This window comes from Flavobacterium sp., from assembly GCF_965262375.1.
Classification (GTDB): domain Bacteria; phylum Bacteroidota; class Bacteroidia; order Flavobacteriales; family Flavobacteriaceae; genus Flavobacterium.
This window is the reverse complement of the sequence record NZ_OZ253527.1, coordinates 1,383,791-1,441,461: the sequence shown is the minus strand read 5'-3', so window position 1 is coordinate 1,441,461 and position 57,671 is coordinate 1,383,791. Positions and strand designations below refer to the sequence as shown.

Genomic DNA, 57,671 nt, shown 5'->3' with positions numbered 1-57,671 from the left:
ACGTTTGCCTAAAATCTCTAACAATTTTTCATCAAAATCATCAATTTGTGTACGCAACTTCGAAATACGTTGTTGGTAATCGTCTGACTCTCCATCCATTTTACGTACGCGCAAATCAATAAACATTTGTTTCAACGTTGCCGGTGTAACTTGTTGTGGAGCATCACTCCAAGCTTCGTCAGGATTACAATGGGTCTCAATCATCAATCCATCAAAATTCATATCTAGAGCTTGTTGCGAAACCTCTTGTATCATATCTCTTTTGCCAGTAATGTGCGAAGGGTCGCAAATAAGTACTAATTCTGGAAAACGGTTTTGCAAATCGATTGCAATTTGCCATTCGGGGTTGTTACGGTATTTCGTTTTTTCATACGTTGAAAACCCACGATGAATAACGCCTAATTTTTTAATTCCTGCATTATACAAACGTTCAATACCTCCTATCCATAAGGTTAAATCAGGGTTTACAGGATTTTTAAGCAATACGATTTTATCAGTTCCTTGCAAGGCATCAGCTACTTCCTGCACCGCAAAAGGATTAACCGTCGTACGCGCTCCAATCCACAATACATCTACATCATAAGCCAAAGCTAATTTTACATGTTGTGCTGTAGCAACCTCCGTAGCAATCAACATTCCTGTTGCTTCTTTGGCTTTTTTCAACCATTTTAAACCTATTTCGCCCACGCCTTCAAACCCTCCTGGGCGTGTGCGTGGCTTCCAAATCCCTGCTCGAAATACACTTACATCACTATTTTTTAACTCCTTAGCCACAGCCAAGACTTGTTCTTCTGTTTCTGCACTGCAAGGTCCTGCAATAACCAAGGGATGATTTAAGGCCAAAGCATCCAACCAATTTCTATGTTCTTTATTGATTTCCATATTTTTATACTAAAACGATAGCTTGCTCTTTATTTTTATTTTTACAAATTTCACTCACTGGCAACTCTGCAACTGTATAAGTCCCTAACACTTTAAAATGCGTTGTCATAATTTCTAAAATACTACGTGCCTTTTCAAAACAGGCATAGTCTTCAAAAATAACATCCACAAAAAACGAATACTGAAAAGGTTTTTCAATAATAGGCATCGACTGTATTTTAGTCAAATTCAAACCACAGTTGTTCATCACATTCAAAACCGTAGCAAGACTCCCTGGTGTATCATCCAATTCAAATTTTATGGAAGCTTTATTGATAGTACAAACACTTGAAGACGCAGATTCTTTTTCCAAAATCATGAATCGGGTAATACTACTTTCCACCGACTGGACTTCGGGAACCAGAATTTCCAAATCGTACATTTGTGAAGCTGTAGGTCCCGCAAGAGCTGCTACTCCATGTAAATTCCCTGCACGAATTCGCTGGGCCGCGATGGCAGTATCTGAACTTTCAATAACTTTGATATGTTTGTGTTTTTCCAAAAACTTAGCGCATTGTAATAACGCAATAGGATGCGAATGCACTTCGGTAATATCCTCGATACTTTGTCCTGGCAATGCCATAAAATTGAGACTAATTTTCAAAAAATATTCCCCTAACACATGAAATTGGTGCGTATCTATCAAGGCATAATTAGGAATTAACGCTCCAGCAATGGAATTTTCGATAGCCATAACCGCATAGTCAGCCTCTTCCTTTTTCAATTGTTTAGCCACCTCTTTAAATGTCTTACAGGCAACTATTTGGGCATCATTCCCAAAATAAGCATGAGCCACCTGCTGATGGAAAGACCCATTAATTCCTTGAATAGCAACTTTTACACTCATTTTTCACTTTTTTTGAAATTTGAAATTGCATCACAAAAAAAATCCCGACACTGAACAGTATCGGGATTGTATTGTATTGTATATGCAAATTTTTATTTAGCTATAACCATAACAATCCCGACCTCTCTCCAGAAGAAGTAATAAAAATTGTTAAACCATGTAGCTAATTGACGCATTTCTATAATATTGTATTCGGCTAAAGTAGGAATTATTTTTTTAACTGCAAAATGGCGCGCGCTTTTTATTTGAAATTCTTACTTTTGTTTCAAATTTAGCGTTACACCATGTCAATAGAAGTTCAAAATATATCCAAAAATTACGGTTCACAAAAAGCCTTAGATGCTGTTTCATTTACCATCAACAAAGGAGAAATTGTAGGTTTCCTAGGTCCTAATGGTGCTGGAAAATCTACTTTGATGAAAATCCTAACCACCTTTATCAGCGCAGATGGCGGAACGGCCAAAGTCAATGGATATGATGTTACGACACAAGCACTGGAGGTACAAAAATCGGTAGGGTATTTGCCCGAGCATAATCCGTTGTATTTGGATTTATATGTACGTGAATATTTGACTTTTAATGCCGATGTGTATAAAGTAGCGAAAACTCGAATCGACGAAGTGATTGCTTTAACAGGTTTGACACCTGAAGCGCATAAAAAAATTGGGCAACTTTCTAAAGGTTACCGCCAGCGTGTAGGATTGGCCACGGCTTTGTTACACAATCCGGACGTATTGATTTTGGATGAACCCACCACAGGTTTAGACCCAAACCAATTGGTCGAAATTCGTGATTTGATTAAAAACATAGGCAAAGACAAAACAGTTTTTCTATCTACCCACATTATGCAGGAAGTGGAAGCGATTTGCGACCGTGTGATTATCATTAACAAAGGAAAAATTGTTACCGATAACACCATTGAAAACTTGGTTCAAGAAGTGGTCGAACAAGTGATTGAAGTAGCTTTTGACCAAAGTGTAGCAGAATCGCTTTTCCAACAAATCCCTGACCTCACCCAAGCCATAAATAATGACTCGACTTGGGAATTGACTTTTACCACCCACGAAGACCGCAGAACACAAGTGTTTGACTTTGCACAAGCCAATGGTTTGAAAATTCTTCAGCTTTCGTTGAAGAGCAAGAACTTGGAAAGTGTGTTTAGGGAGAAGACGAAATAAGAAACTTTAATCCCTAAATTTTGAAAGAAAAAATACCATTTGAAATACACATAACAATTGATGATTTGTCTTTAGTTCGCCAAGGTACTTTCATAGATTTTTGTAAAGAGTACCAAGGGAAACCATTATTTATTGAATTACATACAGGTGATTTTATCAAACAACCTATGTTTAATAAAATAATTTATTCTAACAATTTTGAAGAAATTATTAACGCAGTAGCAGATATATCCCAATTACTCCTTACACAGAATTTTATTCCAAAAAGGGTGAAAATTGAAATCCCCTCGGAATTTCATACAAATGCAAGTAATATAACAACTAATTCAGAAACCTATTTTGAATGGCATTGTAAAATCAAGTATGAAAAAATAGAAAAATTATTAGCTTTATGTGAAAAACACAAAGTACATTTATCTAAAAACTCATTAAGAAACGAAAACAATATCCGATTTATAACTTTGAGAGAATCCCATTCAAAATCAACCTTCGAGAAAAGAATAAATTCCCTAAAAAAAGAACTCATTGAAGGCAAATGGTTAATTCTAAAAGAGCAATTTGAATTTTGCATTTACGACAATAACATGATTTTAGACAACGGATGGCTACCTAATTAACTTTAAAAAGATGAATAACAATAACAATACTTTAAGAGAGCTTAAAGCTTATGAAGCATTTATAAGAAGAGCTTCAGAAATAAATTTACCATTTATGCTTAAAGGTAGCTATGTCACTCGTCAATATTTTAAAAACCCTAGTGACAGAATTCCTGCTGATTTAGACTGGATATATCTAGAACCTCTTGAGAATGAAAAAATCGCAAAAGAAAAATTCAATGAATGGGCTACGCTAGTCACAGAACTTCAATTAGACGACAACATCCAATATCGAAGTTTTAGAGAAAATGAATTTTGGCGCATGATTGATTATGCCATGGCTGATGATTTCCCTACTGTTAATACTGATTTAAGATGCACAATTGATGGTCAAGTTTTAGATTTTACAATGGATATCTCATTTAACTTACCAATTGAACAACCTCCTGTACCTATCATGTACACACCCTTAGAAGGAAAACCTTTCTTGATACCTTGTACAGCACCTATCAGCCTACAAGTTTCATGGAAAATCCATCAGACTTTAGTTAGACCTAGATTTAAAGATTTATTCGACCTAATACACTTAGTTCAGCATCCGTCTTTTGACTCTGTCAATTTAGAGAAATCTTTTCAAGCTTTAATAAATGAATGTATTGCTGACAATGTTGATTTTAACAAAATAAAATACTTTTTAAATTACGATTTAAACAAATTATTCCCCAACAACAAAATTGAAGAAGCTTGGAAATATTGGCGACATAATAACAATAACTATGACTACAGAGACATTCTTTACTACGAACGTGCTAATGACATAACAGACGAAACAAAACTCCCATCGAAACTCAATGATTTTATTACTATTTTCAAAAACCACATGATTAAAGCAGGTTTCGACTTACATCTATTAGAAAAACTCCCTTCAAAACCAATAAAACACGAAACAACTCAAAAAGAAACCCAAGATAAGATTTACCAAAACACTTCTTTTGACAAACCAACTAGCAATACTTCATTTTGGACAACTATTAAAAAACTAATTTCAAAAATGATGATTTAACAACACTCATTCTTACAAAACCTAAAAAATCTCCCCCGCAATCGCCTTAATATTCTCTGCTTTTCCCATAGAATAATAATGCAAAACGGGAATACCTGCTTTGACTAATTCTTTACTTTGCTGAATACACCACTCGATACCAATTTGTTTTACTGCTTCGTTGTCTTTGGCTTTTACCACTGCCATAATCAAATCATCGGGTAAATCAACTTTAAAGCGATGCGGAATTAAATTCAGTTGTTTTTTGGTCGCGATGGGTTTTAATCCAGGAATGATAGGCACGGTAATCCCTGCATTACGGCATTTTTCAACGTATTCAAAAAACTTTTGATTGTCAAAAAACATTTGGGTAATGATATAATCGGCACCGTTTTTTATTTTCTGTTTCATGAAATAAATATCGCTATCCATACTCGGTGCTTCCATGTGTTTTTCGGGATAACCCGCAACCCCAATGCAAAAATCGGTCGCATTGGTATTTTGCAAGTCGGCATCCAAATAAATCCCTTTATTCAAATTATTAATTTGGGTGACCAACTCCGTGGCATAGGCATTCCCTTCTTTTTCGGGTTTGAAATAAATTTCACTTTTCACGGCATCCCCTCGCAATGCCACAACGTTATCAATCCCTAGGAAATCTAAATCAATCAATAGATTTTCGGTATCTTCTTTAGTAAACCCACCACATAAAATATGCGGAATAGCATCTACATTATACTTGTTTTGAATCCCAGCACAAATACCCACCGTCCCAGGGCGTTTTTTTACAATTTTCTTTTGCAACAAGCCGTTTGCCAATTCTTTGAATTCGTATTCTTCTCGGTGATAAGTCACATCAATAAACGGTGGATTAAACTCCATTAAAGGGTCAATCCCGTCAAAAATACATTGGATGTTTTGCCCTTTTAAAGGTGGCAATATTTCGAAGGAAAATTGTGTTTTCCCGTTTGCTTTTTCTATGTGTTCGGTTACTTTCATAAGTCAGCCCCCTTGTCAAAGCCTCCCCAACCCCTCCAAAGGAGGGGCTTGCTGGAACGCACAACTACCAAGAGGCAATAGTTTTTATCATTAATAATTTTTATAAGGCTCTAAATCCCTCCCCTTGGGGGAGGTTAGGAGGGGCTTATATTAGGCGCTAGCCACTTCGTTGCTTCTTCTATAGAAATCCCTCGACGTTTGGCGTAATCTTCGACTTGGTCTTGTTTTATTTTTCCTAACCCAAAGTATTTACTTTGCGGATTGGCAAAATAATACCCCGACACAGAGGAAGCTGGCCACATCGCCATACTTTCGGTTAATTTGACTCCTATTTGGTTTTCTACATCCAATAACTTCCAAATGATTGGTTTTTCCAAATGGTCTGGACAAGCTGGGTAGCCTGGAGCAGGTCGGATTCCTTTATAGGATTCTTTAATTAATTCTTCGTTAGTCAAATTTTCATCGGAAGCATAACCCCAGATTTCTTTTCGCACTTTTTCGTGCAAATATTCCGCAAATGCTTCAGCAAAACGGTCCCCTAATGCTTTAACTAAAATTGAATTATAATCATCCAATTGCTGTTCGTATTCCTTTGCTTTTTCATCGACGCCAAAACCTGTGGTCACACAAAAACAGCCTATATAATCTTGTTTACCCGATTCTTTTGGCGCTATAAAATCGGCTAAAGCAATATTAGGAGCACCAGCCGTTTTTTGGGATTGTTGACGTAATGTTAAATGATGGATGATGGATGATGGATGCTTGACCTCAATATCATCATCATTAACTGTATTTGCGGGAAAAATTCCCAAAATCCCTTTTGCTGTAAACCATTTTTCAGAAATGATTTTTTCCAACATATTCTGTGCATCCAAAAACAAATTTGTGGCTTGTTTACCTACTACTTCATCTGTCAAAATCGCTGGATATTTCCCATACAATTCCCAAGATTGAAAAAATGGTGTCCAATCTATATAACTTACCAACTCTGACAATTCAACATCTATTGTTTTTGTCCCAACAAAATTAGGTTTTGCAGGCTGATAAGAATCCCAATCAATTTGAAATTTATTTTTACGAGCTTCTTCAATTGAAAGAAAATTCTTTTCTCTACTTCTATTTAAATAACCATCACGTAAAGTATCATACTCTTTACGCAGTGATTTTGCATATTCATCTTTGACATCTTCCTGCAATAAATTAGAAGCTACCGTTACTGCTCTAGACGCATCGTTAACATGAACTACGGTTGATTGGTATTCAGGTGCAATTTTCACAGCGGTATGCGCGCGTGATGTGGTTGCCCCTCCTATCATTACAGGAATTTTGATATTTAATTTATCTAATTCTTTTGCTAAATACACCATTTCGTCAAGCGAAGGTGTAATCAATCCGCTTAAACCAATAATATCTACCTTTTCTTTGATAGCGGTATCAATAATTTTTTCAGGCGGCACCATCACCCCTAAATCGATTATTTCAAAATTATTACAAGCTAATACTACCGAAACAATATTTTTACCTATATCGTGTACATCACCCTTTACAGTTGCCATCAAAATCTTGCCGGACTTGCCAGCCCCCCCCGCCCCCGAAGGGGGAGCTACTAACGGTGTGTTCAATTCTTTACCTATAATTTCAATAGTTTGAAAAAGATTGTTTAAAACCTCATCATTTTTAAATCTTATAACCTTAAAACCTTTTGATTCAAGCCATTCGGTTCTGAATCTATCGTGTTCAATTTGTTCCTTATTATTATGCACAGCTCCATCTACCTCAATAACTAATTGCTTTTCAAGACATACAAAATCAACAATATATTCACCAATGATATGTTGTCTTCTAAATTTAAAACCGTCAACACCTTTGTCAGAAAGCACGTTCCAAAGCATTTTCTCCGCTTCCGTTGGGTTATTGCGCATTGCTTTCGCACTTTCTTTCAACTTAGCATATAAAGTTGGACTCGCAGTTTTCCACGTCTGCTTGTCAACTCCCCCTTCGGGGGTTGGGGGGCTTATATACGGCATTAAGTATGCCACTGCCTTTTTCATAACTCGGGCTGACTTTACCACTTGAGGCAAAAACATTTTACCTGAACCAAATAAATCACCAACTACATTCATCCCATTCATCAAATGATTTTCAATCACTTCAATAGGACGAGCAACTTGTTGTCGAGCTTCTTCAACATCTATTTCTATAAATTCATCTAATCCTTTTACCAAAGAATGCGTTAAACGTTCTTGAACAGAGCCATTTCGCCATGGAGCCTCTCCCCCAGCCCCTCTCCGAAGGAGAGGAGAGCCGTCGCCTTTAATACGCTCCGCATATTCTAATAATCTTTCGGTCGCGTCATCCCGTCTATCTAAGAGAACATCTTCTACGTGTTCTAACAATTCTTTATCAATCTCATCATAAATCTCAAGCATTTCTGGATTTACAATACCCATCGTCATTCCGTGATTGATGGCGTGATACAAGAATGCTGAATGCATGGCTTCACGTACTTTGTCATTTCCTCTAAATGAAAAGGAAACATTACTTACCCCACCCGAAATATTTGCGTACGGAAGATTTTCGCGAATCCATTTTGTAGCTAAAAAGAAATCAATGGCATTACGGCGATGCTCTTCCATTCCGGTGGCGACGGGAAAAATGTTGGGGTCAAAAATGATATCTTCAGCAGGAAAACCAACTTTTTCAACTAAAACATCATAAGACCGCTTACAAATTTCGATACGACGCTCATAAGTATCAGCCTGACCCACTTCATCAAAGGCCATTACAATAACCGCAGCCCCATAGCGTTTAATCAGTTTAGCGTGATGTATAAATGTTTCCTCTCCTTCTTTCAAAGAAATAGAATTCACCACACCTTTCCCTTGAATCACTTTAAGTCCTGCCTCGATAATTTCCCATTTGGAACTATCAATCATCACAGGAACACGAGCAATATCAGGTTCGGCAGCTATAAGGTTTAGGAATTTAGTCATAGCAAACACACCGTCCAACATTCCTTCGTCCATATTCACATCAATGATTTGCGCACCACCTTCTACTTGCGCACGTGCGATATCAAGCGCTTCATCGTATTTCTCTTCTTTAATTAATCGAAGAAATTTACGAGAACCCGTAACATTAGTACGCTCACCTACATTTACAAAAATGGAATCTTCATTTATGAAAAGAGGCTCTAAACCAGATAACTGTAAATTTATTTTATTCTTCCTTGACATTTTATTTAACTTCCCCTTCTACAAATCATTTATACTAAAACTTTGGCTGCACGTGGCTTAAATTCTTTTACTACTTCAGCAATTAATTTAATATGTTCAGGTGTTGTTCCGCAACAACCTCCAATAATATTCACTAAATTCTCATCTAAATACTCCCTAATGAGATGTTGCATTTCTTCTGCTGTTTGGTCATATTGCCCAAATGCATTTGGCAACCCCGCATTTGGGTGTGCTGAAATATTAAGTTGGGTATTATGCGCTAATCTTTTCAAATAAGGCTTCAATTGGTCAGCTCCTAAAGCACAATTGAAACCAATACTTAATAAAGGAATATGCTGAATCGAAATTAAAAAAGCCTCTACGGTTTGCCCAGACAAGGTTCTTCCAGAAGCATCAGTAATTGTACCAGAAACCATTACAGGTATATCTAAATTACGCTCTTCCTTTACATCTTCAATCGCAAACAAAGCCGCTTTTGCATTTAACGTATCGAAAATAGTTTCCACCAAAAGTATATCGGCACCTCCATCTATAAGTGCTTCTACTTGTTGACGATACGCTATTTTTAAATCATCAAAAGTTACGGCTCTATACCCCGGGTCATTGACATCAGGTGACATAGATGCCGTTCTGTTTGTAGGTCCAATTGAACCCGCTACAAAACGAGGCTTATCTGTAAACTCATCGGCTACTTCGCGAGCAATTTTAGCCGATTGAAAATTTAATTCATAGACCAAATCCTCCATGTGGTAATCAGCCATTCCAATGGTAGTTCCTGAAAACGTATTGGTTTCGACAATATCAGCACCAGCTTGAAAATACAAACGATGCACCTCTTTTACAGCCTCAGGTTGTGTGAGGGACAATAAATCATTGTTCCCTTTTAAAGGATGCGGAAAATCTTTGAAGCGTTCGCCTCTAAAATCTTCCTCCTCAAACTTATAACGCTGCAACATGGTTCCCATTGCGCCATCGAGCACAAGGATGCGTTGCTTTAAAATATCTTGAAGGAGCCCCCTAGCCCCCAATGGGGGAACAGCGTCATGTTGAAAATTACTCATATTCTTTCTTATCATTCTAGTTGAATGGTATACCATTGAAATTTTGACTACAAAAAATGCTCATGAAAGATGTTATCCTGAAGTGGGAGGAAAAAGACAAAAGTTATCTTTTCTATATATTAAATCAATTATATACAGATAGAATGTAGCACCTTTCCAAATTGGGAGGTTGCTAAGCGTTCGTTGGGTCTATTCCCTCCCGCTTTCTTGATAACAACAATAAACTTATGAACAGGGCAAAGATAACTAGCACAATTTTAAAAAGAAAATTATTCATAATTTTACTAATTATCCTTAAAGTTAACTATGTTTTTTCTGCTAAATTTAATTTTTACAAAATATTTTCCAACACTAAAAAACAAATATGGATTTATTTATAGCAAAAACACCGTAAGCGTTTCATGTTTAAAAGTTATTTAAAACACAAACTGACATTCTTTTTTACGAATCAGTATTCCTAAATCATTAAATCTTCATTCTCTTTCACATTGAAATTAAAATCATAAAACTAAACCTCAACACCCTCCCTTACTTTGAGTTGTTCGGCTAATTTAAGTACATCAGCTAAAACGCCACGAGCGGTTACTTGCTTACCAGCACCTGCACCTTGTATGACCATAGGAATAGCTCCATACGAATCCGAATAGATTTCGATTAAATTATCAGCACCTCGCAATTGTCCCAAAGCTGAACTGGCTGGAACCGAAACTAATTTGACCGACAATTCTTTTTTCAAAACATCAAAATCACCTACATAACGCAGTACATGTCCTTCTTTTTGTACATTTTTTTTATTTTCAAATACTGCGTCCAAAAGCACTTTTGATTTATTATAATGTTTTACAGATAGAGTTGCCATCTCCTCCGGTGCAAGCGATTGAATTTTAATATCTGAAAATTCAAAATCATACCCCAACTCACGAGCAAGAATGAGAAGTTTACGAGCGACATCATTTCCACTCAAATCCTCACGAGAATCGTGTTCTGTCAAGCCAGCTAGTTCAGCGTCTATTAAAATTTCAGAAAAAGAACGGTCTTCCTGTCCAAAACGATTAAAAACATAGCTAATCGTACCCGAAAAAACACCTCTAATTTTAGTGATTTTTTCTCCAGCTAAATGCAAATCTTGAATCGTTTGAACGACTGGTAAACCAGCTCCTACATTGGTTTCATAAAGAAAAAGTCTATCAAATTTCTTTAATTGACGTCGTAATTCTTTATAAAAATCAAAATGAATTGTATTTGCCTTTTTATTGGCAGAAACTATGTGAAATCCATTTTGAACCAAAGGAATATAACGTTTTATAATATCTGAACTTGCAGTTGCGTCTACTACAATTAGGTTTTCCAATCCATTATTTATCACATAATCAAAAATAGCATCCAAATGAAAAGGGACTGCATTCTTAGAAAAGTCGGCTTCCCATTGATTTCTAACTCCTTCTTTTTCATAAAAAGCAACTGTAGAATTCGTAATTATAGGAATCCGTAAATCGATATTACGTTGTTCCAGAAAAAACTGCTGGCTTTCTAATACTTGCTGGATGAATGTACTTCCTACATTTCCTATTCCAAACAAAATAACATTAACTCTGATAACTGACATTTTTAGTTGTTTTTAAATTAAAAATTGGCAATAAAAGTTGCCCTAATTGTTCATATTCTATCAAAAAAGCATCATGCCCATGGACCGAATTAAGGGTATGAAGAAAAAGCTTTTCATATTTTGTACTAAAGCGCTGATGTAAATTCATATTTTCATAAGCCATAAAAAGCCCATCAGAATCAATAGTTATTTGATGAATCACCGCAGTGGTTTCATTAAAAAAAGATTCAAGAGCAACATCATCTACAAATTGCCCAATTGTTTTCAACAAATGATTCATTAATTTATAAGCCGAGAGAGAAAAACGTATTCCTAATGTTTGCCCATGAAAATCCAACCACTTTTCAACAGCATACGTCCCTTTAATTTGTTCCTTTTGAAATTTCAAATCGATAGCTAGCGGGCTACGATAAAGCATCATAGCCTGTTTACGAGCATCTTCAACTGGAAAAGCAGAATGGTTCAATATATCATCTTGAATTTTTACCTGAGCGATTAACCAATCATTAGCTTTATAATTAGATGCGATAGGAATAACATATTTTATAGCCTTAGGTCTCAAAAAAGCCATTTCCCAAGCAATACCTCCACCCAAACTTCCACCTAATAATGCGAAAATTTCGTGAACATCAATTGTATCAAGACCTTCCCAAAAAATCTTAGCGATATCCCGTGTTGAAAAATCTTGATAGTTTTGTATTTGAAAGGAGTCTGTATAGCCATTCCCAGGAATATTGAAAACAATAACCGTAAACAAATTCAAATCAATCACCTTATTATAATCTACGATACTTTTCCACCATCCTTTTTCACCGCTTATATTAGAGTTTCCCGTAAGTGCATGGTTAATCACAACCACTGGAGCAACTCCCAGAGGCGGACCAAACACTTGATAACTTAAAGGAAGGTAGGAAACAATTTTCTCCGTCTCTAACTTAAAATTAAATACATCTATTTTATGAATATCAGCCATTAAAAAAAGTTTTTTTACATATTTTCATCCTATAACTTTGTAAACAAAAGCCCCTTTGGAAGTATTACCAAAAGGACTTATAAACACAAACAACCAAGATTTAAGTCTTTATATACTGGTAATAGCTAGGTGCCGCACAACAGCACATCATATAGTAGCAACACATCACTTTTTTTATTGTTAACATCTCTTATTCTTTTAAATTAGGCACAAAAAAAACCTCTGCGAGGCAGAGGTTATAGAAATCACAAATACTTATGCAATACTCACCCCTGCGGAAACTTCCACATCATAAAATCCATATTGCAAATTGTTGTACTCATTTTATTTTTTACTTTTTTACACAGGACAAACTTAGATACTTTTTCTGTATAAATAAAATTTTCAGATTATTTTTCTGAATTTTGTTAAAAAAAATCATTAAAATAGATTTACTTACTTAAAAAAGAAATAAAGAGCATTTAAAAAACTAGAAAATAGAATTGTTATAGAATTTGGTTTTCACCCTAGACAAGCAAACTATCTATAAATTAACAAATTATCCCTAAAATCTCCAAAATATGCACTTTAGAAATCATAATTTTCAAACTCCAAACTATAACCAATAAAGCCACTAATAGCAAAGCTGTTCGTAGCGGAATTTTCCCTACAAGCTTGGCCGCCAATGGTGCGGCTAGAGAACCTCCAAGAATTAAACCTGCTATAATATACCAGTGACTAACTCCTATCGCTAAAAAGAATGTTACAGAAACGGCTAGCGTCACAAAAAACTCCGCTAAACTTACGGTTCCAATTACATATTTAGATTTTTTCCCTAATGACAACAAGGTAGAAGTAACAATAGGTCCCCAACCACCTCCTGAGAAAGCATCTAAAAATCCTCCAGAAAACCCTAATACTCCTGTGGCAACGCTTTTTTTACGTTCTAACGGTTTACGGCGTAACGCTAGTCGTAACAAATTTAAGCCCATTATCATTGTATAGGCAGATAAAAGCATATAGGTCTCTTTTTCGTAAGTCTTCCCTAGATATACCAATAGTAAAGCTCCAGCTACAGCTCCTATAACCCCTGGCACTGCCAACCAAAACAACAGTCGTTTATTCACATTGCCGAAACGATAGTGCGAATATCCGCTGATGCCACTAGAAAACATTTCGGCGGTATGTATACTTCCACTTATAGCTGTCAAGTTCACCCCAAACAGCATCATACTGGTCGAACAAGTTAATCCATAGCCTAATCCTACAGCTCCATCAACCAATTGTGCAAAGAAACCTACAGCCAACATGATATAAAAAGCAGATGGTATTTGACTTGTAAAATCAAGCATTTGGTGAATAGAAACAATCCCCGAAAATCCGTAGCCTACAAAAACGGCAAAAAACACAATGGATAGTTGGAACGCTAATCGTTGGTATTTTTTATTGGCTTTTTTCTCTTTTTTAGGATTTAATGCTTGAGTAGCTTGGTTTAGCACCTCTAATTTTTCTTGAAAATCGCCTTTTAAAGAATCTCGTAAAGCATTTAAACTGTCTAAATTTTCTTCTATAGAATCCGGAACAACATCGGTAAAAAATTCACGCATTCTACGGGCTAACACAGGCGATTTCCCATTGGTAGAAATAGCAATTTTCATATTCCCTTTATTGACTATTGACCCTAAATAAAAGTCGCATAAATCAGGTTGGTCAGCAGCATTGACTAAAATTTGCCTTTGATTGGCCAACGTTTTAATGCTCGCATTCACTTCTTTATCATTAGTGGCTGCAATGACAAAATCGATATTTTCTAAATCAGATTCCTGAAAGGCTCTTTCTTCAAATTGTATAGAAGGTTCGTTTTTGAGTTTTAATAACGTAGTATCAAAAATTTCTTTGCCCACTAATTTGATGGAAACATTCGGATTTTGTTTTAATAATGTTTCGGTTTTTTCTAATGCTACATTACCCCCGCCTACGATAAGAAATCGCTTACTTTCGGTTTTTAAAAAAATGGGAAAAAGTGTGTTGTTGTCCATAAATAATTTCGTTTATTTAGACCTAACAGGTTTTGGAGACCTGTTAGGTCTGACACTTTTAATTTAATATCACTCGATTAGCGTAATCCCCAAAGGTTTCGCCTTCTTGTTTCTCTTGGATGTAGCGTCCTAGCAAGACATCTATTTCTGCTAAGATTTGGGATTCGGTTTGTTTTTCTTTGTATAATTTATTTAAACGTAATCCATAACGGTCACCTCCTAACATAAAGTTATATTGTTCAGGACCTGTACCTATGAAACCTAGTTCGGCTACATACGGACGACCACAACCATTAGGACAGCCTGTCATACGTATGGTCAATGCATCTTCAGATAAGCCGTGTTTTGCCAAAAGCGGTTCAATTTTAGTCACTAAAACAGGTAAATAACGTTGTGCTTCAGCAAGAGCCAACGGACAAGTAGGCATTGCCACACACGCCATTGAACTTTTACGAATGTTACTTACGTTTTCCTCTATATCGTATTTGCTCAATAAAGCCTCGACTTTTGCTTTGTTTTTCGTTGAAATTTCGCCTAATAACAAGTTTTGGTTACCTGTAAAAATGAAATTATTGACATTCAACTGTGCCAATTCATATAAAAAGGCTTTTTGCTCAGGTTTTACTACGCCGTGTTCTACAAAAAGGGTATAATACCATTGTTTGTCGGCGCTTTGTTCCCAACCATAACGATCATTACGCTCGGTAAACGTGTAAGGACGTGCAGGTTCTAATTGGAATCCGATGCGTTTTTCTAGTTCCGCTTTGAAACCTTCTACTGTCATTTTATCGACAGTATATTTTAAACGAGACAACTTACGCTCTACACGGTTTCCAAAATCACGTTGCACTGTTAATACCTCATACACCGCTTTTAAGGTTTTTTCTTCGGTATCTGTAAACCCTAACACATCACCTAAACGTGGATACGTCGAAGCATTTCCGTGGGTTGTTCCTAAACCACCTCCAACAACGATATTGAATCCTTTTAATTCGTTGTTTTCGATAATGGCAATTAGTCCTAAATCGTTAGTAAACAAATCGACATCATTACTAGGTGGAATCGCAATCGCAATTTTGAATTTACGAGGCAGGTATCTGTTTTCATACAACGGATCAGCTTCTGCCGAACGCTCATAAATTTTTTCTCCGCCGATAAATACTTCGTAATACGCTTGTGTTTTAGGTAACAAAAGCGTTGAAATTTTATCGGCATACGCGTGAATTTGTGCGTGTAGCGGAGACAACTGCGGATGCGAACTAGCAATTACATTTCGGTTTACGTCGCCACACGCTGCAATAGAATCTAATTGTGCTAGATTGAATCCTTGAATCGTTGGGCGCAATTCGTGTTTTAATAATCCGTGTAACTGTACCGTTTGGCGAGTGGTAATTTTTAAGGTTCCTGTTCCGTACTGTTCTGATATGTTATGTAAGGCGATCCATTTTTCGGCATTGATAATTCCGCCTGGAATACGTAAACGAATCATAAACGAATATAATTTGTCTAATTTTTTCGCTGCTCTTTCCGCTCTACGGTCACGATCATCTTGTACATACATTCCGTGAAACTTTACTAGTGTTTCATCGTCTGGTCGCACATTTCCTGTGTGGTTATCGATATCGATACTTTCTTTTAGCGTACCTCTTAATCCGTCGCTATTGATTTTTATATATTCTACTGGTGATAATTTGTCGCTCATTTTCTTTTAATTAGCCCCCTAACCCCCAAAGGAGGAATAAGGATTATGAATAATTTACTCTACGTTTCGAGGCTCCCCTCCTTTGGAGGGGTCGGGGGAGGCTCTAATACACGTCTTTTTGATATTTTCCTTGTTCTTCTAATTGGTCTAACACTTCTTTTGCTTTTTCAACCGATATGGTTCGTTGGGAAGCGATTACTTCGATAATCGTGTTTTCGACATCTTTACTCATAGGGTCTTTTTGTCCGCAGATGTAGATAGAAGCACCGTTTTCTAACCATTCGTTAAACTGGCTTGCATTTTCTTTGATTCGATCTTGCACATAAATTTTACGCTCTTGATCTCTGGAAAATGCCGTACTTAATTTGGTTAACACCCCTGTAGATAACCATTCCTGAATTTCGGTTTGGTAATAAAAATCTAAGGCAAAATGTTGTTCCCCAAAGAATAACCAGTTTTTTCCTTCGGCACCGGTAGCATCACGTTGTGCTAGGAAACTTCTAAAAGGTGCAATACCAGTTCCTGGACCAATTAAAATAATATCAGCATCCTCAGCAGGCAAACGGAAATTGTTGTTTTTGTGGATATAGAAATCATAATCGGTATCCAAAGGATAATCAGCTAAAAACTGAGAAGTCAAACCTGTTTTTATAGTATCACCCACTTTAAAACTATTTAAATTTACCGTTAAATGCACTTGTCCGTCGTGTGCTTCGGCAGCAGATGAAATAGAATACAAACGAGGCGCAATAGGATGTAATATAGCTACCACTTCTTCCAAAGTACCCTTTTTAGGCTGGTATTTTTGGATAATATATACTAAATCGGCTTTTTCTTCTGTAATTTCGATATCCAAAACTTTAGCAACATTTTCTAACGATTTTTTAGATAAACCACGAATATTTTTATCCTGAAGTGTAGCCACATCGGTTACATTAAAATAAGCAGCAATACTTTGTAATTCAGCTTCGTTATTTTTTGGAATTAATCCTAAAGCATCTCCAGGTTCGTAAGCCACTTCTTCATTAGGTGTAATTTCGATATGATAGGTTTCTTTATTAGACCCTCTGTCATTCAGTACAATTTTATGCGAAATTTGTCCTGTAAAATTCTGTTTGTGCGATGTTGTTGCTACCGCCGATTTTGCTACCGCTTGGTTTGCCGTTGAAGCATTTCCGAATGCATTTTGTAAATCGGTTTCCCAAGTCGGAATTAAACTCGCATAATCCACATCGGCCTTCACCAATGGCAGTAAACGTGTTGCTCCTTTTTCGGCTAAAACCTCATCTAATAGAACACCTGCATTACAGAATAAAGGATACGAAGAATCACCCAAACCGAAAACCGCAAACGATAATTTATCTAGCTCACCATTAAATGCTTTGATGGCTTCGTAAAAACCAACGGCATTTTGCGGGAATTCGCCTTCGCCTTGCGTACTTACCACAAATAACACCAACGTTTCTTTTTGGAGTTTAGCCAAATCGAATTGGGCAACATCCACACTTTTAGCTTGGATTTTGTTCTTTTTGAAAGTGGCTTGAATTTGCGAAGCTACTTTTTTAGAATTACCTGTTTCGGTACCATATACAATTAATGGTTTTACAGCTACTGCGGTATTTTGAATCGTAGGAACTACTCCTGCCGATTGAATTCCGAAATTCTTAGCTAAATATCCTGCCAAATATCCTTTAGCGTAAATCAGCTCTTCATTGGTGGCATTTTGAACCAATTGTTGTAATAAATTGTTTTTAGTTTCAGATAGCATTTTGATAAATGGTTTTATGATTATCGAAATAAGATTCGGTGTTTGTTTTTTCGGCGAACCAAGCATATTGCTGGTGAAGTGTTACCACTTTTCCCACCACAATTAATGTTGGTACATATTCAAATTCAGGTAAAGGTTTAGTAGCAATATCTTCAAAACTAAATACCTTCGTTTTTTGATTAGGTGTTGTAGCTTGCTGGATGACAGCCACTCCTTTTTCTGGATCTATATTTTGTTCAATTAATTTTTGTGCAAGCACCTCTAGTTTTTGACCACTCATATAAAACACCAGCGTATCACTCGTCGTTGCCCAATCGATCCATTGTTGACTTTCCACATTTTCCAACTCATACAAGGTCAAGAAACGAAGTCCGCGGGAATATCCTCTTGCCGTTAAAGGCATTCCGGTATAAGCAGCAGCACCAAAAGCGGCAGAAACCCCTGGAATAATTTCATACGGAATTTTATTCGCAACCAATACTTGCAACTCATCTAAAATATTAGAGAACAAGGTTGAATCACCACCCTTTAAGCGAAGTACTAGTTTTCCTTGTTGGGCAAAAAGCACAATCAATTCATTGATATCCTGTTGCGGTGTCCAAACGCCTTTAGAACATTGTTTACCTACATAGACAATTTCTGCATCTTTACGAGCATATTCCTCAATAAGTTCAGGCGAAACTAGTCGGTCAGTTAAGACTACATCAGCCTTTTGCAAGTATTTCAAAGCTTTTAAACTAATGAGCTCTGGATCCCCAGGACCTGCTCCCGCTAAGATTACTTTTCCTATATTTTTTATACTTCTTTCCATTTTTAAAACTATGTCTTTGGTTACACAGAGGTTCACAAAGAATACTCAGAGACCCACAAAATTTTGACAGTATTCACCCTAGACCAAAAGCGAACTATTAAATTCACTTGGTCTGAAGAAGAAATACTTCGTGTTTACTCAGTACTTTTTAATAAACTCTAATCGATTGATTTACTTACAAACCTAACAGGTTTTTGAAACCTGTTAGGTTTACCATTAAAACAATCCTTCTATTGAAAGGTATCGTTCTCCTGTATCGTAATTAAAAGTTAATATAGTTGCATCGTCTGGTAATGTTGCTACTTTTTTAGCCACAGCAGCTAAAGAGGCACCTGTTGAAATCCCAACTAAAATCCCTTCTTTTTTAGCGATGTTTCTAGCATATTCAAAAGCATCGTCTTTACTCACTTGAATTACCTCATCAATTAAACCTGCTTGGTAAATTTCTGGAACAAAACCAGCTCCAATACCTTGTAGCGGGTGCGGAGAAGGACTACCACCACTTAAAACAGGTGATAATTCAGGTTCTACTGCAATTACTTTTAGGTTAGGGAATTTATCTTTTAGTACAGAAGCCACTCCTGTAATATGCCCACCTGTTCCTACCCCTGTGATGATATAATCTAATCCTTCAGGGAAATCGGCTAAAATTTCTTGCGCAGTTGTACGCTTGTGTACCTCAACATTCGCTTGGTTATTAAATTGTGAAGGCGACCAAGCGTTTGGAGTAGTAGCAACTAATTCGGCAGCACGCTCAATAGCACCTTTCATTCCTTTTTCGCGTGGTGTTAAATCGAAAGTAGCTCCGTAGATTTCCATTAATTTTCTACGCTCTACACTCATTGATTCAGGCATTACAAGAATTACTTTGTATCCTTTTACTGCTGCCACTAACGCTAAACCAATTCCAGTATTTCCTGAAGTAGGTTCGATAATTACGCTATCTGGTTTTAATAATCCTTTTGCTTCCGCATCTTCAATCATTGCTAGAGCAATACGATCTTTGATACTGTTCCCTGGATTTGCTCTTTCTAATTTGATATATACGTTTTTGTTTCCGTATAATTTATTGATTTTTACTACTGGGGTATTTCCTATTGTTTCTAAAATATTATTTGTTTTCATTTTCTTTTTATTTGTTTAAAGTTTTTTTTGTTTCAAGTTTCAAGTTTCAGGTTCCGTTATTTTTTTACACTAATTACTTTTTACTAATCACTTTTTACTAATTTCTAGTTTCAAATCACATAATTAAGTGGTTCTGGAAATTCACTTTTTTTCTTGATTTCGATTTCGCTTTTGTGATAGACCAAAGAATTTTCTGGTACCGAATGGGTTAACCAAACATTGCCTCCTATCACCGAATTTGTTCCTATCACGGTATTCCCTCCTAAAATTGTGGCATTAGCATAAATTGTCACATAATCTTCAATCGTAGGATGTCTTTTAGCGGATGCGGCATCTTTAGATACTGATAAAGCTCCTAGCGTTACTCCTTGATAAATTTTTACATTTTTACCTATTCTTGTAGTTTCGCCAATCACTATTCCAGTGCCATGGTCGATGAAGAAATTTTCTCCAATCTCAGCCCCTGGATGGATATCAATCCCAGTACGACTATGCACATATTCTGTAATGATTCTAGGTAAAACAGGTACATTCAACTGCCATAACACATTAGCGATTCGATAAGCAGTGATAGCAAAAAAACCTGGATAAGCCACTAGTACTTCTTCTTTTGATTTAGCGGCTGGGTCAAAATTGACTAGGGTTTCTAAATCATTCATCAATACATAATGTAAATCTTCAATTTTGTCAAAGAAAAAATTAGCATACACCACCATTTGATTGGTATCATCGACCGTTTTAGCCAAAATATCTTGCAAATGGATTTGCAATAATTTTTCTTTATTTTGAAAGAATCGATAACTATTATATTCTTGATTAATATCAAACAACCAATTGATTAGTTCGTCAACCCATTGTTCCACCTGTTTTTTGTTGATAGGGCTTTTCGCTCTTTCTTGATTTTTTATATAAATAGAATAAGACATTTTATAAAAACATTAAAGCTCCGACAGTATTATTTGTTGTTTCATCAATTAAAATGGCATTTCCTGTATTTGGATTTTGCGTAAAAGCATCTAAAAACAAATACTGGCTTGTACGCAAACTGATTTGAGCAATGTCGTTTAATTGCACCGTATTCCCTTCCGTAAATTGCCATTCGTTAACATTCCATTTCCGATTTACTTGTTGCACCTTCACACGCACTGTTTTAAAACGATGTTGCAACAAATAGGTTTTCCCAACTTGTAAATCGGAAGTATCCAACCACGATACCCAACTCTCTATCTGATTAGACTCCTTCGGTAATTGATTATTCAGCACAATGGTATCTCCCCGACTGATATCAATATTAGCATCAAAATGCAAGACCACATTATCTCCTGCAAAAACCTGTTCAACTTTTTCTTGATGCTTTTCTATTTTAACAATTGTTGTTTCTATGTTTGCAGGAAAAACTTTTACCTTATCACCTATCTTGTAAGTGCCACTCAACACTGGCCCAGCGTATCCTCTATAATCATGGTTTGCTTCATCCTTAGGACGGATTACCCATTGTACTTGAAAACGAGCTGGTAAATCATCTGTCGAATCAATTTCGATACTTTCTAAAGTCTCTAAAATTGATTTTCCAGAGTACCAAGTTGTATTTTCAGAAGTATTTACCACATTATCTCCCACTAATGCACTAACAGGAATGTAAACAGTCTCATCAAAATTCAATTCCGACTTAATTGTTTCAAAATCGGATTGAATCTGCTTGAAAACATTTTCAGAATAATTCACCAAATCGATTTTATTAATTGCGATAATGGCTTTTTTAATCCCCATTAGCGAACCAATGCTGGCATGACGTCTGGTTTGCTCCGTAATTCCTTTGCGAGCGTCTACTAAAATGATAATTAAATCAGAGTTAGACGCTCCTGTAATCATATTACGTGTGTATTGCTCATGTCCGGGTGCGTCCGCAATAATGAATTTTCTTTTTGATGTCGAGAAGTATTTATATGCTACATCAATAGTAATTCCTTGCTCTCTTTCGGCACGAAGTCCGTCAGTGATTAATGATAAATCGATGTCAACACCTTCTTGTTTGGTTTGTTTTTGCAACACTCCTAATTGGTCTGTATGTATGCTATCAGAATCATATAAAAGCCTTCCTATTAAAGTACTTTTACCGTCATCTACATTTCCTGCTGTTATAAATCGTAATGTATTCATTTTGTTTTCGTTACAAGTTCAAAGTTTAAAGTTTAAAGTTTTTGGTCTGTTTCAAGTTCTACACGTAAAAATCTTCTAACTTCCATCTTCCTTATCCATATTCTGTCATCCAACTTCTCTACTAAAAATATCCTTGTTTTTTTCTGTCTTCCATTGCGGCTTCTGAGAGTTGGTCATCTAAACGTGTTTGTCCTCTTTCGCTGATTCTTGTTTGAATAACGTCTTCAATAATATCATCAATGGTGGACGCTTGTGAAGGAACAGCGGCGGTACACGTCATATCGCCTACGGTTCTGTATCTTACTCGCTCTACCACGACCTCGTCTCCTTCTTGTGGTTGGATGAATGCTGAAGTTGCCACCAATTTGTCCTGGTGGACAATACATTCTCTATCGTGTGCAAAATATAAATTGGGTAACTCGATATTATATTTTTTAATGTAGTTCCACACATCTAATTCGGTCCAATTACTGATTGGGAAAACACGCACATTATGACCTTTTTCAATTTTTCCATTCAAAATATTCCACAATTCAGGTCTTTGTAATTTGGGGTCCCAAGCCCCGAAATCGTCACGAACTGAGAAGATTCGTTCTTTAGCTCTGGCTTTTTCTTCATCACGACGCGCACCACCTATACACGCATCAAATTCATTTTCTTGAATAGTATCTAACAAAGTGTAGGTTTGTAAAGCATTTCGTGACGGGAAACGACCAGCAGTTTCTTTTAAATTGTACTTTTTAATGCTGTCTTCAACACTGCCTACAATTAGTTTTTCTCCAATTTGAGCGACCAACATATCTCGGAATTCAATCGCTTCGGGAAAATTATGCCCTGTATCAATATGCACTAACGGAAAAGGAAATTTTCCTGGTCTAAATGCTTTTAATGCTAGATGAATTAATACGATTGAATCCTTTCCTCCTGAAAATAACAAGGCTGGTTTTTCAAACTGCGCGGCTGTTTCACGAAGAATGTAAATAGCTTCGTTTTCTAATTGTTCTAAATAATCTATATCTTTTTTCATTTATTTTTTTGTTTGAGGTTTCAAGTTCCTTATTTTCTAATTTCTGATTTCTAACTTCTAATTTTATCTATGTAACCCACATTCTTTTTTCGATTGGTCTTCCCACCACCAGCGTCCTGCTCTAAAATCTTCCCCCTCTTTGATGGCTCGGGTACAAGGAGCACAACCAATACTCACATAGCCTTTGTCGTGCAAAACATTATAAGGGACTGTATGCTGTTTGAGATAACTCATCACTTCTTCCAACGACCAGTTTACCAATGGATTATATTTAAATAATTTAAAATTCTGGTCCCATTCTAACAGCGGTACATGTTGACGGTTTTGCGATTGTTCTGCTCGTAATCCTGTTATCCAAAGGTTAGCTCCTTCCAAGGCTCTCTGTAACGGTACAACTTTTCGGATATGGCAACACGCTTTTCTATTTTCAACACTGGCATAAAACCCATTAATCCCATTTTGATTTACATACAACTCTAGCGTAGGTGCCTCTGGATAATATGTTTGTATAGTATTACTGTATTGCAAAAGTGTTTTATCCCACAGGGCGTAGGTTTCTGCAAATAACCTTCCTGTATCGAGCGTGAAAACACTTATATTTTTTAATTGGTTAGTAAAAATTTCATGAGTTATTACTTGGTCTTCAATACCAAAACTCGTTGAGAATACTATTTTCCCTGTAAAATTTTCGCTCAAAAACTTCAGGCTTTCACCTAAATCGTTTGAGTAGTTCAAAAAGTTTTTTATTTGCTCTGTCATAGTGTTTTAGAATAAAAAAAGGCCCCTTGAAATTCAAGAGGCCCGTACCATTATATATATAACCAAAGATTACTGCATACAATACACGACCTCCCTCCGAAGTTGACAACAACAACAGTTTACAGCCATGTTTAGCATTTGTTTATCGAATATGTTACTTGTTTGTTTCATTTTACTTTTACTAATTTTTGGGTATAAAAAAAACTCCTCACAATGCGAGGAGTTTTTCTGATTTTTGATACTATACTATATACACAACCATCTTGCTCCTCAAGAATTTGAACAGCTCATACAACAGTTGATATTTTTTCTATTTGTTTTCATAACTACACTGCAAACTTATAACTTTTTCTTTAAAACAAAAAACAAAAAGTATATTTTTCTTATTTTTATTAACAAAATTATTTTTTATAGAATATTTTTCAGAAGCAAAACATCTTCACTTTCAAAAAAACTACAAAACATTATATTTCAAGAATTTCATTTTCAAAGACTTTTTCAAAGGCTTCGATAATCTCTTCAATAGGCTCCAATCCCACAGAAATACGCAACAATTCTGTATCTATATTATTTACCTCTAAATACGCTCTCCCTTCAGTTGTTTGCATCAAATCGTAATGCGCCAGGTACACATAAGGCATCGTCAAGGTAAATTCAGCCCCTAAACTAGGTCCTTTAAACAAAGGTAACCCATCGTAATAAGTAGACAATTTTGAATCAAAAACCACCGACACCAACCCTGGAATATCAAATGACTTAGCATGACGCTGATAAACCTCTTTAGATTTCCCCACTGTTACACTCATTACTTTGCTAACCCTTGGACTTTTAGATAAAAATGCTATTAATTGCTTCGTTTGCTTTGAAATTTTTTGAACACGTTCTTTATACCCAACAATTTCATACCCTAATCGCTCAATTTCTCCACTAAAGGGCGGAATTACAAAGGCAGTAATTTGCGACAACAACTGAGCATCTTTACACACTATCACTCCCATCAACACATCTGCATGTCCACAGGCAAATTTAGAAAGACTCTCCACGGCCACATCACAAAAATCCATCACAGGACTATTAAAAGGCGTAATTAAGGTTACATCTAAAACCAACAACACCTCATGTTCTTTACAGATTTTATAAACCCGCTCAACATCCAGACATTCTATTTTGGGGTTACTCACAAATTCTGACACCACAGCTGCAATCTGTTCGTGATTTTCTTTGATATAAACTTCAAAAGCATCTAAATCAAACACATCCAAAAACACATGAGCATTTGTGGCACGCTTGCGAATAACTTCCATGGTATCTAAATACAACCAACCAAGCTGTACTAATTGCTTTTTCTTTTTCCCTTTATACGTCTTTGACAAAATACCTTCGCAAACCGCAAAAATCGCATTAGCTCCATTACAAGTCAAAACAACCTCTTCTTCTCGCACCGCATAAGCTTTGGTCAATACATCGTCAATGGTATACAACGCCTTGGAAAACTCAAAACGTTTTTCTTCAAAAAGAACAGGTAACAATCCTAATTTGTACAAACAGTATTCGGCTTGACGCGAACTTACAATCAATCCAGCATTTTGAATATACCCCTTGATTTGAGGAATAACAGGGTCATTTTGACGCACTAACACAAAGGGTAAACCTTCAAAAGTTACCTGTTTCAACTCACAAGAAACCAACGAACAAAGCACTTCATAGGCTTTTTTTGAAGGGAGCGGAAACACAAGATACTCTTTTGAAACCGAAAATTTTTCACAAACCACAGCCACCAATTGCTGTACCCAATGATTTCTAAAAAAACGAGGGTAGCCCGATTTCATTTTTTCTACAACTTCCCAAGCCCCCTCTTCATACCTCACGACATCTTGAATGGTAGGCAAGCTAACTGATACTGCGTGTGGATTTTTTACTGGTATTGATTCCCCACAAGGAATCGATTGACAGGAACTATACATCATTAATACACTTTGCCCACAAGGGTCGTTACAGCTTGTTGCACATCTTCTACCAAATCATTTACATTTTCCAAACCAACTGAAAAACGCACCGTCGCTTTGGTTAGCCCAATTTTCTCTAAATCTTCCTCTGAATACGTAGCGTGGCTCATTTTAGCTGGTAGTTCCACACGCGAATCAGCTGTTCCGAACGATACTTTTTCACCAAATAACTTCGTATTCTTAACTACTGCTTCCGCAATGTAAGCATCCTCAAAATCGACCGTTAAAACTGCTGGAATAATTTTCATCTGGCGCTTGGCCAACTCATATTGCGGATGCGTAACTAGTCCTGGAAACTTAACTGATTTTACTTCTGCAAACGTCAACAATTGCTCCGCTAATACCCTTGCACTCTGTTCTTGCGCTTGCATTCTATACACCAGTGAAGGTAATCCTAGAGAGACCAAAAAAACATCAAAAGGAGCTTGAGCACTTCCATACGCATTAGCATAATAATGCAATTTCTCATACCAATGTGCTTCCTTAGCCACCAGCGCTCCAGCCACCACACTACCATGACCTGAGACATATTTTGTAGCTGAAAAAACCGAAAAATCAGCCCCTAAATCCAGAGGTTTTTGAGAAGCAAAAGTAGCCATGCTGTTATCTACAGCAAAAACACTCCCATATTTTTTAGACAAAGATGCTATCTTAGCAATATCCACAATTTTAAGTCCTGGATTTGTTGGTGACTCACATAATACCAATTTTATAGCGTGCTCTTTCAACAACTGTTCTACCTCATCTTCACGGGTAAAATCGGCATAAAAAGCTTTAATATTATTTTTCTCAAAAAGAATATGCAACAACCTATAAGTCCCTCCATAACAATCTTTTTCCACTAAAACAGTATCCCCCGACTGAAGCACGGTTTCAAACAATAGTGCGATGGCACGAATCCCTGTATTGGTACAAATACATCCAAAACCATTTTCCGCTTTAGCAAAAATAGTTTCCAAGGCATTGCGCGTAGGATTATCTGTACGAGAATAATCGTATAAAAAATCGGAATCTTGCTGACGCTTATAATCAAAAGTAGCCGTGTTGTATATAGGCAAATGGGTAGCACCATAAGCATCTTTGATACCACTGTGCTGGGTTAAATTAGCTAAAAGAGTTTCTATTTTCATTGTTGCGTGTTTTGTTTTACAAAAAAAGCCTCATTACTGAGGCTCATTACTTATTAGTTTTTATGTTGATTAACTATACTAACGCCTCGCTGGAACTAAGTCCATCATAGCGTGCATCATATATAAACCATTGAAAGTCATCTTACATAAAATTTTTACACAGCAAAACTAGATTTATTTATTGTCAAAATAAAATTTTTAGATTATTTTTCTAAATTTTACTACCTACAAATAATTAAATAGAAATTTATTTTAAAAACAAAGACTTTAAAAATTATAAAAACTAAGAAATAGATTTTGAGTAGATTTTGAATTTGGAACAAACAGCTACTTAATTAATCAAACTCATAAAAAATAGGCATGTGGTCACTCAGAGTCAACCATTTATTAGGTTGACCAATTTCTATTTTTCTAGTTTTCTCTAAAAAATCCACAGAACTAAAAACATAATCTATATGGTATGGTTTTTCTAAATTCTTTTGAAAAAATAACGTTGAGACCGATTCTTTTCCATGCTCTTCCTTAAAAACATGATGATAAACACTATGAATATTAATCTCTTGCAATTCCTTAACCACATCAGAATGATTCCACCATCTATCCCACTCATCCCAAATAACATTACTATTAAAATCACCAACAACAAATGATTTTTGCAATTTACTTTTATTAACTTGCAAATATTTCCAAAGTTGACCTATATACCCAAAATTAGGAGAATTATTTCTATGCGTCCAAACAGCAAGCAAAGTAAAATCATCATTAATTTTACATGGTAAAAAATACTTCACTTTACTCCCACGAAATTCATCAGACCATTGCAAGTCTCTCAAAGAAATATCGTGTTTAGCAAACACCCCTAGTCCTTTATTCTTAGTAGTTCCAAGCCACAAATAATTTGAAGCCCAAGCTATATATTTAACATCTTTTGATTCCGCTGGATTTTCACATTCTTGAATCACATAAACATCTGCATCAAACGCTGACAACATCTCAAACTTTTTCCTAAAAGCGCCATTACAATTCCAAGTTACAATTTTCAAAATCTGCTATTTATAATTTTCTACTACTACAAATATAAACATCGCACCGTGGAAATGGAGAAATTCAGAACCAAATCGAGGATGTGCAAAAAGACATTCTTGCTAATTCATAAAAAAAACTAAAATTAACATCAGATTTCAATTTCCTTTCATACATTTGCACCACGTTTACAAGAGGAAAAATTTGAACTGATTGCAACCTCATAAAAAAATGCTAAAGCAGTAACAACTACGCTTTAGGCAATCGCTACAAATTGTTTCCTCACAAATTTTTACAAAACAAAAACTAGTATATGGCTTATTTATTTACGTCAGAATCAGTGAGTGAAGGACACCCTGACAAGGTAGCTGACCAAATCAGCGACGCATTAATTGATAACTTTTTAGCATTTGACCCTTCTTCGAAAGTAGCTTGCGAAACATTAGTTACAACAGGACAAGTGGTTTTAGCCGGTGAGGTAAAATCAAAAACATATTTAGACGTTCAAAATATTGCTCGTGAAGTAATCAAAAAAATTGGCTATACAAAAAGCGAGTACATGTTTGAGGCTAACTCTTGTGGCGTTTTATCAGCTATTCACGAACAATCAGACGACATCAACCGTGGGGTAGATAGAATTACTGCGGAGGCTGATTTTGAAACTAAAGCAAACGCGCAAGGGGCTGGTGACCAAGGTATCATGTTTGGTTATGCAACGAATGAAACAGAAGATTTCATGCCTTTAGCTTTAGACTTATCGCACAAATTATTACAAGAATTAGCTAATTTACGTAGAGAAAACAACGAAATTACCTATTTACGTCCAGATGCTAAGTCGCAAGTAACGTTAGAATACAACGACAATAACAAACCTGTTCGTATAGACGCTATTGTAATCTCTACACAGCACGATGATTTTGCTGAAGAAGCGGAAATGTTAGCAAAAATCAAGAAAGATATTATCGAGATTTTGATTCCAAGAATTATTGCTAAATATCCTCAATACGCACATTTATTCAATGACAAAATTGAATACCACATAAACCCTACAGGTAAATTCGTAATTGGAGGACCACACGGAGATACAGGTTTAACAGGTAGAAAAATTATCGTAGATACTTACGGTGGAAAAGGAGCTCACGGTGGTGGTGCTTTCTCTGGGAAAGACCCTTCTAAAGTAGACCGTTCTGCGGCGTATGCTACACGTCATATTGCTAAAAACTTAGTTGCTGCAGGAGTTGCAGATGAGGTTTTAGTACAAGTTTCTTACGCTATTGGGGTTGCAAAACCTTGTAACGTATATGTAAACACCTATGGCACTGCTAAAAATGGTTTAACTGATGTACAGATTTCTGAAAAAGTAAACGAATTATTCGATTTACGTCCATACGCTATCGAACAACGTTTAAAATTAAGAACACCTATTTACTCTGAAACAGCTGCTTACGGTCACATGGGACGTAAAAACGAAGTAGTAACAAAACGTTTCGTATCACCAACAGGTGAAGTAAAAGAGGTAGAAGTTGAATTATTTACATGGGAAAAATTAGACTTCGTAGCTAAAATTAAAGAAGCTTTTGGGATTTAATCCTATTTGATTATATATATAAACAAGCCCCGCAATTGCGGGGCTTGTTTTATTAATTACAAATTATATTTCATCGAAAAAATCACATAGCGTGGTTGCACGGTATATTGTGACGTTCGCAAGGAAGTTTGACTAAAATTATCATCATTCAAGGAAGTCGTATTTAATAAATTCGTTCCAGAGAGCTTGTATTCCATCTTGCCATTTTTCTTTTGGTAACTTATACTAGCGGATAAGAAATCATATACATTTTTAACTGTCTTGTCCGAGTTATAATAATTATTGTATTCATATTCTGACACAAAAGAGAAAGCATCGAGGAAGAAATAATCTAATTTTACAGAAGGTTTATCATTCACAAAAGTATCCCCATTATATTTGTTTATAGATTTAGAAAAACCAACTTCTACATTGGGCAATTTTCTATAATTCGTAGACACTTTTAACGTATAATTCTGACCAAAACTTTCTGTAGCTTGATTTTCTGCACCTCTTAGGTTATTAAATTTCGACCAATTTACACCAACATTCAAATTAGCTTTATAAAAACGCTCAAAACCACGTCCGTAACCTCCCATCGCATTGATAGATTCATCTGCAAAATTTGAATTGATAGCCGTTTGACTTACGCCACTTGCTTGATTGAATAAAACAGCATTTTTAACCGCTTGCAACTTTCTTGCATAACTAATATTTCCAAAAATATTTTCCTGATTAAACATGCTAAATTTAAAGTATCGCAAACTATGGTTCTGACTCAGTGCATTTTCTAAATTTCTGTTTCCTCTAAACAAAGAATTATAATTCGTAAACACTGCGCCTTGAGCAAATTTATTAACATCGGTAAACTCGTTAGTCAACCCAAAATTATACGATAAGGTTTGTGATTTTTTAATATTCCAAATAGCAAAAAAGTCAGGCAATAGACGGTAGAAATTATCAGTTACTTTAGTGCCCAATTGCTCATTGTATGTAGTGTACTTATGTACGGTAAAACCAGGGGTCAACATAAATTTACCCCACAAAACTTTATAATGAACCCCTACATACAAATCGGAAAAACTATAATTTACATCATTTCCAAAAGCTACATCTGAAATTTCATTCTGTGTTCCATCGTCTAACAATTGAAAAATAGACGACTTAAAATTTTGAAACGAATGTGAACCTCCAAAAGTCAAATTCAAATGACTCTTATTGGTCAGAACATAGTAATAATCTAATTTACCATCTAGCTTATTGGTTTTTACAAAACGTTCCTGATTGATGTCTTTTCTAGTCGTTGAATTATCAAAACCTGGAAAATTAAAAGGTGTAAAACCTAAATTGGCATTATAAAATGGGTCTTCATATTGATACAAATGTTGCAATTCCAAAGCAAAAATATTCTTATCATTTTTAGTGAAATAGGCATTTAAACTTTGATTAATATTCAATGGGTCTTGCTGCTTATTTGTTACAATGGACTGAGACCTATTAATTATTCCAAACGTTTCCTGAAAAGCTTTATTATTCTCATCCTGCTTTGACGTTTTGGCTAACACATCATATTCAATTTGGAGTTTATCTGTTGGCTTATAAGAAGTAGAAAATTTAAACAATCCCAAATTACTTTTCTGTTTCGAAGACTCTTTTTTATTTTCAACAGAAGTAACAACTCCATCCTCATCTAAGAAACTTGTTTTATTACGTGTTTCCAAATCACTTTCGGTTGTAGACATGATAGCAAAACCCGAAAAGTTCAATTTTTTATTTGGATTAAACGAAAAATTAGTCGCCCCAAACTCAGACACAATTTCTTTAGCTCTGTTATTGCGAAGCAAAGAAATCCCTAAATCATTAGAGGTTACATTAAAACTTGTTCCGCTACGACGCCCCATATTTCTAAAACCTCCCGTAAACTTAAAATAGTCTTGTATGGTCAACGGTAACTCTCCAATATTATTGAGGTTTCCTATAAAATTCAAACTGTATTTTGGATTATAGTAAAACAATTTTGGGTTTACCAAATACCTCTCGTCGGTATGAGCAACGCCAGCTCCGGCTGTCAAATCCCCAAACCAGAAATTCTTTTTACCTGATTTCAATTTGATGTTCATGGCTACATTTTCCTCATTGTTTTCAACGCTTTTCAACGCTCCCACTTCATTGAAGTTACGCAATACTTGCACTTTATCGATAGCATCAGCTGGAATATTTTTAGTACCAAGTTTTGTATCTCCATCAAAGAAGTCCTTCCCTTCCACCATCAGCTTGGTCACTTTTTTGCCTTCTACCTCAACTTCACCATTGGCATTTACTTCCACGCCAGGTAATTTTTTAAGCACATCTTCGAGTTTGCGTTCGGTTCCAGTTTTAAACGAATCCGCATTATAAATGAGGGTATCCCCTTTGACAGAAACAGGCATTTGTTTGACCACTTCCACTTCAGATAATTGATTTGCGTCTGCTAATAAGGTAATGCTCTTACTAACATCTTTATCTTGAGTGGTTAAAGCTATATTTTTTGTTTTCAATCCTAAAAAGGAAAAACGTACGTTGTAGCTTGAATTTGCTTTTAAATTCAGCTGAAACCTCCCTTTATCACTGGTTATAGAATAGGCATCGACGGCTTTTGTAACTTGATTTACAGCCATTACATTTGCCATTTCAAGAGGTAGCCCTGTCGTGTCTTTTACAATTCCTTCGAATTTAATGTTTTGAGCAAAATTTATTTGAATAAAAAATAAGGCAATTAGAAATACTATTTTTCTCATATTAATTCCCCATTCTAATATGCATACCGTCTCTACCTCCACGACTTTGGAAAGAATCCATCATTTCTTGCATTTTAGCTTTCGAAATTTCGTCATATTCCTTTTGTGTTACAACTTTACCGTTAGTTGGAGCTTTAATTTCTTTCTTATCCTTTATATTCAAAGCTACCGTTGTACAAAGAATTACGGTTTTATCTTCATTTATTTCTAAAATTAATCCAGGCAACCCTTGATAATACCCAGGACCATTACTCACTGGAATATCTGGGGTGTACCAAGCTGTAATTTCAATTTCCTTTTTAATTTCAGGCAATAAATTAGTTCCTTTTTTTGTTTCTTCTGCCGTTTGATTTTTCTCCATTTCCTTTTGTGCACGTTCGCGCATATCACGAAACTTATAACTTGCATTAGGAATTACGGCAGTTGCCTTGAAACACAAATAATCACCTATTTGCTTTGTCTCTTGCGTTAATTGCCACTTGATAGTTGTTAGTGTATCTTTAATTAAAAATTCTTTACCCATCAAATCGCGGTCATTAACAAAACGATTTTCTTTAACATTTTTAAAAAGTGTTCCACCTCCCATACCAAAACGCATATTCATTCGCATACCGCCTCCTGTAGGAGCCTCTAATTTTTCTTCTTCTTTATACAAAGAACTTGTTTTATCAAAATTTAGTATAAACGTTTTTTCTAAATTTTTCTTGATGCGCTCTTCCATTTGCGCCTTCATTTCTGGAGTCAAATCTCTACCACTAAATCGTGCAGATAAATTAGGCATTTGTGTTTTGGACTGATACACAGCCATTCCTTGAAACTCTTGAGCTGACATAACGGCACTCCCCATAAGCCAGATAAAAGCAATTATTTTTTTCATGATGTTCGATTTATGTTTTCAAATTTGACTATTTCTTCTAATTTTTGTTACCAATTTTTTGTTAAATCTTCCATTAGACCTCGATGAAACCTAAAGGTTTAATTCGTAAATTAGTTTCATGAAAAAAATAATTTGTTTCGTCATACTATTTTGGACCAGCTTGCATTTTGGTCAATATCGAAATATTGTAGCTTCGCAAATGCATTCCCAATTTATTGAGGCTGACACCTACTTGGGTGAAGATACGATGGGGCACCAATATTTTATAAAAAACAACGCGCTTTTTAAATTAAAAGGAAGTGAAAAATGGCAATATAAAAACATCAGCCTGGGGAAAATTACCGCTGTAGATGTACACAATCCGTTACGTATTTTAGTTTTTTATGAAGCTTTCAACACCCTTATTGCTTTAGACAACCAATTAAATGAAGTCCAAAAAACCAATTTCAATGAACTAACAACACCCATTATAACCACCGCCATGGGTACCGCTTCACAGAATAACTATTGGTTGTTCAATCAAAACAACCAACAATTAGTGTTATACAATTACATCCATCAAACAATACAAAACATAGGCTTATTTTTTGAACAACCTATAAAAACGTACCATACTCAATTCAACTATTTTTATTGGGTGGACAGTCTGAATCGCTATTTTAGATGTGATTTATTTGGCAAGAAAGAGTTGCTGGCTCAACTCCCTGCCTATGACAACTTGTATTTTTCAGAAGAATCGATAGTTATTTACCAAAAAGATGACAAGATTTTCCTTTATGATGTTAAAAAACAAGAAAATATTTCTACAGAAATATCACAAAAAAGCATCAAAAGTTGCTATTACAAAAACCAAAATTTAGCTATTTTTACCGCAGAAGGAATAACGAATTACAAAATAAATTTACCCTAATGCATATAGCCGTTGCTGGAAACATAGGTGCTGGAAAAACCACACTCACCCGATTATTATCCAAACACTTTAAATGGGAACCCCACTTTGAAGATGTAGATGAAAATCCGTATTTGGATGATTTTTATCACTCCATGGACCGATGGTCATTTAATTTACAAATCTATTTCTTGAACAGTCGTTTTCGTCAGATTTTAAAAATCAGACAGAGTGGCAAGAAAATCATTCAAGACCGTACCATTTACGAAGACGCACATATTTTTGCTCCTAACCTACATGCTATGGGCTTGATGAGCAACCGCGATTTTGAAAATTATAAATCTCTGTTTGAATTGATGGAAAATCTGGTGGGCGCTCCAGACCTATTAATCTACTTGAGAAGCTCAATTCCCAACTTGGTTGGGCAAATTCACAAACGCGGACGTGATTATGAAAACTCCATCTCGATTGACTATTTAAGTCGCTTAAACGAGCGTTATGAAGCTTGGATTCAAACGTATAACAAAGGAAAATTATTAATTATAGATGTAGACAATATCAATTTTGTAGATAACCCTGAAGATTTAGGAATGATTATCAACAGAATTGACGCTGAAATTAACGGATTATTCTAAAAAGAAACGCCCCAATTGGGGCGTTTGTCTTATTTGTTAAAAGCATCTATTTTCGCTTGAACTTCGGCATCGGTTCCTTCAAAAACTTCTTCTTTTTTCGATATTTTACCATCTTCTCCAGTTGTAGTGATTACAAGAGTCGCTTTTACTTTACCATCAATTTCTTCCTTTTTCACAGAGACTTCCTTCTTTGAGATTTGTTGCTTCACCTTTGACGCTACAAACTTTCCGTTTTCATCATAATGAGACAAACAAAAAGCCTTTTCTTCAGCGGAGCATCCTTTTTCATCACACATTTTAGCACATTCCTCTTTGGTCATGGTCGCACAAACTTTCAAATCGCATTTCATTTCTTTAACTTCACATTGCTCTGTTTTAGCACAACAATCGCTTTTCATAACCTCAGCATGTCCAGAACCTAAAATAGGCGCAATAACCAATCCAACTAAACAAGTCAACTTAATTAAAATATTCATCGAAGGTCCTGAAGTATCTTTAAAAGGGTCACCCACCGTATCACCTGTTACTGCCGCTTTATGCGCATCAGACCCTTTGAAAGTCATTTCTCCGTTAATCATCACGCCTGCTTCAAATGATTTTTTTGCATTGTCCCAAGCACCTCCAGCATTATTTTGAAAAATAGCCCATAACACTCCAGAAACACACACACCTGCCATATAACCACCTAAAGCTTCAGCCCCCATCAAAGCACCTAAAAGGATAGGTGTAATAATGGTAATTGCTCCTGGTAACATCATTTCACGCAAGGCTGCCTTGGTAGAAATATCCACACATTTACCATATTCAGGTTGCCCTGTACCTTCCATAATTCCAGGAATCTCACGAAACTGACGACGCACTTCGTTTACCATATCCATAGCCGCTTTACCCACAGATTGCATAGCGAGTGCCGAAAACACCACAGGAATCATTCCCCCTACAAACAAAGCTGCCAATACATCGGCTTTAAAAATATTAATCCCATCTATGCCTGTAAACGTCACATAAGCAGCAAATAAGGCTAAGGCAGTCAAGGCCGCTGAAGCAATAGCAAAGCCTTTACCTACCGCTGCCGTGGTATTGCCAACAGAATCTAAAACATCGGTACGTTGACGCACTTCTTTAGGTAATTCACTCATTTCTGCTATACCACCCGCATTGTCAGCAATAGGGCCAAATGCATCTATAGCCAACTGCATCGCTGTAGTCGCCATCATAGCAGATGCCGCAATTGCCACCCCATAAAAACCAGCCAAGGCATAAGCCCCCCAAATAGCAGCCGCAAACAATAATACCGACCCGAAAGTTGATTTCATTCCTGTAGCTAAACCTGCAATAATATTAGTAGCTGCACCCGTAGAAGAATTTTGAACGATATTTAAAACTGGCCTTTTACCCAATGCCGTAAAATATTCAGTAATAGCCGAAATTAACCAACCCACCGAAAGCCCTACTAAGGTGGCATAAAACACATGTCGACTAGGAACCGCTTTCATCCCTTCGCCAAAGAAATTCATATTAATTGTTTCTGGCAACATCATTTTGATTAGAAACCAACAAGCAACCACTGTTAAGCCTAAAGAAATATAGTTTCCTAAATTTAAAGCACCTTGTACTTGAGCTTCTTTGGCATCATTGTCTTTGATTTTAACAAAAAAAGTACCGATGATAGACGCTAGAATACCCACACCTGCAATTACTAACGGAAGTAAAATAGGTCCCATGCCATTATAAGCATCTGTGAACTGAGTTCCTGCCGCTTCGCTCATATCCTTAATGATATAATTCCCTAATACCATCGACGCTAAAACGGTAGCTACATAAGAACCGAATAAATCAGCTCCCATACCTGCCACATCCCCCACATTATCGCCAACATTATCTGCTATAGTCGCAGGGTTTCTTGGGTCGTCCTCAGGAATTCCAGCTTCTACTTTTCCAACTAAGTCGGCACCTACGTCAGCCGCTTTAGTATAAATACCGCCACCTACACGAGCAAACAGCGCAATGGATTCGGCACCCAACGAAAAACCTGCTAAAGTTTCCAGTACTAAGGTCATTTTATCATAAAACATCTCATTCGAATCCCCCATAAATTGGTTCAGAAAGAACAAAAAGAATAAGCTTAAGCCCAATACAGCCAGTCCTGCAACGCCTAACCCCATAACAGTTCCTCCTGAAAAAGAAACTTGTAAAGCTTGGGGTAAAGAAGTTTTAGCGGCTTGTGTAGTACGTACATTGGCTTTAGTGGCAATACGCATACCTATATTCCCCGCGAGTGCAGAAAACACAGCGCCAAAAACAAAAGCCACCACAATCATCCAATGTGAGGTTTTTACCATTTGTGACACCGTAAACAATGCTCCTGAAGCCACAAGAACGAAAATAGCTAAAATACGATATTCCGCCTGAAGAAATGCCATGGCTCCTTCTTGAATACTCTTTGAAATGCCTTGCATTTTAGCATCGCCACTATCTTGCTTATTCACCCAAGAGGCCTTGACAAACATAAATAAGAGTCCTAAAACCGCCATAAACAGCGGTACGTAAATCATCATTGATTCCATAAATTTGGTTTTGGTTGGTTCGTTATTTAGTAAATATATGAAAATCAGCATAAATAAAAAAGCAACACTTCTTTCGAAATGTTGCTTTTTTCATATCAATTAAACTAGTGAAGTTTATTTAATGCTAAACAATCCTTCTGGTTTGTTTTCAATAGCATTAAAACGATCCACACATTGTTTTAAGATTTCTTGTGCTTCTTTTACATCACCCCAACCTTGTACATCAACTTGCTTGTTTTCTAAGTCTTTGTACACTTCAAAGAAATGCTCAATTTCTTTCAATAAGTGCGGGTTCATATCAGACAAATCGTTTAATTTATTCCAAATTGGATCTGATACTGGTACACAAATAATTTTTTCATCTGGTCCTTTATCATCGGCCATGTGGAAAACACCAATAGGTTTTACTTCAATAACACAACCAGGAAATGTTGGCTTAGTCACTAATACTAAAACATCTAATGGATCACCATCTAAAGCTAAAGTTTCTGGAATAAATCCGTAATCCGCTGGATACATCATTGAAGAGAACAACATACGATCAAAACGCATTCTCTTTAAATCAAAGTCATACTCATATTTGTTACGGCTTCCACGAGGGATTTCAACTAATACGTCGAAAGTTTGTACTTTATCTGCAGTCATTTCTATTTATTTTTGCGGGTGCAAAGTTAAACAAAAGTTAGAAATTAGAAGTTAGAAATTAGAAGTTTTTTACAAAAACAACATTTTCTTAAAATTGAAAATGAGCGTTTTAAAATCAGCTTCAAGATTAGTGACTAGTAAATAGTGATAAGTAAATAGTGATAAGTAAATAGTGATAAGTAAATAGTGATAAGTAAATAGCTGTTTGAGTTACCGTACCAAAACAAAATCAGCCAATAAGCTTATCATCAGTATTGATAAGTAATAGTGCGTCCTCGTTTTTTCAAATAATAATGCCATAACAGAAAAGAGGCATAAGTACGATGTGGTGCCCAGCCTTCTGCATAAACCATCATTTCTTCTTTTGTTTCCAGATTCAAAAGCTCTCGCATAGTATTAACAATAGCCACATCACCAATAGGCAATACATCAGGCTTTTGTAGGGCAAACATCAAATATACATCAATGGTCCAGTTGCCAATCCCTTTTAATTGAATCAATTCCGCACGAATTTGCTCAGAACTTTTACTTGAGAGCGAATCAAGGTCAATACTTTTTTCTAAAACTGCTGTTGCTAAATAGCTGATATACCTAGCTTTTTGCCTACTTACCCCATAGCTACGAAAAGTTTCTTCAGACAAACCTACCAGATTTTCAGGAATAATCGCTCCAACTCCAGTTCGCAATTTTAAATAAGTAGCTTTGGCCGAATCTATAGAAACTTGTTGTTCCAGAATTAACAAAACTAAGGTCTCAAAGCCTTCTGGACGAGACGGAATGATTTCAGGCAGACCGTAAAGTGTTACAATCTGCCTGAAAATACTATCTTTTTGTATTAATAAATCAACAATGCTCTTCATTAAAACTCAGGAAAAAAACCAAAACGAACACCAAATTTAGGAGGTTCGTTACCATTTAAATCAACGTAATTTGAACGCCAAATAAAATCTATTCTAAATGGTTTAAAATTACCTAAACCTATATTTTCAATTCCAAATCCATATTCCGAATAAGCACGAGTAGGCGCATTGTAAACTACGGAAGATCTATTAGCATTGATATTAGCATCAGAAATACCACCAACAACTGTTTTATAAAACAACACTTCTCTAAACTTTAACTTTTTGATTAATGGTATACGATTAAAAATATATCCGTTAAAATGATGCTCAAATTTAGCCGATACATATTTATCAGTCATCATATCGTAATAATCCAACAAAGAGAAAGCATTTGCAGAAATAGAATAGGCTTGATTAACTACCACAGGAGTTAACAAAGTAACAGGTAACGTTTGAAAAACTTTAGCCGCTTCAAAATTCATACGTAACACCCCAAAATTACTCAACTGCAAAGGCTTATTATATTGCAACTGCAACTTGTCATAATTAAAATCACTTCCCCCAATAGCTGCAAAACCATGCGTATATTTTGCACCAACTGAAGCATAAAGCCTTCCCGTATACGACTGATCCACACCAAAACCATACACATCTCTTTTAGGCGTATAATACACTCCCAAACTCATAGCAAAATCTTTAACCGTATTTTTCACAATATCTTGTTCCATCTGGTAAGCGATTGAGAAAAACTTTTCGTCAGCAGCACTCATATTTCTATACACCGATGACCAATTAAATTTCAAATTTTTATGCGGCTGCACATCAACACTAAACACCGATTTCTGAGTATTAGTTAAACTATAATTTTCCCCTCGTGCAATAATCACATTAGTACTCGGCCCTGCAGAAATTAACTCCGATTCCTCTAAGCCTAAGCTACTCATTTGAATATTATCATTAACATACCCTGCCCCAACAGTTACTCGAGGCGATGCATTGATTAAATATCGAGCACTTAAACCAAACTTTATCTTCTTATCCCTATTCCCATAGGCTAAATACCCATTAGTACGAAATAAATCATTTGCTGTTTTAAACGTTCTAAAACCAGCTTTCAAACGTAAGCCTTCAATATCATTATTTGAAAAAGTTTGATAAATAGAACCAAACTGAATCCCATGTGTAATTGGTATAAATCCTGATGACAAAATAGTCAACAAATTGGTTACATGTCTGATTCTTTTATTATTACCTAAATCAGCAATGATAGCTCTTGTGTTATTTACCCCCGCTTCTCGAGTAGTTAATTCTTTCCAATAAGCATCTTCTTTTTCAAATTGCTTCGTTTTTGTCTGCACTATTTGCCCCTCATAAAAAGCAACTTCTTTAGGCTTTTCAAAAACATAATCAGAATACAAAATACTTTTTTTCAAATACATTCCTTTTTCCTCATCCCCTTTTGAAAGTATCGTAAAATCTCCTTCATAAGCCTCTCGTTCTGGCAAATACACATCATTATCCTGAATCGTATACGTTTTTTCAATAGCCAAATTACGCACAAAGTTCAAATTCACTTTAGCATTATTTCGCATATAAATTTCAGTAATCGCAAAAGATTTAGCTTCTACTTTAAAGCTCCCTTGAAATAATAAATCTTGGCTATTTCTAGGAAAATAGAAAATTTCATAAATCTTTTTAGCGCCATCCTGAACACTATCTCTCAATACATATTCGTACTGACCATACCCGCGCACTGATAAAGGACTCACAAAAACCTTATTCAAGACTTCTACATCATCATCATACACATCAAATGGTTTGATAAAATTTGCAATTTTCTCCATTACAAATCCTTTATCAGCAAGACCAGTAGTTCTTTCCCCTTCTATATCAATTCGCTCTTTGTGGGTTGTATTGTCTCCATAAACTTTTTCATTCAACTCACGTAAATAAGTAGGGATTACATAATTTTTTTGTTTCTTTTTCTGTACAGAAAGCTTCACTACACTATCATAATGAACTCCCAAAATACGTTTCAGAAAAATACTATCTAAATTACTCAATCCATTAGCAACCGAACTGTATTTTGTATACTCATAATTCTTAACTAACGAAAGACCATTTTTCTTCTTATTTTTCCAAATCCCTTGCAGAATTTTATAAGCAGGGTTCTCTTCTTTTTTTAAATGCTTTTTAGGCCGCCCCACAACAACTACCTCATTTAACTCTTTAGCATTTGACATAAACACTTTTAACCCTGAAACCTGAGCCGTTTTCAACTCAACTTCTTTATCTTCAAAACCTGCATATTTAACCACAATAAAAGCGTGATCCGCCGCACTTTCAATTGTAAAAACACCATTTATATCGGAAGACACACCGGTTTTATTCCCTTTAAAATAGATATTAGCAAATGGTAATGGTTCTTTTTGATCATCAAAAACAACACCACTCACTTTTGTTTGCGCTTGCATAAACAACGCAAAAAACAAACTATAAAATAAAAACAATATTTTTTTCATAAAATAAATATAACAAAAAACAAAACTCCATCAATAGCGATGGAGTTTTAGATATAATAACAAAAAAAAATTACTTATACATTACTTTCTTTACTGCTTTGATTACATCCTGAGCATTAGGTAACCACTCTTTTAATAATGTTGGCGAATAAGGCGCAGGTGTATCTGCTGTTGTGATTCTTTGAATAGGAGCGTCTAAATAATCAAAAGCTCTTTCTTGAACCATATACGTAATTTCAGAAGCCACTGATGCAAAAGGCCAAGCCTCTTCCAATACCACTAATCGATTTGTCTTCTTAACCGAGTTGATGATACAATCATAATCCATAGGACGTACAGTACGCAAGTCAATTACTTCTACAGAAATTCCTTCTTTCGCAAGTTCTTCTGCTGCTACTAAAGCTTCTTTGATGATTTTTCCAAAAGATACGATAGTCACATCTTTACCTTCACGCTTGATATCTGCCACCCCAATTGGAATTACATATTCTCCTTCAGGCACTTCTCCTTTATCACCATACATTTGTTCAGATTCCATGAAAATAACCGGGTCATTATCACGGATAGCTGCTTTCAACAACCCTTTGGCATCATAAGGCGTAGAAGGCACAATAACCTTCAACCCTGGACAGTTTGCATACCAGTTTTCAAACGCTTGAGAGTGCGTAGCCGCTAATTGTCCCGCAGAAGCTGTAGGCCCACGGAATACCATTGGCATAGGAAATTGTCCAGCACTCATCTGACGCATTTTTGCAGCGTTATTGATAATTTGGTCAATTCCAACTAATGAGAAATTGAAAGTCATGAACTCAACAATTGGGCGACAACCATTCATTGCTGAACCCACTGCAATACCCGCAAAACCTAATTCAGCAATAGGTGTATCTATAACACGTTTGGGACCAAACTCATCTAACATTCCTTTTGAAGCTTTGTACGCTCCATTATATTCAGCCACTTCCTCACCCATCAAATACACCGACTCATCACGGCGCATTTCTTCACTCATCGCTTCACATACGGCTTCTCTAAACTGTATTGTTCTCATAATATTTTTTAGATTCTATAAAATGAATGGCAAAAATAGGAAATTTTACCCCACATTCCACGACCAAACTCCATAACATTTCAAAAAAAGAGAAAAAAATTTATTATGCACGCATACTATATTGGATTTTTTTCTTTATATTTGTATTCCAATTTTTGTAAAACCAATACAATTAACGATGAAAATATTAGTTTGCATCAGCCACGTGCCTGATACTACTTCAAAAATCAACTTCACCAATGGTGATTCAGAATTTGATACTAACGGTGTACAATATGTAATTAACCCTAACGACGAATTCGGTTTAACAAGAGCTGTAATGTTCCAAGAACAACAAGGAGCAACAGTTACCGTAGTTAACGTTGGTGGTGCAGATACAGAACCTACATTAAGAAAAGCATTAGCGATTGGCGCAAACGATGCTATCCGTGTGAATGCTAACCCAACTGACGGGATGTATGTCGCAAAACAATTAGCTGAAGTAATCAAAAACGGCGGATATGATTTAGTGATTGCAGGTAAAGAATCATTAGACTACAATGGCGGTATGGTACCTGGAATGACAGCAGCTTTATTAGGTTATAACTTTGTCAATTCTTGTATTGATTTAAAAGTTGAAGGTAACAACGTTACCGCTTCACGCGAAATTGACGGTGGTAAAGAAACCGTTTCTACTGCATTACCTTTAATCGTTGGTGGACAAAAAGGATTAGTAGAAGAAAAAGACTTACGTATTCCAAACATGCGTGGTATTATGACCGCTAGAACAAAACCTCTAAACGTAGTGGAAGCTGTAGGCGCTGACAACGCGACACAAGCGGTTAAATTTGAAAAACCAGCTGCTAAACAAGCGGTTAAATTAGTTAGCCCTGATAATTTAGATGAGTTAATCAACTTATTACACAACGAAGCGAAAGTAATCTAGTAATCAGTGTTCAGTTTTTAGTAATCATCTTTAAGCTTTGCACTTTAAACAAAAGAAATTATGTCAATTTTAATATACGCAGAATCCGCTGAAGGTAAATTCAAAAAGGTAGCCTTCGAATTAGCATCATACGCAAAAAAAGTAGCTGAAACCACAGGTACTACTGTAACCGCTTTAACCATTAACGCAGGCGACACAGCTGAGTTAGGTAAATACGGTGTTGATAAAGTATTGAAAGTTAGCAGCGACAAATTAAACAATTTCAACGCTAGAGCTTATGCTGATGTTATCAAACAAGCAGCAGAAAAAGAAGACTCAAAAGTAGTTGTTTTATCATCAACGACTGATTCATTATACTTAGCTCCTTTAGTAGCCGTAAACCTAAACGCTGGTTATGCTTCTAACGTAGTGGCGCTACCTGTTAGCACAGCTCCTTTCCAAGTAAAAAGAAATGCTTTTTCAAACAAAGCTTTCAACATTACTCAAATTGATACAGACGTAAAAGTATTAGCTATCGGAAAAAACAGCTTTGGTTTAGTTGAAGCTTCAGGAGCAGCAGCAGCTGAAGATTTTGCACCAGCTATTGCAGATGCTGATTTTGGAGTTCAAACTCAATCAGTAGAAAAAGGTTCTGGAAAAGTAACTATCGCGGATGCTGATGTAGTAGTATCAGGTGGTCGTGGATTAAAAGGTCCTGAAAACTGGGGGATGATTGAAGAATTAGCAAACGTTTTAGGCGCGGCAACAGCTTGTTCAAAACCAGTTTCTGATTTAGGATGGAGATCACACAGCGAACACGTGGGACAAACAGGTAAACCAGTAGCTACTAACTTATACATTGCTGTAGGTATTTCAGGGGCTATCCAACACATTGCAGGGATTAACTCTTCAAAAGTAAAAGTAGTTATCAATTCTGACCCAGAAGCACCTTTCTTCAAAGTTGCTGATTATGGGGTAGTTGGTGATGCTTTCCAAGTATTACCTGCTTTAATTGAAAAATTAAAAGCTTTCAAAGCACAACAATAATAAATCAGAAATCCCAAACTCAAAAAGGTTTGGGATTTTTTCAAAATATTGAATATTTAGAAATCGCTACGGCGATTTTTTTTGTTACTTTGCAAAGATATATTCACAGCCTAAAAAATGAGTTTAGTTAGACTATCCATAAAAGGAATTTCATACAGTCAGACCCAGAACGGTGCTTATGCATTGATATTAAATGAAGTTGACGGAGAACGAAAACTACCTATCGTAATTGGTGCTTTTGAAGCCCAATCTATCGCCATTGCATTAGAAAAAGAAATACGCCCTCCCCGCCCTCTTACCCACGATTTATTCAAAACTTTTGCAGATCGCTTTGACATAGTAGTCAAACAAGTGATCATTCATAAACTGGTTGATGGCGTTTTTTACTCCAGCATGATTTGCGAAAGAGATAAAATAGAAGAAATTATAGATGCACGAACCTCTGATGCGATAGCATTAGCCTTGCGTTTTGACGCCCCAATCTTCACATATAAAAACATTTTAGATAAAGCTGGAATTTATTTAAACATGTCTTCTGAAGATAAATCGGATTCTGAAGAAAGTGACGACATCTTGTCAACTCCCGAAACATTTGGTAATACAAGTAGTGATGAAGAAATCAAAAACACTTATGCCAAATACACTTTAGCAGAACTAAATGATTTGATGGATCAAGCCGTACAAGATGAAGATTACGAGAAAGCTGCTAAGATCAGGGATGAGATTACAAAAAGAGAATCTTAGTAAATAGTCAATGTCCAGCAACTAGTAATCAGTGTTCAACAAAACAGCACGCAAAACAACAAAGAAGTGAAACAATATTTAGATTTAGTAAAGCATGTTCTAGAAACAGGCAATCAAAAAGGAGACAGAACAGGAACAGGCACCCTGAGTGTTTTTGGTTACCAAATGCGTTTTGATTTGAGCGAAGGATTTCCTATGGTAACAACTAAAAAACTACATCTAAAATCTATCATCCACGAACTTCTTTGGTTTTTAAAAGGGGACACAAATATTGCTTATCTAAAAGAAAATGGGGTGCGCATTTGGGACGAATGGGCAGATGACAATGGGGATTTAGGACCTGTTTATGGGCATCAATGGCGCAATTGGAACAGTGAAGAAATTGACCAAATTACGGAACTCATCGAAACCCTAAAAAAGAATCCAAATAGCAGACGCATGTTGGTTTCTGCATGGAATCCATCTGTTTTACCCGATGATAAAAAACCTTTTGCTGAAAATGTAGCCAACGGCAAAGCTGCTTTACCTCCTTGCCATGCTTTTTTTCAATTTTATGTAGCAGATGGCAAGCTTTCTTGTCAGCTGTACCAGCGAAGTGCCGATATCTTTTTAGGCGTTCCGTTTAACATTGCTTCGTATGCCTTGTTCACTCTAATGATTGCCCAAGTTTGTGACTTACAACCTGGGGAGTTTATCCATACTTTTGGTGACGCACATATCTATAACAATCACATCGAACAACTGCAACTGCAATTAAGTCGTGATCCAAAACCTTTACCAAAAATGATTTTAAACCCTGAGATTAAAAACATTTTTGAGTTTAAATTCGAAGATTTTACTTTAATTGACTACGACCCGCATCCTCATATCAAAGGGCAAGTGGCGGTTTAAAACATAACAATGAGAAACATAACCCTTATAGCCGCTGCAGGGCAAAACAACGAATTGGGAAAAGACAACCAATTGCTTTGGCATTTACCCGATGATTTCAAACATTTCAAAACCCTGACCGCAGGTCATTATATCATCATGGGGAGAAAAACTTTTGAAAGTTTCCCTAAACCATTACCTAACAGAACGCATATTATTATCACCAGAAACGAAAATTACAATGTTCCTCAAGGATGCATTCTGGTAAACTCACTACAGAATGCTATAGCTATATGTCCTAAATTAGAAGACCTATACGTGATTGGCGGAGGTGAAATATACCATCAAAGCATAAACCTTGCTAATCGCATCGAATTAACCAGAGTACATGAAGTTTTTGAAGCAGACACTTACTTCCCTACAATAAACAAAGACGATTGGACATTAGCAAATTCTATCAATCACCCTGCTGATGAAAAACACCTCTACAGCTTTACTTTCGAAACCTATATCCGAAAATAAAAAAAGCACCTTGAGATTATCGAGGTGCTTTTTTCTAATGTAATCGTTTACGGTGTAACTCCAATCGAGTATGTTTTACATTGTTCAACCAAACTTATTTTGGCCAATATAAAAACGGAGATAAAATCTCTAAATTTATTGTACTACCAAATACCACTAAATGCATTACAATAAAAAAACTAAAATTTCCAAAAACAAATTTAACCCAAAGAACGTTTGTGACACTTTTTTAAAGCAGAGGATCATCTACTTTTAATTTTGATTGGTAAATATAAATTGTGTCGAATTTACATTTTTTGCCACACCAATAAGTAAAAAAGTATAACGATTAATTAGAGTACTAAGATACGACAACATATCAACTCACACAATACCAATTTGTTAGTATTTTTAAATATACACGTTTTCAGTTAGCAAATACGATTATACTTTGATTTTTATCGATGAATGACCTTATAGAAGGTTTAAAAATTATATCCTATATTTGTTGCAAATTATTTTTTATGTCTATTAGTACAAAACCATATAAAAATTCAGACTCAAGCAAGAAAGAACAAGTCTCAAAAATGTTTGATACCATCTCACATGAATATGACAATCTTAATCGAGTAATCTCGTTTGGGATTGATGTACAATGGCGTAAAAAGATGGTTAAAATGGCTAATGCCATGCAACCAAAAAAAATTCTTGACATTGCAACTGGAACAGGAGATCTAGCCATTTTACTTGCTACAACAAAAGCAGAAAAAATAATAGGTTTAGATATTTCTGCAGGAATGCTGGAAGTGGGAAAACAAAAAGTTGCTCAAAAAGGCTTAAGCCCACAAATTGAGTTAGTCTTAGGAGATTCCGAAAGCATTCCTTATGAAGACAACACATTCGATGTCATTACGGTAAGTTTTGGAATTCGAAATTTTGAAGATTTAGAAAAAGGTTTATACGAAATTTTACGTGTTTTAAAACCTGGAGGTTTATTTTTAATACTAGAAACATCTGTACCTGAAAAATTCCCATTCAAACAAGGCTATCATTTTTACACAGGCACAATTATGCCTTTAATAGGAAAGTTATTCTCTAAGGATAAAGTAGCCTATCAATATTTAGCTGATTCTGCCTCAATTTTCCCTTATGGAGAACGTTTGAACAATATTTTATCAAAAGTTGGGTTTATTAATGTAAAACATGCTCCACAAACCATGGGAGTTGCCACTATTTATTCAGCATCAAAAAAATAATATGAAAAAGATAGTTTTCATTATTGCATTTGCACTATCTACAGTTTGTAGCAACGCACAATTTACGAAGCATATGTTTGCCAAAAAACCTCTAATCAACTTAGAGAACTTTGACAAGCAACGTATCCATTTTGGTTTTTATTTAGGTTTTAACAATTACGACTTTAAAATCGATAAAAAATACGATGACAAAGACATACTTGTAGACTCACAAACAGGTTTTAATGTGGGTTTGATTAGTAATTTAAGGCTACATAATAATTTTGATCTCCGTTTTGAGCCAGGATTAAGTTATGGTCAAAGAAACTTACGTTTTTCAAATATAAAAGACCCAGTTGACGCATTAAGAGAGGTAAAATCAACTTATATCCATTTCCCACTACTCTTAAAAATTTCAGCTAATAGAACCGGGAACATCAAGCCTTATCTTTTGAGTGGAGTATCTACCTCTATAAACTTATCGAGTAATTTTGATTCTAAAGACGACAATAGCGCCAATAGATTTAGACTCAATCAAAGAACTTACAACTATGAGTTAGGCGCAGGAATAGACCTTTATTTTGAATACTTTAAGTTTTCACCTTCCATTCGTGGTGTTTTTGGAATAAATAATGAAATGATTCCTGACAACGACCCTAATAGCCCATGGACAGGAAATGTTGCAAAAATGAGTACTAGAGGAGTATTTATTAATTTTGCATTTCATTAATTAAAATTCCTTCTAAACTCACTTAAAATAATAGCAGCAGCAGTAGCTACATTTAAGCTTTCTGTTTGCTGCAAATTACCAAATCTTGGAATAGCAATTTTTTGACTAACACAAGTACTTATTACCTCTGAAATACCATTTGCCTCATTACCTAAAACAACAATCCCTTCTTTAGGCAAATTGACGTTATAAATATTTTCTCCATCCATAAAAGTTCCAAAAACAGCCATAGGTGCTCTATTTAGAAACTTTTCCAAATCAATGTAATGCACATCTACACGTGCCATAGACCCCATAGTGGCTTGAACAACTTTAGGGTTGTAAACATCAACCGTTTCAAAAGTACATACGATTTTTGAAATCCCAAACCAGTCACACAAACGAATGATGGTACCTAAATTACCTGGATCACGAATATCATCCAAAGCAACAATCAAGCCCTCTTGTCGTAACATTTTAAGTCTAGGAATTTTAAAAACAGCCAAGCAATTATTAGCTGTCGTTAACGCAGTTATTTTATTGAGTTCTGCAACTGTAACAAGCGTTTTTTTATCTTGATCGACTTGTTCAAAAATAGCTTCTGTATAATACAAATGCTCTAATTCATAATTTGCATCCAAAAACTCCGAAATTACTTTTACTCCTTCTGCTATAAAAAGTTGTTCTTGCTTTCTATATTTTTTTTGAGTTAAACTCGTTATAAGTTTTATTTGGTTTTTGGTAAGCATAACTGTATTTTTGAATTAAATTATTTGAACTTGAATAAATTCCTCGCAAAAATATCAATAATTATTCTAATTACGATAGTATTCGTTGGTTGTAATTCTGTCAAAAAGGTTTCGTCTAACCAACATTTACTTACAAACAACACTGTAATTATTGACGGTTCAAGCAGTTTACTCGATGACGACATCTTGAACCAACAAATTGAACTCATTCCTAACTCTAGTATCTTTGGTTTTAACTTGCGTTTACATATGTATAATTTAGCTAAAGACAATACCGATTCGACGTTTAGAGCTAGAGTTTTAGATAACCCGAAACGCTATCGAAACCTCTCAAAATGGTTATCTGAAAAACAAGTACACCGTTTAGGCAAATCATTTTGGTATTCTGGCAGACATGAATTCTTAAAAAAAACAGGGGAAAAACCGGTTATTATCGATTCTTTTCGAATAAAAAAAAGTGTTCAAAACTTAAAAGCCTATTTTAACAATCAGGGCTATTTAAGAGCTAAATCAACTTTTGAAATAAATTATTTACCCAACAAAAAAGCTAAAGTTGCTTATAAAATAACAAAAGGCACACCGTATATCTTAGATTCGATCAAATCTAAAATTGAAAACAAAACTATCGACTCACTGTACTCAATTGCACTTAAAAAAACGCTGCTACGAAAAGGCGATCAATTTAATGCTGAAAAATTCAAAAATGAACAAGCCAGACTACATAGTTTTTTTATCAATCATGGTGTTTATAATTTTCAATTGCAAAGTATCAGTTTTGACATTGACACCGCATATCATAAAACCCCTGTAGTTGTAAAAATTCAAGACCCAAAATCCAAACAAGGAGATTCAACAATTATAAAACCTTACAAAATTCATAAAATAGACCGAGTAAACATTTTCATAAAAGACAGCGAAAACAAAACACAAAACAACTACATAGACAGTACCGTTTATAAGAATTTTCACATTTATTCAACTAACAAACTCCGTTTTAAACCTAAAGCGATCACGGACGCTGTATTCATTCATCAGGATAGTTTATTTAGTGATTACAACAAAACACTTACTTCCCGATTATTGAGTAATTTAAGAATTTTCAACTACCCAATAATACAATTTAAAGAAGTCAATCAGAAACAAGCTTTAAAGGCTGATGTATTTCTAAAAGCAAAAGAAAAATACAGCTTCAGAGCTAGTGCCGATTTTACCCATTCTAACATTCAAGATTTCGGGGTTACAGGTTATTCTTCACTATTTATCAGTAATATCTTTAGGCGCGCAGAAATATTAGAAATTGGAATAAAAGGAAATTTAGGATCTTCAAAAGATTTTGCGAACCCAAAAAAACTTTTTTTCAACATTCAAGAATATGGGGCAGACATGCGCTTGACCTTTCCAAGAATCATATTCCCATTCAGAACTGACAAAATAATCCCAAAAACGATGACCCCAACCACCTTAGTAAGTTTGGGTTTTTCGAAACAGCTCAACATTGGTTTAGACAAAGAAAGCTTTACAAGTTTGGTCAATTTTAACTGGATTCCAAACAAAAGAAGCACATTCAAATTCGACTTAGCCAACCTTCAATACATTAAAAACATTAATGTTGGCAACTACTTTAATGTGTATGGTTCCACTTATGATCAATTAAATAATCTAGCAAAAAAATACAACCAAGACGCCAACTTAATTGACGCAAATGGCAATTTAACTATAGATGAAGGCGGTGCTGATCAGTTTATGCAACAAGTTATTAATGGAAATGTAAAGAATTTAGAAACAAACAGTGACGATTACAAAGCCATTAGAAGTATTAGAGAACGAAAAAGCCGATTAACCGAAAACAACCTGATACTTGCCTCGAGCATCAACTACTCAAATTCTACTCAAAAAGATATTTTTGACAAAGCCTTTTATTCGTTTAAAACTAAAATTGAATCGGCAGGAAATGTCATGTCATTACTGGCAAATCTAACAGATAGACCTCGTGACAATGAAGGAAAACGAAATATTTTCGGACTAGAGTACTCGCAATACATCAAAGCAGAAACGGAATATATAAAAAACTGGGATTTAAAAAACAATCTCTCTATAGCTTGCAGAGCCTTTATTGGAGCAGCATTTCCTTATGGTAATTCTAAAAACATCCCATTTACCCGAAGTTATTTTGCTGGAGGTGCTAATGACAATAGAGCTTGGCAATCCTATAGTTTAGGAGCTGGCACCTCTAACAATACTAACGATTTTAACGAAGCTAATTTCAAAATTGCCCTGAACACAGAGATTCGATTTAACTTATTTGGTCAATCCAGTGCCGCCTTATTTGCAGACTGTGGCAATATTTGGAATCTAAAAGATAGTGAAACTGACGAAAAGAAAATATTTAAAAACTTCGACTCTTTAAAAGGACTTGCCTTAGGCACAGGAATAGGATATCGATATAATTTTAACTTTTTTATCCTAAGACTCGATTGGGGGTTCAAAACATACAATCCAGCATTAGAAGAAAACAACAGATGGCTAACGGATTTCAAAATAAATAAATCTGTATTTAATATTGGAATAAATTATCCATTCTAAATAAATTTGTAATTTTGTGCATCTTTAAAATAATAACAAACCAATGACACACAACATAAAACCAGGAGTTGCTACTGGCGATCAAGTTCAAGAAATTTTCAATTATGCAAAAGCAAAAGGTTTTGCATTACCTGCTGTAAACGTTGTAGGATCAAGCACTATCAATGGTACTATTGAAACTGCAGCTAAATTAAATGCTCCTGTTATCATTCAATTTTCAAACGGAGGAGCCGCTTACAATGCTGGTAAAGGATTATCAAACGAAGGTCAAAAAGCAGCCATTTTAGGTGCAGTTGCTGGTGCTAAACACATTCATACTTTAGCTGAAGCTTATGGTGCTACTGTTATTTTACACACCGATCACTGTGCTAAAAACTTATTACCTTGGATTGATGGTTTATTAGACGCTTCTGAAAAACATTTTGCAGAAACAGGAAAACCTTTATTTTCTTCACACATGATTGATTTATCAGAAGAACCAATTGAAGAAAATATTGAAATTTGTAAAGAATACCTAGCAAGAATGAGCAAAATGGGTATGACTTTAGAAATTGAATTAGGTATTACTGGAGGTGAAGAAGATGGTGTAGACAATTCACATGTAGATACATCAAAATTATACACACAACCAGAAGAAGTAGCTTATGCTTATGAAGAGTTAATGAAAGTTTCTCCTCGTTTTACAATTGCAGCCGCTTTTGGTAACGTACATGGCGTTTACAAACCTGGAAATGTAAAACTTACTCCAAAAATCTTAAAAAACTCTCAAGAGTTTGTTCAGAATAAATATAATACAGGAGAAAACCCAGTTGATTTTGTATTCCACGGAGGCTCAGGATCTACTTTAGAAGAAATTAGAGAAGCCATTTCGTACGGGGTAATCAAAATGAATATTGATACCGACTTACAATTTGCTTTTACAGAAGGAGTTCGTGACTACATGACCTCAAAAATTGAATATTTGAAAACACAAATTGGTAACCCAGAAGGTGCCGATTCACCAAATAAAAAACACTACGACCCAAGAAAATGGGTTCGCGAAGGTGAAATAACTTTCAACAAACGCTTAGAACAAGCTTTTGCTGATTTGAATAACGTAAACACACTTTAATTAAATTAGAATTTAGAGTTTAGAATTTAGAAATTTTCAAAAACTATCTTCTGAATTCATAATTCTGAATTCATAATTCTAAAATTAAGAAAATGGCTTGGTTTAAAAGAAAAGAAAAAGGGATCACTACTCCTACAGAAGCTAAAATGGATGTACCAAAAGGATTGTGGTACAAATCGCCTACTGGTAAAATTGTAGATGCAGAGGAATTAGCAAGAAATCTTTGGGTTAGCCCAGAGGATGATTTCCACGTTAGAATTGGTAGTGCCGAATATTTTCAGATTTTATTTGACGATAATCAATTTACAGAGTTAGATGCAAACATGACTGCTAAAGACCCTTTAAACTTTGTAGATTCTAAAAAATATGCAGATCGTTTAGTAGATACTATCAGTAAAACAAAATTAAAAGACGCTGTTCGTACTGCAGTGGGTAAATCAAAAGGAAACGACTTAGTAGTTTGCTGTATGGATTTTGCTTTTATTGGTGGTTCGATGGGGGCTGTAGTGGGCGAAAAAATTGCTCGTGGAATTGATTATTCCATCAAAAACAAGGTTCCATTTGTTATGATTTCAAAATCAGGTGGTGCTCGTATGATGGAAGCTGCGTACTCATTAATGCAGTTAGCAAAAACTTCTGCTAAACTAGCACAATTAGCGGATGCGCAAATCCCTTACATTTCATTATGTACCGATCCTACAACGGGAGGTACTACTGCTTCCTATGCTATGCTAGGCGATATTAATATTGCTGAACCAGGAGCTTTGATAGGTTTTGCTGGACCACGTGTAGTTAGAGACACAACTGGTAAAGACTTACCGGATGGTTTCCAAACTGCTGAATTCGTATTAGATCATGGTTTCTTAGATTTTATTTCACACCGTAAGGAATTGAAAAACAAAATTAATTTATACATTGACTTAATCTTGAATCAAGATATTCGCTAATAAAAAAAAGCCGCCTCAATACAACTGAGGCGGCTTTTTTAATTTAGACCCTTTTAACCTTTTTCTAGGCTACATTTTAAACCAACCTAAAAGAATTATCTAATATCCCACAATAACTTAAGGCAATTAGTAAGGACCAATTGAAAATTAATAATTCACTATATACATTAGCTCATGGGACTACTAGTTAATCTTTTTTTTTAAATTTCTAAAAAAACCCAATAATTCCAAAAAGGAACTAAACATAGGCACTCGTATTTCTAAATTCATTCAAATTTTACAAAACATTTTACAATCAAAAAACAAACAAATGAACAAATCAGTTACTATAATTGGCGCAGGAATAGGTGGGCTTACAACTGCTCTAACTCTTAAACAAAAAGGAATAGAGGTAAAAATCTTTGAAGCTTCAGCAGCTATAAAGCCTGTTGGCGCAGGAATTATATTAGCCAATAATGCCATGCAGGTTTTTCATAAATTAGGAATAGGAGAAAAAATAGAAAAAGCGGGAAACCAGATTTCTTATGTTAATATAACCGATGAACAACTACAAATTATCTCCAATACAGATTTATCAGAATATGAAAAAAAATACGGAGTTCATAACATTGCCATTCACCGAGGAGAGTTGCAACAAATATTAGCAAATGAAATTGGGTATGCCAATATTCGTTTATCAAAAAGACTTACAAAAGTTGAGAAATCAACACTATTCAAATTAACTTTTGACGATGATTCAACCCACGAAAGTAAGGTTATAATTGGCGCAGACGGTATAAAATCAGTAGTTAGAGATCAATTATTTACTGAGAGTCAAATACGAAATGCCAACCAAATTTGTTGGCGAGGTATTTGCGAAATTGATCTACCTCAAAAGTACCACAACCAACTAAATGAAGCATGGGGAAAAGGGAAACGTTTTGGTTTTGTGAAAATAAGCGATAAAAAAGTATATTGGTATGCTTTAGCAAATTCAAAAAAAGTAACAACTGAGGAAATCAATTTGTTTGATTATTACAGCGCGTTTCACAAGGATATATTAAATATTATTTTAGCTACTAAAAAAGAGCAGTTATTCATCAGCGATATCATTGACTTGAAGCCTATGAATAAATGGCAAGACGAAAACGTTTGCTTAATAGGTGATGCTGCACACGCTACAACCCCTAATTTAGGCCAAGGAGCCTGTCAAGCTATTGAAGATGCTTATGTACTGGGTCAGTTACTTGATAGAGGAATACCTATTGAAAATACTTTTAATGAATATGAAAATTTAAGACGTAAGAAAGCTCACATGATTGTTAACACAAGTTGGTCTTTTGGTAAAATAGCACAAATGGAAAACAAGTTAGGTATAAGGATTCGTAATTTTGTATTCCGAAACATGCCTAAATCTGCCAATAAAAAACAATTGGACAAAATATTTCAATTGTATTAAACGGGAAACGGATTGAATTACTAACTATTCAATCCGTTTTTTTATGCTATCTCAAAAAATAGTCTTTCAAAATTTAAAAGGCATAAACACTTCGAGTTCGCAACTGGTAAGATTGAAATTATTTACATAAGCAATATAGAAACTAACGATGTTTACATAGCATTTTACGATACGTATATAAAAATTTACAATACTCGTATGAAGTTTTACGATGTCCATATAAAGTTTTACGATGTCCATATAAAGTTTTACGATGTCCATATAAAGTTTTACGATGTCTATATAAAGTTTTACGATGTCCATATAAAGTTTTACGATGTCTACATAAATTTTCACCATTCTCATATGAAGTTTTAGGGTGCTCATATGAAGTTTCACAGTTCCAATATAAAGTTTTACGATATGTATCTAAAAGTTTACGGCACTCAAACAGTTCTTTAGGACGCAGAATCGAAGAGATGGTTTAAAAAAAACCTAACAGGTCTTGAAGATCTGTTAAGTTTAGTTCCTATAAAAGTCAGGGATTATAGTTGTTCTCTAAATTTTAATTTGACCAGAGCTTTATAATACGGTTGAGCTGCATCTCCTAAAGATTTGACATAGGCTTTGACGTCTTTTATGATTTTTAAGGCGTTTTCAGGATTAGTGTACAACACTTTATTTCTATCCATACGTGCGGTGATTAGGGCATTAGTCGTGGTGTTTACATTTTTACTTAAAGTGTCTAATTGTTGCTGAAGTCCTTTGAGATTTTGTGTTTTCAGTTCGTCCTCGTTAGGTGCAAATTCTGGGTGGGCGTTTAACTGTTCTATCAAAACGGAAAGGTTAGCAATACGGCTATCATAACTTTGCTGGAGGGTAGAAATAGTATTACTTTCAGTGGTTTCGGGGTTTACTTTTTTAGCTTTCACATCGCCCCGGATTTTTTTTACCACCGCTTGTATGTTTTCTTTATCGGGTTGTGAAATGGCAATGGATTTGACAAAATTATTGATTCGTGTGGTTAATTTACTCACGGGCTCCATAGCCATTTCGCGGGCTGACACTGCATTTTTGTAAGCTGGAATTTTAAGATTCAGTGCTTCTATAGTAGCGTCTAAACTTTGTTTGATTTCCAACAGATTGGCAATGGCTAACTGGGGATTAGACGGATTATAAAGCGTGTTCATTTCTTGAAGGATTTGAATGGCAGCACCAAAATTTGCAATGTTCTTTGCGTGTCCTGTTTCGGAAGTTGAGTTTTTCTTAGTTGTTGTCATGATTATTATTTTAGATTGACTACATAGTTAGTGATTTTTTTTGAAAGATGAAAGATGAGTGTGGAAGATAATAGATGAGGGATGAGGGTTGAGGGGTGAGGGATGATTGTTAATTGATAATTTATGAGTTAGCCGTGAGTGTAGCCAAGACTACAAAGTAACGGAAAACGGAGAAAAATAAAATTTAAAATCATAAATTCGCCATCCTAAATAATAAGGTAACTGAAATGAAAAATTGGACATTAGAAGATAACGTGAATGATTGGGTAAAGGCTGAATTTGCAAGAATAAAACAAACCCGCTATAGTGTTGAATCCTCAATGTCTGATTATTTAAAGGATGCTATTCAAAAAGGGGTTGTATTGAAACGTCTTGCTCTTGAAGAAGCTGGAGAAAAGGAAAAAGGCAAATCTTGGAAACCCGATTTTGAATTAGAAACTTTTGATCTTCCTGTGTTAATTGAGAACAAATTAGGAAGCAGTAAGTTAGTAGCCACCAATGGAGACAAAATTAAGCATGATATTAAATCTGTACAAAATTTTGCCGTAAATGGTGCTATTCATTATGCACAATGTGCCATAATGAGTAAAAAATATACCGAAGCAATAGCGATAGGAATTTCAGGAGATAATGCTAGTAATGTAAAAATTCAGGTGTATTATGTATTTGGGGCCACAGACGAAACCTATAAATTAGTAGCATCGTACACTACCTTAGATTTTTTGGAATCAGAAGTATCGTTTGAAGAATTTTATAAAGTAGCCACACTAACCGAAGAAGAAAAGCATAAAATATTAATTGACTCGCAAGCTAAGTTACAAGAGTATGCGAAAAAATTAAATAAGCTCATGCACAACCACGCCATAACAGCCCCTCAAAGGGTATTGTATGTTTCGGGGATGCTATTAGCCATGCAAGACCTTGCCGACATTAAAAAAGGTTTAGTACCTGAAGATTTGAAAGGTATAAATCTTGACAATCAAAGAGATGGAGACATTATCGTAAACCAAGTTGAAAATTATCTTAGTCTAAAAAACATCCCTTTAGATAAAAAAAATCTAATGATGGCGTCTTTTAGAGAAATCAATACCGATAAAGACCGTGACAAGAAGATAGAATTAGATGCTATAATTGGTAAATTACTACCTCATACGGCTAGTGTGAATAAACAAATTTTCACGTACATCTACGAAAACATCTTTTTATCTATTGACTCT

The 57,671-nt window shown here is 35.4% G+C and carries 47 protein-coding genes and 1 riboswitch (2 of these 48 running past the window's edge); of the genes, 18 read left to right on the top strand and 29 right to left on the bottom strand.

The window, feature by feature from the left end; all coding sequences use genetic code 11:
• Both ACQY29_RS06650 and ACQY29_RS06645 read right to left on the bottom strand, forming a co-directional pair.
• Window positions 1-882: the 5' portion of a chorismate mutase gene (locus ACQY29_RS06650; protein ID WP_428224451.1), read on the bottom strand. Its footprint begins 204 nt before the window's first position; 882 of the gene's 1,086 nt are visible here — the first part of the coding sequence; the start codon lies at window positions 880-882; its stop codon lies beyond the left edge, outside the window.
• A 4-nt stretch (window positions 883-886) separates the two neighbouring features.
• Window positions 887-1,768 (bottom strand): prephenate dehydratase, encoded by an 882-nt coding sequence (locus tag ACQY29_RS06645; RefSeq protein WP_428224450.1) that lies wholly within the window; start codon window positions 1,766-1,768, stop codon window positions 887-889.
• Between the two features lie 284 nt (window positions 1,769-2,052).
• Between ACQY29_RS06645 and gldA the strand changes: the two genes are divergently transcribed.
• Genes gldA through ACQY29_RS06630 form a run of 3 tightly spaced genes read left to right on the top strand, consistent with a single transcriptional unit; the run spans window position 2,053 to window position 4,605 of the window.
• Window positions 2,053-2,946, top strand: a complete 894-nt coding sequence (gene gldA / locus ACQY29_RS06640) for a gliding motility-associated ABC transporter ATP-binding subunit GldA (protein WP_428224449.1) — start codon at window positions 2,053-2,055, stop codon at window positions 2,944-2,946.
• A 20-nt stretch (window positions 2,947-2,966) separates the two neighbouring features.
• A complete protein-coding gene (locus ACQY29_RS06635; protein ID WP_428224448.1) occupies window positions 2,967-3,563 on the top strand; it encodes a hypothetical protein in 597 nt (198 codons plus the stop codon).
• A gap of 10 nt (window positions 3,564-3,573) precedes the next feature.
• A complete protein-coding gene (locus ACQY29_RS06630; protein WP_428224447.1) occupies window positions 3,574-4,605 on the top strand; it encodes a nucleotidyl transferase AbiEii/AbiGii toxin family protein in 1,032 nt (343 codons plus the stop codon).
• 21 nt (window positions 4,606-4,626) lie between these two features.
• On the opposite strand, the gene metF is transcribed toward ACQY29_RS06630, so the two are convergent.
• The 17 genes from metF to ACQY29_RS06545 form a co-directional block, all read right to left on the bottom strand.
• On the bottom strand, window positions 4,627-5,583 hold the full coding sequence (gene metF / locus ACQY29_RS06625) for a methylenetetrahydrofolate reductase [NAD(P)H] (RefSeq protein ID WP_428224446.1): 957 nt from the start codon (window positions 5,581-5,583) through the stop codon (window positions 4,627-4,629).
• Window positions 5,584-5,717: 134 nt separating this feature from the next.
• The gene (locus tag ACQY29_RS06620) at window positions 5,718-8,819 is read right to left on the bottom strand and encodes a vitamin B12 dependent-methionine synthase activation domain-containing protein (protein WP_428224445.1); all 3,102 of its coding nucleotides are present in this window, start codon (window positions 8,817-8,819) and stop codon (window positions 5,718-5,720) included.
• 29 nt (window positions 8,820-8,848) lie between these two features.
• Window positions 8,849-9,880 carry a homocysteine S-methyltransferase family protein gene (locus tag ACQY29_RS06615; protein WP_428224444.1) on the bottom strand — a complete coding sequence of 344 codons (1,032 nt, stop codon included), beginning with the start codon at window positions 9,878-9,880 and terminating at the stop codon, window positions 8,849-8,851.
• A 100-nt stretch (window positions 9,881-9,980) separates the two neighbouring features.
• Window positions 9,981-10,097, bottom strand: a riboswitch (SAM riboswitch).
• A 291-nt stretch (window positions 10,098-10,388) separates the two neighbouring features.
• Window positions 10,389-11,486: an aspartate kinase gene (locus tag ACQY29_RS06610; RefSeq protein ID WP_428224443.1), complete on the bottom strand. Its 1,098-nt coding sequence runs from the start codon at window positions 11,484-11,486 to the stop codon at window positions 10,389-10,391.
• The gene (locus ACQY29_RS06605; RefSeq protein ID WP_428224442.1) at window positions 11,467-12,459 is read right to left on the bottom strand and encodes an alpha/beta fold hydrolase; all 993 of its coding nucleotides are present in this window, start codon (window positions 12,457-12,459) and stop codon (window positions 11,467-11,469) included. Before ACQY29_RS06605 ends, ACQY29_RS06610 begins: the two co-directional genes overlap by 20 nt.
• 530 nt (window positions 12,460-12,989) lie before the next feature.
• On the bottom strand, window positions 12,990-14,477 hold the full coding sequence (locus tag ACQY29_RS06600; protein WP_428224441.1) for a TSUP family transporter: 1,488 nt from the start codon (window positions 14,475-14,477) through the stop codon (window positions 12,990-12,992).
• 58 nt (window positions 14,478-14,535) lie between these two features.
• Window positions 14,536-16,179, bottom strand: coding sequence for an NADPH-dependent assimilatory sulfite reductase hemoprotein subunit (locus tag ACQY29_RS06595; protein ID WP_428224440.1), 1,644 nt, complete (start codon window positions 16,177-16,179; stop codon window positions 14,536-14,538).
• A gap of 103 nt (window positions 16,180-16,282) precedes the next feature.
• Window positions 16,283-17,947: a diflavin oxidoreductase gene (locus ACQY29_RS06590; RefSeq protein ID WP_428224439.1), complete on the bottom strand. Its 1,665-nt coding sequence runs from the start codon at window positions 17,945-17,947 to the stop codon at window positions 16,283-16,285.
• Window positions 17,937-18,758 (bottom strand): uroporphyrinogen-III C-methyltransferase, encoded by an 822-nt coding sequence (gene cobA / locus ACQY29_RS06585; RefSeq protein WP_428224438.1) that lies wholly within the window; start codon window positions 18,756-18,758, stop codon window positions 17,937-17,939. Before cobA ends, ACQY29_RS06590 begins: the two co-directional genes overlap by 11 nt.
• Window positions 18,759-18,974: 216 nt before the next feature.
• The gene (cysK, locus tag ACQY29_RS06580) at window positions 18,975-19,883 is read right to left on the bottom strand and encodes a cysteine synthase A (protein ID WP_428224437.1); all 909 of its coding nucleotides are present in this window, start codon (window positions 19,881-19,883) and stop codon (window positions 18,975-18,977) included.
• A gap of 110 nt (window positions 19,884-19,993) precedes the next feature.
• Entirely contained in the window at window positions 19,994-20,809 is an 816-nt protein-coding gene (gene epsC / locus ACQY29_RS06575; protein ID WP_428224436.1) for a serine O-acetyltransferase EpsC, read from the bottom strand.
• A 1-nt stretch (window position 20,810) separates the two neighbouring features.
• The gene (locus ACQY29_RS06570; protein ID WP_428224435.1) at window positions 20,811-22,043 is read right to left on the bottom strand and encodes a sulfate adenylyltransferase subunit 1; all 1,233 of its coding nucleotides are present in this window, start codon (window positions 22,041-22,043) and stop codon (window positions 20,811-20,813) included.
• A gap of 121 nt (window positions 22,044-22,164) precedes the next feature.
• Window positions 22,165-23,070 (bottom strand): sulfate adenylyltransferase subunit CysD, encoded by a 906-nt coding sequence (gene cysD, locus ACQY29_RS06565; protein WP_428224434.1) that lies wholly within the window; start codon window positions 23,068-23,070, stop codon window positions 22,165-22,167.
• Window positions 23,071-23,133: 63 nt separating this feature from the next.
• Complete coding sequence (locus ACQY29_RS06560; RefSeq protein ID WP_428224433.1) at window positions 23,134-23,829, bottom strand: phosphoadenylyl-sulfate reductase; 696 nt, start codon at window positions 23,827-23,829, stop codon at window positions 23,134-23,136.
• 464 nt (window positions 23,830-24,293) lie between these two features.
• Complete coding sequence (locus ACQY29_RS06555) at window positions 24,294-25,796, bottom strand: PLP-dependent transferase (RefSeq protein ID WP_428224432.1); 1,503 nt, start codon at window positions 25,794-25,796, stop codon at window positions 24,294-24,296.
• Window positions 25,796-26,965: a trans-sulfuration enzyme family protein gene (locus ACQY29_RS06550; protein ID WP_428224431.1), complete on the bottom strand. Its 1,170-nt coding sequence runs from the start codon at window positions 26,963-26,965 to the stop codon at window positions 25,796-25,798. Before ACQY29_RS06550 ends, ACQY29_RS06555 begins: the two co-directional genes overlap by 1 nt.
• A 335-nt stretch (window positions 26,966-27,300) precedes the next feature.
• On the bottom strand, window positions 27,301-28,008 hold the full coding sequence (locus tag ACQY29_RS06545) for an endonuclease/exonuclease/phosphatase family protein (protein WP_428224430.1): 708 nt from the start codon (window positions 28,006-28,008) through the stop codon (window positions 27,301-27,303).
• A 293-nt stretch (window positions 28,009-28,301) separates the two neighbouring features.
• Between ACQY29_RS06545 and metK the strand changes: the two genes are divergently transcribed.
• Window positions 28,302-29,576, top strand: coding sequence for a methionine adenosyltransferase (gene metK, locus ACQY29_RS06540; protein ID WP_428224429.1), 1,275 nt, complete (start codon window positions 28,302-28,304; stop codon window positions 29,574-29,576).
• A 56-nt stretch (window positions 29,577-29,632) separates the two neighbouring features.
• Here the strand turns inward: metK and ACQY29_RS06535 are convergent, their stop codons facing one another.
• Window positions 29,633-32,332, bottom strand: a complete 2,700-nt coding sequence (locus tag ACQY29_RS06535) for a carboxypeptidase regulatory-like domain-containing protein (RefSeq protein WP_428224428.1) — start codon at window positions 32,330-32,332, stop codon at window positions 29,633-29,635.
• Window position 32,333: 1 nt separating this feature from the next.
• A complete protein-coding gene (locus tag ACQY29_RS06530; protein WP_428224427.1) occupies window positions 32,334-33,209 on the bottom strand; it encodes a GLPGLI family protein in 876 nt (291 codons plus the stop codon).
• A 118-nt stretch (window positions 33,210-33,327) separates the two neighbouring features.
• On the opposite strand from ACQY29_RS06530, the gene ACQY29_RS06525 reads away from it, so the two are divergent.
• Both ACQY29_RS06525 and ACQY29_RS06520 read left to right on the top strand, forming a co-directional pair.
• Window positions 33,328-34,119, top strand: coding sequence for a hypothetical protein (locus tag ACQY29_RS06525; protein ID WP_428224426.1), 792 nt, complete (start codon window positions 33,328-33,330; stop codon window positions 34,117-34,119).
• Window positions 34,119-34,733, top strand: coding sequence for a deoxynucleoside kinase (locus ACQY29_RS06520; RefSeq protein ID WP_428224425.1), 615 nt, complete (start codon window positions 34,119-34,121; stop codon window positions 34,731-34,733). Before ACQY29_RS06525 ends, ACQY29_RS06520 begins: the two co-directional genes overlap by 1 nt.
• A 29-nt stretch (window positions 34,734-34,762) precedes the next feature.
• On the opposite strand, the gene ACQY29_RS06515 is transcribed toward ACQY29_RS06520, so the two are convergent.
• The 5 genes from ACQY29_RS06515 to ACQY29_RS06495 form a co-directional block, all read right to left on the bottom strand.
• Complete coding sequence (locus ACQY29_RS06515; protein WP_428224424.1) at window positions 34,763-37,300, bottom strand: sodium-translocating pyrophosphatase; 2,538 nt, start codon at window positions 37,298-37,300, stop codon at window positions 34,763-34,765.
• Between the two features lie 114 nt (window positions 37,301-37,414).
• The gene (locus ACQY29_RS06510) at window positions 37,415-37,945 is read right to left on the bottom strand and encodes an inorganic diphosphatase (protein ID WP_428224423.1); all 531 of its coding nucleotides are present in this window, start codon (window positions 37,943-37,945) and stop codon (window positions 37,415-37,417) included.
• Between the two features lie 248 nt (window positions 37,946-38,193).
• The gene (locus ACQY29_RS06505; RefSeq protein WP_428224422.1) at window positions 38,194-38,805 is read right to left on the bottom strand and encodes a DNA-3-methyladenine glycosylase family protein; all 612 of its coding nucleotides are present in this window, start codon (window positions 38,803-38,805) and stop codon (window positions 38,194-38,196) included.
• Window positions 38,805-41,309 carry a DUF5686 family protein gene (locus ACQY29_RS06500; RefSeq protein ID WP_428224421.1) on the bottom strand — a complete coding sequence of 835 codons (2,505 nt, stop codon included), beginning with the start codon at window positions 41,307-41,309 and terminating at the stop codon, window positions 38,805-38,807. Before ACQY29_RS06500 ends, ACQY29_RS06505 begins: the two co-directional genes overlap by 1 nt.
• 70 nt (window positions 41,310-41,379) lie before the next feature.
• Window positions 41,380-42,357, bottom strand: coding sequence for a pyruvate dehydrogenase complex E1 component subunit beta (locus ACQY29_RS06495; protein ID WP_428224420.1), 978 nt, complete (start codon window positions 42,355-42,357; stop codon window positions 41,380-41,382).
• A gap of 178 nt (window positions 42,358-42,535) precedes the next feature.
• Between ACQY29_RS06495 and ACQY29_RS06490 the strand changes: the two genes are divergently transcribed.
• The 7 genes from ACQY29_RS06490 (at window position 42,536) to ACQY29_RS06460 (ending at window position 48,388) form a co-directional block, all read left to right on the top strand.
• Window positions 42,536-43,282, top strand: a complete 747-nt coding sequence (locus ACQY29_RS06490; RefSeq protein ID WP_428224419.1) for an electron transfer flavoprotein subunit beta/FixA family protein — start codon at window positions 42,536-42,538, stop codon at window positions 43,280-43,282.
• 60 nt (window positions 43,283-43,342) lie between these two features.
• Window positions 43,343-44,308, top strand: a complete 966-nt coding sequence (locus ACQY29_RS06485; protein ID WP_428224418.1) for an electron transfer flavoprotein subunit alpha/FixB family protein — start codon at window positions 43,343-43,345, stop codon at window positions 44,306-44,308.
• Window positions 44,309-44,425: 117 nt separating this feature from the next.
• On the top strand, window positions 44,426-45,052 hold the full coding sequence (locus tag ACQY29_RS06480; RefSeq protein WP_428224417.1) for a bifunctional nuclease domain-containing protein: 627 nt from the start codon (window positions 44,426-44,428) through the stop codon (window positions 45,050-45,052).
• Between the two features lie 66 nt (window positions 45,053-45,118).
• On the top strand, window positions 45,119-45,943 hold the full coding sequence (locus ACQY29_RS06475; RefSeq protein WP_428224416.1) for a thymidylate synthase: 825 nt from the start codon (window positions 45,119-45,121) through the stop codon (window positions 45,941-45,943).
• A gap of 9 nt (window positions 45,944-45,952) precedes the next feature.
• Entirely contained in the window at window positions 45,953-46,444 is a 492-nt protein-coding gene (locus ACQY29_RS06470) for a dihydrofolate reductase (protein ID WP_428224415.1), read from the top strand.
• Window positions 46,445-46,947: 503 nt separating this feature from the next.
• Entirely contained in the window at window positions 46,948-47,679 is a 732-nt protein-coding gene (ubiE, locus tag ACQY29_RS06465) for a bifunctional demethylmenaquinone methyltransferase/2-methoxy-6-polyprenyl-1,4-benzoquinol methylase UbiE (RefSeq protein ID WP_428224414.1), read from the top strand.
• Between the two features lies 1 nt (window position 47,680).
• On the top strand, window positions 47,681-48,388 hold the full coding sequence (locus tag ACQY29_RS06460; RefSeq protein WP_428224413.1) for a porin family protein: 708 nt from the start codon (window positions 47,681-47,683) through the stop codon (window positions 48,386-48,388).
• On the opposite strand, the gene ACQY29_RS06455 is transcribed toward ACQY29_RS06460, so the two are convergent.
• Entirely contained in the window at window positions 48,385-49,116 is a 732-nt protein-coding gene (locus ACQY29_RS06455) for a TrmH family RNA methyltransferase (protein ID WP_428224412.1), read from the bottom strand. The two genes, ACQY29_RS06460 and ACQY29_RS06455, sit on opposite strands and share 4 nt — an antisense overlap.
• Window positions 49,117-49,146: 30 nt before the next feature.
• On the opposite strand from ACQY29_RS06455, the gene ACQY29_RS06450 reads away from it, so the two are divergent.
• The 4 genes from ACQY29_RS06450 (at window position 49,147) to ACQY29_RS06435 (ending at window position 55,195) form a co-directional block, all read left to right on the top strand.
• Window positions 49,147-51,699 carry a BamA/TamA family outer membrane protein gene (locus tag ACQY29_RS06450; protein WP_428224411.1) on the top strand — a complete coding sequence of 851 codons (2,553 nt, stop codon included), beginning with the start codon at window positions 49,147-49,149 and terminating at the stop codon, window positions 51,697-51,699.
• A gap of 43 nt (window positions 51,700-51,742) precedes the next feature.
• Window positions 51,743-52,810 carry a class II fructose-bisphosphate aldolase gene (gene fbaA / locus ACQY29_RS06445; RefSeq protein ID WP_428224410.1) on the top strand — a complete coding sequence of 356 codons (1,068 nt, stop codon included), beginning with the start codon at window positions 51,743-51,745 and terminating at the stop codon, window positions 52,808-52,810.
• A 92-nt stretch (window positions 52,811-52,902) separates the two neighbouring features.
• On the top strand, window positions 52,903-53,757 hold the full coding sequence (accD, locus tag ACQY29_RS06440; RefSeq protein ID WP_428224409.1) for an acetyl-CoA carboxylase, carboxyltransferase subunit beta: 855 nt from the start codon (window positions 52,903-52,905) through the stop codon (window positions 53,755-53,757).
• Between the two features lie 310 nt (window positions 53,758-54,067).
• A complete protein-coding gene (locus ACQY29_RS06435; RefSeq protein ID WP_428224408.1) occupies window positions 54,068-55,195 on the top strand; it encodes an FAD-dependent monooxygenase in 1,128 nt (375 codons plus the stop codon).
• A 66-nt stretch (window positions 55,196-55,261) separates the two neighbouring features.
• On the opposite strand, the gene ACQY29_RS06430 is transcribed toward ACQY29_RS06435, so the two are convergent.
• Both ACQY29_RS06430 and ACQY29_RS06425 read right to left on the bottom strand, forming a co-directional pair.
• The gene (locus tag ACQY29_RS06430; protein ID WP_428224407.1) at window positions 55,262-55,534 is read right to left on the bottom strand and encodes a hypothetical protein; all 273 of its coding nucleotides are present in this window, start codon (window positions 55,532-55,534) and stop codon (window positions 55,262-55,264) included.
• 185 nt (window positions 55,535-55,719) lie between these two features.
• Window positions 55,720-56,454: a hypothetical protein gene (locus ACQY29_RS06425; RefSeq protein ID WP_428224406.1), complete on the bottom strand. Its 735-nt coding sequence runs from the start codon at window positions 56,452-56,454 to the stop codon at window positions 55,720-55,722.
• A gap of 227 nt (window positions 56,455-56,681) precedes the next feature.
• Between ACQY29_RS06425 and ACQY29_RS06420 the strand changes: the two genes are divergently transcribed.
• Window positions 56,682-57,671 carry the start of an HsdM family class I SAM-dependent methyltransferase gene (locus ACQY29_RS06420; protein WP_428224405.1) on the top strand. The gene runs 1,038 nt beyond the window's last position, so 990 of the gene's 2,028 nt are visible here — the first part of the coding sequence; it begins with the start codon at window positions 56,682-56,684; its stop codon lies beyond the right edge, outside the window.

Excerpts from the sequence above, each read along its gene's own strand:
- ACQY29_RS06645 (WP_428224450.1), bottom strand. The coding sequence starts at position 1,768 with ATGAGTGTAAAAGTTGCTATTCAAGGAATTAATGGGTCTTTCCATCAG.
- gldA (WP_428224449.1), top strand. The coding sequence starts at position 2,053 with ATGTCAATAGAAGTTCAAAATATATCCAAAAATTACGGTTCACAAAAA.
- ACQY29_RS06630 (WP_428224447.1), top strand. The coding sequence starts at position 3,574 with ATGAATAACAATAACAATACTTTAAGAGAGCTTAAAGCTTATGAAGCA.
- metF (WP_428224446.1), bottom strand. The coding sequence starts at position 5,583 with ATGAAAGTAACCGAACACATAGAAAAAGCAAACGGGAAAACACAATTT.
- ACQY29_RS06620 (WP_428224445.1), bottom strand. The coding sequence starts at position 8,819 with ATGTCAAGGAAGAATAAAATAAATTTACAGTTATCTGGTTTAGAGCCT.
- ACQY29_RS06615 (WP_428224444.1), bottom strand. The coding sequence starts at position 9,880 with ATGAGTAATTTTCAACATGACGCTGTTCCCCCATTGGGGGCTAGGGGG.
- ACQY29_RS06610 (WP_428224443.1), bottom strand. The coding sequence starts at position 11,486 with ATGTCAGTTATCAGAGTTAATGTTATTTTGTTTGGAATAGGAAATGTA.
- ACQY29_RS06605 (WP_428224442.1), bottom strand. The coding sequence starts at position 12,459 with ATGGCTGATATTCATAAAATAGATGTATTTAATTTTAAGTTAGAGACG.
- ACQY29_RS06600 (WP_428224441.1), bottom strand. The coding sequence starts at position 14,477 with ATGGACAACAACACACTTTTTCCCATTTTTTTAAAAACCGAAAGTAAG.
- ACQY29_RS06595 (WP_428224440.1), bottom strand. The coding sequence starts at position 16,179 with ATGAGCGACAAATTATCACCAGTAGAATATATAAAAATCAATAGCGAC.
- ACQY29_RS06590 (WP_428224439.1), bottom strand. The coding sequence starts at position 17,947 with ATGCTATCTGAAACTAAAAACAATTTATTACAACAATTGGTTCAAAAT.
- cobA (WP_428224438.1), bottom strand. The coding sequence starts at position 18,758 with ATGGAAAGAAGTATAAAAAATATAGGAAAAGTAATCTTAGCGGGAGCA.
- cysK (WP_428224437.1), bottom strand. The coding sequence starts at position 19,883 with ATGAAAACAAATAATATTTTAGAAACAATAGGAAATACCCCAGTAGTA.
- epsC (WP_428224436.1), bottom strand. The coding sequence starts at position 20,809 with ATGTCTTATTCTATTTATATAAAAAATCAAGAAAGAGCGAAAAGCCCT.
- ACQY29_RS06570 (WP_428224435.1), bottom strand. The coding sequence starts at position 22,043 with ATGAATACATTACGATTTATAACAGCAGGAAATGTAGATGACGGTAAA.
- cysD (WP_428224434.1), bottom strand. The coding sequence starts at position 23,070 with ATGAAAAAAGATATAGATTATTTAGAACAATTAGAAAACGAAGCTATT.
- ACQY29_RS06560 (WP_428224433.1), bottom strand. The coding sequence starts at position 23,829 with ATGACAGAGCAAATAAAAAACTTTTTGAACTACTCAAACGATTTAGGT.
- ACQY29_RS06555 (WP_428224432.1), bottom strand. The coding sequence starts at position 25,796 with ATGATGTATAGTTCCTGTCAATCGATTCCTTGTGGGGAATCAATACCA.
- ACQY29_RS06550 (WP_428224431.1), bottom strand. The coding sequence starts at position 26,965 with ATGAAAATAGAAACTCTTTTAGCTAATTTAACCCAGCACAGTGGTATC.
- metK (WP_428224429.1), top strand. The coding sequence starts at position 28,302 with ATGGCTTATTTATTTACGTCAGAATCAGTGAGTGAAGGACACCCTGAC.
- ACQY29_RS06535 (WP_428224428.1), bottom strand. The coding sequence starts at position 32,332 with ATGAGAAAAATAGTATTTCTAATTGCCTTATTTTTTATTCAAATAAAT.
- ACQY29_RS06530 (WP_428224427.1), bottom strand. The coding sequence starts at position 33,209 with ATGAAAAAAATAATTGCTTTTATCTGGCTTATGGGGAGTGCCGTTATG.
- ACQY29_RS06525 (WP_428224426.1), top strand. The coding sequence starts at position 33,328 with ATGAAAAAAATAATTTGTTTCGTCATACTATTTTGGACCAGCTTGCAT.
- ACQY29_RS06520 (WP_428224425.1), top strand. The coding sequence starts at position 34,119 with ATGCATATAGCCGTTGCTGGAAACATAGGTGCTGGAAAAACCACACTC.
- ACQY29_RS06515 (WP_428224424.1), bottom strand. The coding sequence starts at position 37,300 with ATGGAATCAATGATGATTTACGTACCGCTGTTTATGGCGGTTTTAGGA.
- ACQY29_RS06510 (WP_428224423.1), bottom strand. The coding sequence starts at position 37,945 with ATGACTGCAGATAAAGTACAAACTTTCGACGTATTAGTTGAAATCCCT.
- ACQY29_RS06505 (WP_428224422.1), bottom strand. The coding sequence starts at position 38,805 with ATGAAGAGCATTGTTGATTTATTAATACAAAAAGATAGTATTTTCAGG.
- ACQY29_RS06500 (WP_428224421.1), bottom strand. The coding sequence starts at position 41,309 with ATGAAAAAAATATTGTTTTTATTTTATAGTTTGTTTTTTGCGTTGTTT.
- ACQY29_RS06495 (WP_428224420.1), bottom strand. The coding sequence starts at position 42,357 with ATGAGAACAATACAGTTTAGAGAAGCCGTATGTGAAGCGATGAGTGAA.
- ACQY29_RS06490 (WP_428224419.1), top strand. The coding sequence starts at position 42,536 with ATGAAAATATTAGTTTGCATCAGCCACGTGCCTGATACTACTTCAAAA.
- ACQY29_RS06485 (WP_428224418.1), top strand. The coding sequence starts at position 43,343 with ATGTCAATTTTAATATACGCAGAATCCGCTGAAGGTAAATTCAAAAAG.
- ACQY29_RS06480 (WP_428224417.1), top strand. The coding sequence starts at position 44,426 with ATGAGTTTAGTTAGACTATCCATAAAAGGAATTTCATACAGTCAGACC.
- ACQY29_RS06470 (WP_428224415.1), top strand. The coding sequence starts at position 45,953 with ATGAGAAACATAACCCTTATAGCCGCTGCAGGGCAAAACAACGAATTG.
- ubiE (WP_428224414.1), top strand. The coding sequence starts at position 46,948 with ATGTCTATTAGTACAAAACCATATAAAAATTCAGACTCAAGCAAGAAA.
- ACQY29_RS06460 (WP_428224413.1), top strand. The coding sequence starts at position 47,681 with ATGAAAAAGATAGTTTTCATTATTGCATTTGCACTATCTACAGTTTGT.
- ACQY29_RS06455 (WP_428224412.1), bottom strand. The coding sequence starts at position 49,116 with ATGCTTACCAAAAACCAAATAAAACTTATAACGAGTTTAACTCAAAAA.
- fbaA (WP_428224410.1), top strand. The coding sequence starts at position 51,743 with ATGACACACAACATAAAACCAGGAGTTGCTACTGGCGATCAAGTTCAA.
- accD (WP_428224409.1), top strand. The coding sequence starts at position 52,903 with ATGGCTTGGTTTAAAAGAAAAGAAAAAGGGATCACTACTCCTACAGAA.
- ACQY29_RS06435 (WP_428224408.1), top strand. The coding sequence starts at position 54,068 with ATGAACAAATCAGTTACTATAATTGGCGCAGGAATAGGTGGGCTTACA.
- ACQY29_RS06430 (WP_428224407.1), bottom strand. The coding sequence starts at position 55,534 with ATGGTGAAAATTTATGTAGACATCGTAAAACTTTATATGGACATCGTA.
- ACQY29_RS06425 (WP_428224406.1), bottom strand. The coding sequence starts at position 56,454 with ATGACAACAACTAAGAAAAACTCAACTTCCGAAACAGGACACGCAAAG.